The sequence below is a fragment of the Allorhizobium paknamense genome (assembly GCF_030815125.1).
Taxonomy (GTDB): Bacteria; Pseudomonadota; Alphaproteobacteria; order Rhizobiales; family Rhizobiaceae; genus Allorhizobium; species Allorhizobium paknamense.
Map to the genome: position 1 here is coordinate 115,343 of NZ_JAUSWH010000010.1, position 57,193 is coordinate 172,535.

At 60.9% G+C, this 57,193-nt stretch carries 53 protein-coding genes and 1 pseudogene (1 of these 54 only partly in view); 39 read left to right on the forward strand and 15 right to left on the reverse strand.

From position 1 onward, the window contains the following. The 4 genes from QO005_RS15610 to QO005_RS15625 all read right to left on the reverse strand — a co-directional run. On the reverse strand, positions 1-209 hold the start of the coding sequence (locus tag QO005_RS15610) for a 4-oxalomesaconate tautomerase (RefSeq protein WP_307158981.1). The gene continues 859 nt to the left of window position 1, outside the view; only the first 209 of its 1,068 coding nucleotides appear in the window; the start codon lies at positions 207-209; its stop codon lies beyond the left edge, outside the window. Beyond that, positions 202-873 (reverse strand): 4-carboxy-4-hydroxy-2-oxoadipate aldolase/oxaloacetate decarboxylase, encoded by a 672-nt coding sequence (locus tag QO005_RS15615; RefSeq protein ID WP_307158982.1) that lies wholly within the window; start codon positions 871-873, stop codon positions 202-204. The genes QO005_RS15610 and QO005_RS15615 overlap by 8 nt, the downstream gene beginning before the upstream one ends. Position 874: 1 nt before the next feature. Next, positions 875-1,834: a VOC family protein gene (locus QO005_RS15620; RefSeq protein ID WP_307158983.1), complete on the reverse strand. Its 960-nt coding sequence runs from the start codon at positions 1,832-1,834 to the stop codon at positions 875-877. A 130-nt stretch (positions 1,835-1,964) separates the two neighbouring features. Beyond that, on the reverse strand, positions 1,965-2,699 hold the full coding sequence (locus tag QO005_RS15625) for a PIG-L deacetylase family protein (RefSeq protein ID WP_307158984.1): 735 nt from the start codon (positions 2,697-2,699) through the stop codon (positions 1,965-1,967). 176 nt (positions 2,700-2,875) lie between these two features. Between QO005_RS15625 and QO005_RS15630 the strand changes: the two genes are divergently transcribed. Together QO005_RS15630 and QO005_RS15635 are read left to right on the forward strand one after the other, a co-directional pair. Then, positions 2,876-3,781, forward strand: coding sequence for an NAD(P)-dependent oxidoreductase (locus tag QO005_RS15630; RefSeq protein WP_307158985.1), 906 nt, complete (start codon positions 2,876-2,878; stop codon positions 3,779-3,781). Between the two features lie 57 nt (positions 3,782-3,838). Further along, on the forward strand, positions 3,839-5,011 hold the full coding sequence (locus QO005_RS15635; protein ID WP_307158986.1) for a LysR family transcriptional regulator: 1,173 nt from the start codon (positions 3,839-3,841) through the stop codon (positions 5,009-5,011). Between the two features lie 187 nt (positions 5,012-5,198). Here QO005_RS15635 and QO005_RS15640 read toward each other — a convergent pair whose 3' ends face one another. Then, on the reverse strand, positions 5,199-6,209 hold the full coding sequence (locus QO005_RS15640) for an SMP-30/gluconolactonase/LRE family protein (RefSeq protein ID WP_307158987.1): 1,011 nt from the start codon (positions 6,207-6,209) through the stop codon (positions 5,199-5,201). Positions 6,210-6,440: 231 nt separating this feature from the next. Here QO005_RS15640 and QO005_RS15645 point away from each other — a divergent pair, with 231 nt between their 5' ends. Together QO005_RS15645 and QO005_RS15650 are read left to right on the forward strand one after the other, a co-directional pair. Next, on the forward strand, positions 6,441-8,030 hold the full coding sequence (locus tag QO005_RS15645) for a phytoene desaturase family protein (protein WP_307158988.1): 1,590 nt from the start codon (positions 6,441-6,443) through the stop codon (positions 8,028-8,030). Continuing rightward, complete coding sequence (locus QO005_RS15650; RefSeq protein WP_307158989.1) at positions 8,027-8,245, forward strand: hypothetical protein; 219 nt, start codon at positions 8,027-8,029, stop codon at positions 8,243-8,245. Before QO005_RS15645 ends, QO005_RS15650 begins: the two co-directional genes overlap by 4 nt. Positions 8,246-8,506: 261 nt before the next feature. Here QO005_RS15650 and QO005_RS15655 read toward each other — a convergent pair whose 3' ends face one another. The 6 genes from QO005_RS15655 to QO005_RS15680 form a co-directional block, all read right to left on the reverse strand. Further along, positions 8,507-9,313 carry an SDR family NAD(P)-dependent oxidoreductase gene (locus QO005_RS15655; protein ID WP_307158990.1) on the reverse strand — a complete coding sequence of 269 codons (807 nt, stop codon included), beginning with the start codon at positions 9,311-9,313 and terminating at the stop codon, positions 8,507-8,509. Between the two features lie 130 nt (positions 9,314-9,443). Continuing rightward, positions 9,444-10,409, reverse strand: a complete 966-nt coding sequence (locus QO005_RS15660) for a branched-chain amino acid ABC transporter permease (protein WP_307158991.1) — start codon at positions 10,407-10,409, stop codon at positions 9,444-9,446. Next, positions 10,406-11,272: a branched-chain amino acid ABC transporter permease gene (locus QO005_RS15665; RefSeq protein WP_307158992.1), complete on the reverse strand. Its 867-nt coding sequence runs from the start codon at positions 11,270-11,272 to the stop codon at positions 10,406-10,408. The genes QO005_RS15660 and QO005_RS15665 overlap by 4 nt, the downstream gene beginning before the upstream one ends. 3 nt (positions 11,273-11,275) lie before the next feature. Further along, a complete protein-coding gene (locus QO005_RS15670) occupies positions 11,276-11,974 on the reverse strand; it encodes an ABC transporter ATP-binding protein (protein ID WP_307158993.1) in 699 nt (232 codons plus the stop codon). Then, on the reverse strand, positions 11,961-12,689 hold the full coding sequence (locus QO005_RS15675) for an ABC transporter ATP-binding protein (RefSeq protein WP_307158994.1): 729 nt from the start codon (positions 12,687-12,689) through the stop codon (positions 11,961-11,963). Before QO005_RS15675 ends, QO005_RS15670 begins: the two co-directional genes overlap by 14 nt. A gap of 40 nt (positions 12,690-12,729) precedes the next feature. Beyond that, a complete protein-coding gene (locus tag QO005_RS15680) occupies positions 12,730-14,043 on the reverse strand; it encodes an ABC transporter substrate-binding protein (RefSeq protein ID WP_307158995.1) in 1,314 nt (437 codons plus the stop codon). Positions 14,044-14,495: 452 nt separating this feature from the next. Here QO005_RS15680 and QO005_RS15685 point away from each other — a divergent pair, with 452 nt between their 5' ends. The 3 genes and pseudogenes from QO005_RS15685 (at position 14,496) to QO005_RS15695 (ending at position 16,731) form a co-directional block, all read left to right on the forward strand. Continuing rightward, positions 14,496-15,176: a TetR/AcrR family transcriptional regulator gene (locus QO005_RS15685; protein ID WP_307158996.1), complete on the forward strand. Its 681-nt coding sequence runs from the start codon at positions 14,496-14,498 to the stop codon at positions 15,174-15,176. Between the two features lie 72 nt (positions 15,177-15,248). After that, a pseudogene (locus tag QO005_RS15690) lies at positions 15,249-15,398 on the forward strand (SDR family NAD(P)-dependent oxidoreductase); the annotation flags it as partial. Between the two features lies 1 nt (position 15,399). After that, complete coding sequence (locus QO005_RS15695; RefSeq protein WP_307158997.1) at positions 15,400-16,731, forward strand: NAD(P)/FAD-dependent oxidoreductase; 1,332 nt, start codon at positions 15,400-15,402, stop codon at positions 16,729-16,731. Between the two features lie 80 nt (positions 16,732-16,811). Here the strand turns inward: QO005_RS15695 and QO005_RS15700 are convergent, their stop codons facing one another. Together QO005_RS15700 and QO005_RS15705 are read right to left on the reverse strand one after the other, a co-directional pair. Then, complete coding sequence (locus QO005_RS15700) at positions 16,812-17,273, reverse strand: winged helix-turn-helix transcriptional regulator (RefSeq protein WP_307158998.1); 462 nt, start codon at positions 17,271-17,273, stop codon at positions 16,812-16,814. Between the two features lie 101 nt (positions 17,274-17,374). Further along, positions 17,375-17,854 (reverse strand): VOC family protein, encoded by a 480-nt coding sequence (locus QO005_RS15705; RefSeq protein ID WP_307158999.1) that lies wholly within the window; start codon positions 17,852-17,854, stop codon positions 17,375-17,377. Positions 17,855-18,075: 221 nt separating this feature from the next. On the opposite strand from QO005_RS15705, the gene QO005_RS15710 reads away from it, so the two are divergent. The 8 genes from QO005_RS15710 to QO005_RS15745 all read left to right on the forward strand — a co-directional run bounded on the left by QO005_RS15710 (position 18,076) and on the right by QO005_RS15745 (position 28,560). Next, entirely contained in the window at positions 18,076-19,032 is a 957-nt protein-coding gene (locus QO005_RS15710; RefSeq protein ID WP_307159000.1) for a LysR family transcriptional regulator, read from the forward strand. Positions 19,033-19,095: 63 nt separating this feature from the next. Continuing rightward, positions 19,096-20,016, forward strand: a complete 921-nt coding sequence (locus QO005_RS15715; RefSeq protein ID WP_307159001.1) for a fumarylacetoacetate hydrolase family protein — start codon at positions 19,096-19,098, stop codon at positions 20,014-20,016. After that, complete coding sequence (locus QO005_RS15720; RefSeq protein WP_307159002.1) at positions 20,013-20,813, forward strand: SDR family NAD(P)-dependent oxidoreductase; 801 nt, start codon at positions 20,013-20,015, stop codon at positions 20,811-20,813. The genes QO005_RS15715 and QO005_RS15720 overlap by 4 nt, the downstream gene beginning before the upstream one ends. Before the next feature lie 166 nt (positions 20,814-20,979). Further along, complete coding sequence (locus QO005_RS15725; protein WP_307159003.1) at positions 20,980-21,975, forward strand: VOC family protein; 996 nt, start codon at positions 20,980-20,982, stop codon at positions 21,973-21,975. 159 nt (positions 21,976-22,134) lie between these two features. Beyond that, positions 22,135-23,271 carry an FAD-dependent monooxygenase gene (locus QO005_RS15730; RefSeq protein ID WP_307159004.1) on the forward strand — a complete coding sequence of 379 codons (1,137 nt, stop codon included), beginning with the start codon at positions 22,135-22,137 and terminating at the stop codon, positions 23,269-23,271. Between the two features lie 301 nt (positions 23,272-23,572). Beyond that, positions 23,573-25,198, forward strand: coding sequence for a hotdog family protein (locus QO005_RS15735; protein ID WP_307159005.1), 1,626 nt, complete (start codon positions 23,573-23,575; stop codon positions 25,196-25,198). A gap of 158 nt (positions 25,199-25,356) precedes the next feature. Continuing rightward, complete coding sequence (locus QO005_RS15740) at positions 25,357-26,472, forward strand: hypothetical protein (protein WP_307159006.1); 1,116 nt, start codon at positions 25,357-25,359, stop codon at positions 26,470-26,472. A gap of 306 nt (positions 26,473-26,778) precedes the next feature. Beyond that, complete coding sequence (locus QO005_RS15745) at positions 26,779-28,560, forward strand: di-heme-cytochrome C peroxidase (RefSeq protein ID WP_307159007.1); 1,782 nt, start codon at positions 26,779-26,781, stop codon at positions 28,558-28,560. A 216-nt stretch (positions 28,561-28,776) separates the two neighbouring features. On the opposite strand, the gene QO005_RS15750 is transcribed toward QO005_RS15745, so the two are convergent. Then, on the reverse strand, positions 28,777-29,748 hold the full coding sequence (locus QO005_RS15750) for a fumarylacetoacetate hydrolase family protein (RefSeq protein ID WP_307159008.1): 972 nt from the start codon (positions 29,746-29,748) through the stop codon (positions 28,777-28,779). Between the two features lie 27 nt (positions 29,749-29,775). Then, positions 29,776-30,696, reverse strand: coding sequence for an NAD-dependent epimerase/dehydratase family protein (locus tag QO005_RS15755; RefSeq protein ID WP_307159009.1), 921 nt, complete (start codon positions 30,694-30,696; stop codon positions 29,776-29,778). 178 nt (positions 30,697-30,874) lie between these two features. On the opposite strand from QO005_RS15755, the gene hisD (QO005_RS15760) reads away from it, so the two are divergent. The 24 genes from hisD (QO005_RS15760) (at position 30,875) to QO005_RS15875 (ending at position 56,868) form a co-directional block, all read left to right on the forward strand. Then, positions 30,875-32,191, forward strand: coding sequence for a histidinol dehydrogenase (hisD, locus tag QO005_RS15760; protein WP_307159010.1), 1,317 nt, complete (start codon positions 30,875-30,877; stop codon positions 32,189-32,191). Further along, complete coding sequence (locus QO005_RS15765; RefSeq protein ID WP_307159011.1) at positions 32,188-32,961, forward strand: SDR family NAD(P)-dependent oxidoreductase; 774 nt, start codon at positions 32,188-32,190, stop codon at positions 32,959-32,961. Before hisD (QO005_RS15760) ends, QO005_RS15765 begins: the two co-directional genes overlap by 4 nt. A gap of 62 nt (positions 32,962-33,023) precedes the next feature. Continuing rightward, the gene (locus tag QO005_RS15770) at positions 33,024-34,184 is read left to right on the forward strand and encodes an alpha/beta hydrolase family protein (RefSeq protein ID WP_307159012.1); all 1,161 of its coding nucleotides are present in this window, start codon (positions 33,024-33,026) and stop codon (positions 34,182-34,184) included. A gap of 239 nt (positions 34,185-34,423) precedes the next feature. After that, entirely contained in the window at positions 34,424-34,735 is a 312-nt protein-coding gene (locus QO005_RS15775) for a helix-turn-helix transcriptional regulator (protein WP_307159013.1), read from the forward strand. Next, a complete protein-coding gene (locus QO005_RS15780; RefSeq protein WP_307159014.1) occupies positions 34,728-35,969 on the forward strand; it encodes a type II toxin-antitoxin system HipA family toxin in 1,242 nt (413 codons plus the stop codon). The genes QO005_RS15775 and QO005_RS15780 overlap by 8 nt, the downstream gene beginning before the upstream one ends. Positions 35,970-36,059: 90 nt before the next feature. Beyond that, a complete protein-coding gene (locus tag QO005_RS15785; RefSeq protein WP_307159015.1) occupies positions 36,060-37,085 on the forward strand; it encodes a LysR family transcriptional regulator in 1,026 nt (341 codons plus the stop codon). Between the two features lie 84 nt (positions 37,086-37,169). Then, complete coding sequence (locus tag QO005_RS15790) at positions 37,170-38,249, forward strand: ABC transporter substrate-binding protein (protein ID WP_307159016.1); 1,080 nt, start codon at positions 37,170-37,172, stop codon at positions 38,247-38,249. Between the two features lie 3 nt (positions 38,250-38,252). Next, on the forward strand, positions 38,253-39,359 hold the full coding sequence (locus QO005_RS15795) for an ABC transporter ATP-binding protein (RefSeq protein ID WP_307159018.1): 1,107 nt from the start codon (positions 38,253-38,255) through the stop codon (positions 39,357-39,359). Next, on the forward strand, positions 39,356-40,234 hold the full coding sequence (locus QO005_RS15800) for an ABC transporter permease (protein WP_307159019.1): 879 nt from the start codon (positions 39,356-39,358) through the stop codon (positions 40,232-40,234). Before QO005_RS15795 ends, QO005_RS15800 begins: the two co-directional genes overlap by 4 nt. Beyond that, positions 40,231-41,016, forward strand: coding sequence for an ABC transporter permease (locus QO005_RS15805; RefSeq protein ID WP_307159020.1), 786 nt, complete (start codon positions 40,231-40,233; stop codon positions 41,014-41,016). The genes QO005_RS15800 and QO005_RS15805 overlap by 4 nt, the downstream gene beginning before the upstream one ends. Positions 41,017-41,085: 69 nt before the next feature. Next, positions 41,086-42,564 carry an NAD(P)-binding domain-containing protein gene (locus tag QO005_RS15810; protein ID WP_307159021.1) on the forward strand — a complete coding sequence of 493 codons (1,479 nt, stop codon included), beginning with the start codon at positions 41,086-41,088 and terminating at the stop codon, positions 42,562-42,564. Further along, on the forward strand, positions 42,561-43,400 hold the full coding sequence (locus QO005_RS15815) for a creatininase family protein (RefSeq protein WP_307159058.1): 840 nt from the start codon (positions 42,561-42,563) through the stop codon (positions 43,398-43,400). The genes QO005_RS15810 and QO005_RS15815 overlap by 4 nt, the downstream gene beginning before the upstream one ends. Further along, the gene (locus tag QO005_RS15820) at positions 43,384-45,030 is read left to right on the forward strand and encodes a CocE/NonD family hydrolase (RefSeq protein ID WP_307159022.1); all 1,647 of its coding nucleotides are present in this window, start codon (positions 43,384-43,386) and stop codon (positions 45,028-45,030) included. Before QO005_RS15815 ends, QO005_RS15820 begins: the two co-directional genes overlap by 17 nt. Before the next feature lie 87 nt (positions 45,031-45,117). Further along, positions 45,118-45,600: a nucleoside deaminase gene (locus QO005_RS15825; protein WP_307159023.1), complete on the forward strand. Its 483-nt coding sequence runs from the start codon at positions 45,118-45,120 to the stop codon at positions 45,598-45,600. Further along, the gene (locus QO005_RS15830; RefSeq protein ID WP_307159024.1) at positions 45,597-46,649 is read left to right on the forward strand and encodes a questin oxidase family protein; all 1,053 of its coding nucleotides are present in this window, start codon (positions 45,597-45,599) and stop codon (positions 46,647-46,649) included. Before QO005_RS15825 ends, QO005_RS15830 begins: the two co-directional genes overlap by 4 nt. Then, entirely contained in the window at positions 46,646-48,172 is a 1,527-nt protein-coding gene (locus QO005_RS15835) for an amidohydrolase family protein (protein ID WP_307159025.1), read from the forward strand. The genes QO005_RS15830 and QO005_RS15835 overlap by 4 nt, the downstream gene beginning before the upstream one ends. A gap of 221 nt (positions 48,173-48,393) precedes the next feature. Continuing rightward, positions 48,394-49,164 (forward strand): SDR family NAD(P)-dependent oxidoreductase, encoded by a 771-nt coding sequence (locus QO005_RS15840; protein ID WP_307159026.1) that lies wholly within the window; start codon positions 48,394-48,396, stop codon positions 49,162-49,164. Positions 49,165-49,390: 226 nt separating this feature from the next. Then, entirely contained in the window at positions 49,391-50,719 is a 1,329-nt protein-coding gene (hisD, locus tag QO005_RS15845) for a histidinol dehydrogenase (RefSeq protein ID WP_307159027.1), read from the forward strand. A gap of 57 nt (positions 50,720-50,776) precedes the next feature. Beyond that, on the forward strand, positions 50,777-51,508 hold the full coding sequence (gene hutC, locus QO005_RS15850) for a histidine utilization transcriptional repressor HutC (protein WP_307159028.1): 732 nt from the start codon (positions 50,777-50,779) through the stop codon (positions 51,506-51,508). Positions 51,509-51,645: 137 nt separating this feature from the next. Continuing rightward, positions 51,646-52,908 (forward strand): hypothetical protein, encoded by a 1,263-nt coding sequence (locus QO005_RS15855; RefSeq protein ID WP_307159059.1) that lies wholly within the window; start codon positions 51,646-51,648, stop codon positions 52,906-52,908. Positions 52,909-52,912: 4 nt separating this feature from the next. After that, on the forward strand, positions 52,913-54,070 hold the full coding sequence (locus tag QO005_RS15860) for an alpha-hydroxy acid oxidase (protein ID WP_307159029.1): 1,158 nt from the start codon (positions 52,913-52,915) through the stop codon (positions 54,068-54,070). Positions 54,071-54,175: 105 nt separating this feature from the next. Beyond that, positions 54,176-55,138 (forward strand): ABC transporter substrate-binding protein, encoded by a 963-nt coding sequence (locus QO005_RS15865; protein ID WP_307159060.1) that lies wholly within the window; start codon positions 54,176-54,178, stop codon positions 55,136-55,138. Positions 55,139-55,223: 85 nt separating this feature from the next. Then, positions 55,224-56,084 (forward strand): ABC transporter permease, encoded by an 861-nt coding sequence (locus QO005_RS15870; protein ID WP_307159030.1) that lies wholly within the window; start codon positions 55,224-55,226, stop codon positions 56,082-56,084. A 1-nt stretch (position 56,085) separates the two neighbouring features. Further along, positions 56,086-56,868, forward strand: a complete 783-nt coding sequence (locus QO005_RS15875) for an ABC transporter ATP-binding protein (protein ID WP_307159031.1) — start codon at positions 56,086-56,088, stop codon at positions 56,866-56,868. The last annotated feature ends 325 nt before the right edge of the window (positions 56,869-57,193 follow it).

A 57,193-nucleotide genomic window follows, 5' to 3' on the forward strand; every position in this document is an offset into this window, starting at 1 on the left:
CGGCTGGAGCGCGAGAGGATGGCCACCTTTGAGGTCAGCGGATCGGCGCCGCCGATCCCGTCGATCTGGCGCGGGTCGGGAGAGCCCATGATCCGGAGCAGCAGATCGTCCCGTTCCGCTGGACTGTCCGGCAGGTCTTCTGCCAGGAAATAGGCGCCCTTGGAGGTGCCGCCGCGCATCCACAGGCAGCGAATGCCATCGTCAGACATAGCGCAGCCCCTTTGCCGCCAGCGTTTCGCGCATGTTGTAGATGTCGAGGCCCAGTTCACCCGCAGCGAGACGCTTGCGCTTGGCCTCCTCATTGGCCAGACGCTGCTCGGCGGCGGCAAGAACGGTTTCGGCCTCGCTACGCTTCACCACACAGACCCCATCGTCATCGGCAACGATAATGTCTCCCGCTTCGATATGGGCGCTGGCGCAGACGATCGGCACATTCACCGAGCCCAAGGTTTCCTTGACGGTGCCTTGTGCGGAGACCGCCTTCGACCAGACCGGAAACTGCATGGCGGTCAAATCCCGGATATCGCGCACCCCGGCATTGATGATCAGCCCACGGCAGCCCCGCGCCTGTGCCGAGGTGGCCAGAAGATCGCCGAAATAGCCGTTATCGCAAGGGCTGGTGGGCGCGAGAACCAGAATGTCGCCGGGCCTGATCTGCTCGATGGCTACATGCACCATCCAGTTGTCGCCGGGCGGGGCGGAAATCGTCACCGCGGAACCTGCAATCTGCGCGCCCGCATAGATGGGGCGCAGGTAGCTGGCCAGCATGCCCTTGCGACCCTGGGCTTCGTGCACGGTGGCGACGCCCGCCTCTGCCAGACGGTCGATGATCTCGGCTGAAGCCCGCTCGATGTTTTGAACGACGATGGCCATCTCAATGCTCCGTGGATTTTACCGGTGGCGTCCCATGGGTATGGAAGGTTTCGATTGTTTTCAGGCCCCAGGCCTGCCCCTTCTTGCGGTCCGTTTCCGTCCAGCAGATCGGCTTCCAGTCCGGCGCCAGAATGAGGCGGGCCCCGGAATTGGCCAGTTCAATGCGATTTCCGGCAGGCTCCCAGACATAGAGAAAGAAGGTGCCCTGAATGGCGTGTTTATGCGGCCCGGTTTCGATATGGACGCCGTGTTGCAGGAAGAGATCGGCGGCGCGCAGAATGTCCTCCCGCTGGTCCACCGCATAGGTCACATGGTGCAGGCGGGCCGTGCCGCCGCCATGTTCCTCGGTGCAGGCCAGGTCATAGGTCTTGTTGTTGACCGTGAACCAGCAACCGCCCAGCCGGCCATTGTCGAGCTGGATATATTCGGTCACGCGCGAGCCCAGGCAGGTTTCCATGAAACGGCGAAATTCGCTGACATCGGATGACAGAAGGTTGAGATGGTCGATCCGGCGCGGCGCAGCGCCCGTGAAGGCGGAGGCGGTGTTTTTCAGCGCCGCTTTCTCTGCCTCCTCCTGTGGCGCATACCACTGGGTGTCGTAATAGATCTCGAAGACGTGGCCGAAGGGATCCTCGAAGCGGAAGGCGCGGCCATGGCTTGCGTCGCCCTCCACCCAGCCGATGACCTTGTAACCCGAGGCCTCGATGATCGCCACCCGCCGCAACAGCGCCTGTTCGGAGGCTGCGCGATAGCCGATATGCGCGACACCCGTGCTATCGGATTTCGTCAGCTTCAGCGTGGCATATTCATAATCGTCCCAGGCCCGGAGATAGGCCGAATTTTCATCCTGGCCCGAGAGTTTCAACCCGTAGATACGGGTGAAGAAATCGAGGCTTTCTTCAAAACGGTCGGTCAGGAGTTCTACGTGCCCGAGATGGGCGATGTCGAAACGTGCTTCCATGTCACAATCCTGGAGTTTTTCCGTGTTTTTGGACGGAAAGCTGCTGCACACTTTTGCGCGGCATGCTCTAACTCTTTGTTTCTACGCATTTCCGGACGGAAAACCGGTTTCCACTTTTTCTGGAAATGCTCTAAAGCTCGTCCACGGTACGCGGGAAAAAAGACTGGAAGCCTTCGGCATATTTCGCCTTGCGCCCACCGGACTGGCCGCCGGAATTGCGCATGAAATGGTTGGCGCGGTTCTCGGCGACATTGCGATAATAGGCCCAGAGATGTTCCTGGCCTTCCATGCATTGAATGGCGGCCCATTTCTTCTCCCAGACCGGGGTAATGTCCAGGAAGGTATCCGGCTTCCACCCCATCTGCTCGGTCTGGTGCGGCTCGAAAAGATAAAGCTGCGGCGCGCCGAGAACCTTCTGGCCGGGATGATGCCCCCAGGCCTGGGCGATCATCCGGGTCTCCAGCGCGATCTGCGTGGCATACATGTGGTCCGTGTTATAGGGGTCGAACTGCGAATGGCTCAGCATGAAGGCGGGCTGCACGTTACGGATGACATCCACGACCCTGAATTTCTCCTCATCGCTCAAGCGCAGCGGATAATCGCCGAGATCGAAGCAGAGGAGTGCGTGAACGCCGAGCGCCTCGGCGGCCTTTTCCGCTTCCGCGCGCCGGGCGTCCTTGACGCGCTCCAGCGTCATGCCCGGCTCTTTCCAGAGCTTGGCGGATTCGCCGCGCTCGCCGAAGGAAAGGCAAAGCACCGTCACCTCATATCCCTTCTCCGCATGCAGGGCGATGGCCCCGCCGCAGCGCCAAACGAAATCCGCAGCATGGGCGCTGATGACCAGCGCCGTCTTCTTCTCCGGCATGATTGCCTCCGTGGATGGTCTTTTGTGTCCTCACCGTTCTTGCGAAAATCCCGGCGGGCGGCAATTCGGAAGAGCGGTACTGGCCATAAGAAATAGCTATAGTGGATGGCCTTGCGCGGTGTGTCGGGGCTATGAATAAGGAAAGCCAGAAAGATTGGTTCTCAGGAGGCGAACCCATGAACCCTGAACATTCCACGCCAAGGGCCAAGCGCAAGATTGCCTTCATCGGCTTCGGGGAGGCTGCGCGTGCCTTTGCCTCCGGCTGGGCGCTCGGGCCGGAGTGGACGCTTGCGGCATTCGATATCAAGCTTGCCATGCCGCAGGCCGCCGACGCGGTGCGGGAGGCAGCGCAAGCCCTGAAGGTGGTGCCTGTGGACAGCACCGAGCAGGCCCTTCAGGGCGCGGAGGCGGTGTTCAGCCTTGTCACGGCGGATTGCGCCGCCGATGCGGCACGCCAATCCGCCGCCGTCATGGCAAAGGGAGCCCTTTATTTCGATTGCAACTCCTGTTCTCCCGTCACCAAGGCTGGCAATGCGAGCGTGATCGAAGCCGCTGGCGGGCGCTATGTCGATGTGGCGGTGATGGCCCCGGTGCATCCGCTGCGACACCGTACCCCGCTTCTCGTGGCGGGACCGCATGCTGAGGCGGCTCTGGCATTTTTCTCGGCGCTTGGCATGCAGGCCAGGCCCGCGGGTAGAAAGGTCGGCGAAGCATCGGCTATCAAGATGATGCGTTCGGTGATCATCAAGGGGATGGAGGCCCTGACGGCGGAATGCCTGCTGGCCGCGCGGCGTGCCGGGGTGGAGGATGCGGTTGTGGCCTCGCTTCAGGCTTCCGACCCAGGCGTGGACTGGCGCAAGCGGTTTTCCTACAATCTCGAACGCATGATGGTGCATGGCGCGCGCCGCGCCGCCGAAATGCGGGAGGTTGCCAAGACATTGAGCGATTACGGCATATCCAACCGGCTTGCCGTGGCCGTTGCCGAATGGCAGGATGACATCGCCGCGCTCAATCTGAAGGGCGGTGACGATGATCTCACGGAGCGGCTGGATCGGATATTGCACCAGACCGCGCAAAGCTGAAGGCTGTTTCTTGCGAAAGATCGGCTTTGACATCACTCCGCTCAGGGGAAAAGGCTGATGCGGTTCAATCTCCGGCATCTGCGGGTTTTGCTCGCGGTTGTCGAAACCCATTCGGTGACGCGGGCGGCGGAATTGTGCCATGTCTCTCAGCCCGCCGTGACCCAGGCGCTTTCCAAGATCGAAGCCGTGACGGGTGAGGTTCTGTTCACCCGCAGCCCCCAGGGCCTGTTTGCCAATGGTGCCTGCGAGGTGCTGGCAAAGCGCGTGCGGCGGGCGCTGGATTTTCTCGATCGTGCCTTTGAAGAGGTTGCGCCGCGCCTGAAGGTCACGGCGACGCTCTCCCAGCTGGAGGCGCTGATTGCCGTGCGGGAGCAGGAAAATTACACGCTGGCGGCAAAACGGCTCGGCGTGTCGCAGCCGACGGTACACCGGGCGGTGTCCCAGTTGGAGCGGGAGGCCGGGCGTCCGCTGTTTGAGCGCACCGCCTATGGAATCATGGCAAGCCGCGCCGCCCAGCTTCTCGCCCAGGCAGCACGTCTGGCGCTGGCGGAACTCTCACAGGCGGAAGCGGACCTCGCCGAAAGCCGGGCGGAAGAGCGCGGCAGGCTGGTGATCGGCTCCATGCCCTTGTCCCGCTCCTATATTCTGCCCGCAGCGATTGCCCGTTTTCGCCAGCAGCGTCCCCGCCTGCCGATCCAGGTGGTGGAGGGGGCTTACGGCGAACTTCTTGCGGGGTTGCGGAGGGGCGAGATCGATTTTCTCATCGGCGCCCTGCGCGACCCGCCGCCGATTGGCGATGTCGAGCAGGAGGTCCTGTTTTACGATACGGTGGTCATCGTGGCCGGGCATCAGCATCCGCTGGCGGGGCGGGATAATATTACCGTCGAAGATCTTGCCGCCTTTCCCTGGGTGGTCTCGATGGCCAGCACGCCGATCCGGCAGCATTTCGATCAACTCTTCCTCCATTCTGCGCACGGTCCCCCCACCAGCATCGTCGAATCCGGATCACTGATCCTGATGCGTGAACTGCTTGGCCGAAGCAATCATCTGGGCTTTGTTTCCGGCGGGCAGGCGCGCGCCGAAATCGACCGTTCGCTGGTGACGGCGCTCAAGGTGGATCTGGCCCATACCCGCCGCCCCATCGGGCTGACGCGGCGAAAGGACTGGCTGCCCACCGCCGCGCAACGGCTTTTTCTGGAGCATCTGCGCGTCTTGGAGCCTGTCCGGTAAACACCTGTTCACCGGACAGGCTCTGACTTTTTGTTTTTACGCAATTCCGGACGGAAAACCGCAAATACACTTTTCCTGGAATTGCTCTATATGCCCCAGCCGATTGAGATGATCGGGATAGAGCATCGGACCGAAAAGTGGGAACCGGTTTTCGGAAAAATCCGATGCAAAAACCAAGAACTAGACCTCACCAATAGATCAGTGGCAGACCCGCCACCGGGCTGGTGAAATAGGGAATGCGATTGCCGCGCAGCGAGCCGAGATAAACGGTTTTCAGGTCGGGTCCGCCGAAGGTGAGCGAAGCCATCCACGGGCAGAGCGTACCGGTGGCGGCAGCCATCAGATCGGGGGTCACGCGGCCTTCTTCCCAGGCCTTGTCAAGGTCTGCGGTCTTTTCCGGGTTGCCGTCATCGAGAAGGGTCAGGAGATCGCCCTCGGGGGTAATCGCCACCAGCCTGTCGGCCATGATCAGCGTGCTCCAGAGATTGCCATAGGCATCGAAGGCAATACCGTCGCAGAAGCCGCCAATATTGGAGGGACCATAGATTTCCCGGTCGGTCAGCGATCCGTCCGGCTGGACGCGCAGGCGCGTGATGTTGCGCGAGGTGGTTTCGGCCACATAGATCCATTCCTCGCGGGCATCGAAGCGCAATTCATTGGTGCCGCAGAAATTATCGGCGACGATGCGGGCGCCCTTGTCATCGATCAGGGCAATATAGCCGTCCCGGCTGTTGGTTTTCACATGGTCTGTCCAGGGGATCGTCTGGGTGGTGACCGTCAGCCACAGCCGGCCCTTGCTGTCGCGGGTGACGAAATTGGCCTTGCCGATCGGCCTGCCATCGATGCTGTCGATGAGGATCGTGCTGTCACCGTTGCGCTTCATCAGTTCCAGCCGGTCGGTGCCGAAATTGGCGATGAGAAAGTCACCCTCGCTGGTGAAGGCAAGCCCGTTGGGCAGGCTGCCCATGGTGTTGACATAGCGATCCTCGAAGGAGGCGGGCGCGGAATTGTCCAGGCCCTTTTGCAGGATGAGTTCCTGGCTGCCATCCGGATCGATCCGCATGATGCCGCCGCGCGCATCTGCGGCCCAGAGCGTGCCGTTCCGTTCGGCGAGAATGCATTCGGGCCGCTCCAGCCCCTCGCCGATAAAGCGGATATCCTCACGGCGCACCTGAAAGCCCTTCAATGGATTGGTCACCTCGAACGCTCCTCAATAATTAGTTGTTCGACCAACCAAATAATTTTTAAGGCCAATTGTCAATGCTTTCCCGCTGGAAACACGGTGTTTTTCTCAAGAAGCAAACAGCGGGTGGGGAGGGGAACAAAAATGTACCGTCTTCTCAGCGCGCTGAAGCTCTCCTAACGTTTTTCAAGAGGAAACTGGTCTGTCCGCCCTCTCGTGGCGGCGGAGAAGCATGGGAGGCGCGTTTTGGGCAATCGTTACGACATCATATCCGTGGGGGGCGGCCATAACGGCCTGACGGCTGCCGCCTATATGGCAAAGGCTGGCAAGAAAGTGCTGGTTCTGGAGCGCAAGGGCCATCCCGGCGGCGGGGTTTCCACGCGCGAACTGACGCTTCCCGGCTTCTGGCATGACGAGCATTCCAACGTGCATATCATGCTGCAGGGCAATCCGCTGATCACCGAGGACGAACTGGGGCTTCTGTCGAAATTCGGGCTGAAATACCGCTATTCGCCTTTGCCTTCCGCCACGGTTTTCGAAGATGGCAGTGCAATCAAGCTTTACAAGGATCTTGACCGGACCTGCGAGGGGATTGCGGAATTTTCGCCACGTGACGCCGAGGCCTATCGCCGGTTCGCGCAGAAATCCATGGCCTTCCTGCCGATGTTCATGTCCGGCCTCTACGCGCCGCCCTTTCCGATGGGGGCCTTCATGGCGATGATGGACCAGACGGATGAGGGCCGCGACATTCTCGACTTCATGAGCCGGTCATCGGTGGACATCGTTGACCAGTTCTTTGAAAGCGAGCGGCTGAAGGTGCATCTCGTGCGCCTGGTGACGGAAAACCTTCAGGCTCCCGATGATCTCGGCACCGGCATGGGCGTGTTCCTCATGCCGGGCATCATCCACACCTATGGCGTTTCCCGTCCGATCGGCGGTTCCGGCGAACTGACCAAGGCCATGATCAAGGCCATCGAGCATTTCGGCGGCGAGGTTCGCTGCCAGTCGGAGGTGAGCCGCATTCTGACGTCGTCGGGCCGGATTACCGGCGTCGAACTGACGACGGGCGAGCGCTTCGAAGCCAAGGATGCGGTGATTGCCGGTATTCATCCCAAGGTTCTCGGACGCTTCGTTGAGGGTATCCCCGAGCGCGTCAACGACCGCGCCCAGCGGATCACCCAGTCGCATTTCTCGATCATGCTCAGCCATTACGCCTTGAAGAAACAGGCGCGCCTGAAGGCGGGCGGCGATCTGGACGATGCGCTGATGCTGGAACTGATGACCTCCGACCGCATGAACGACATGCGCACCTCTTTCGACCAGTTGAAGCAGGGCAAAATCCCGACCGTGCCGCTCTGCGCCGGATCGGATATCGCCGTGTTCGATTCATCGCGGGCACCCGCCGGGTCCGGCACGTTCTACGGCGTCACCTTCGCGCCCTATGATCTCGAGGGCAATCCCGCCCTCTGGGACGAGCGCAAGGAAGAGGTGGCAGACCGCAGCCTTGCCTATTATCGCCGTTTCTTTGACGGCATGGAGGATGACAACATCCTGGCCCGGGTGGTGAAAAGCCCGCTGGACATGGAGCGCGACAGCCCCAACTCCTTCCTGCGCGGCGATATCCATGGCTGCGCGCCGTATATGTACCAGACGGTCGGCCATCGTCCGACGCCGGATTACGGCAACTACACCGTACCAGGTGTCGCGGGACTTTACCTCGTCGGCCCCTTCATGCATCCGGGCGGCGGCGTCTTCGGCGCCGGGCGGGGCACGGCCATCCGCATGATGGACGATATGAACATCGATTACGACAAGGTCATGGGGGCACGGGTATGAAATTCCTCGATGCACAGAACAAGGAACTGATGGCGGTCCGCAAGGTGGAACTTGAGAATGGCGAACTGGTCATTCGCGGCAAGATCTTCGGCGCCATGCCGATGGTCGCCAAGCTGACGCCGGAAGAGGCGCGCGCCGGGCTGAAACTGGTGGGGCTGAAGACCATGATCAGCCTCATTCCCTTCCTGTTCCGGAAAAGCCCGAAGCAGGATTGATCACCGTAAAAGCCACGCTTTACCGCGATTGAAAACGCCTGCCCCGGCTGACTGCCGGGGCAGGCGTTTTCAATGGGGGCACAAACCAGTTTATGAACTTGCCGCTTCCGCGTTGAAGCGCAGGGACATACAGCATTTCCGGACGGAAATGAGCAAAAACAAAAAGTTAGGGCTTTCAACTTGCTGCCTAATTCCCTAAATCGATTCCGATTTAGGGAATTAGGCAGTAGAGATTTGCGACTGTCGCAAAGATACTATGCTTCAGCCGCCTGCGATCATCTCGGTAAACCGGGCAAAGCCCGGCACATGCACGGAAGTGCCGCCATCGACCACGATCATCTGGCCGGTAATGGAGCGTGCCGCATCCGAGGCGAGGAAGGCGACCGTTTCCGCGATGTCCATGGGATCGCCGACATAAGGCGTCAGCGTTTCTTCCTCGACAATCTGGCGCAGGCGCGGCGGCAGATCGGCAAGGGCGGCCTTGGTGCCCGTCAGGCCCGGCAGCACGGAATTGCAGCGAATGCCGCGCTTGCCGTGCGAAGCGGCAATCGAGCGGGTCATCTGCAGCACGGCGGCCTTCGAGGCGCTATAGGCGGCCTGGATGACATGCCCCTGCAGCGCGAGGTTGGACGCGGTATTGATGATCGCGCCGGAGCCCTGCTTTTCCATGATTTTCAAGGCATTGCGGCAGCACAGCATGGTGCCGCGGGTGTTGACGGCAAAGGTGCGATCCCAAAGCTCGGTTGTCATGTTGGCGATATCGTGATCCGCCTGCACCACATCCGCCCCCAGCAGGGCGGCATTGTTGTCGAGGATGTCGAGGCGGCCATAAGCATCGAGCGTTTTGGAAAAGAGATTTTCAATCTCGGCCTCGCTTGCCAGATCGACCTTCACGGCCAGCGCGTCCGGCAAGTCCGCCGCCAGCGCCGCCGCCCTTTCGCCATCGAGATCGGCAACCACAACCTTTGCGCCACGTTCCGTCAGCAATCGGCAGGTGGCGGAGCCGATGCCGCCTGCGCCACCCGTCACGATCGCCACCCGTCCCTTGAGAGACAAGCCCATATCCATCCTCGCATTCTCTGAAGTTCACGTGTATTTGTTTGGTCGAATGACCAGCAAACTCATGTAGATTCGGATCCCTGGAGCCCACAAGACGGTACAAATTTGTTCCGGGCCTTGGGCTCCAGGTTTATGGTAATCAAAGCACCCGCCGCACGCTCAGCCAGTCCAGCTTGAAACGGTCCCTGAGGATCGGCCACAGCCCTTGCGGAGCGGTCAGCATGGTCGCAACGGCGACGACACCCATGGCCACCAGATACCAAGTGCCCGAGAGCGGAAAGACCACGGTCAGCAACTGACGCAGCGCATAATAGATCAGCGTGCCCAGGATGGGGCCTTCCAGTGTTCCGATGCCACCGACGACGACCACGAAGGTCATGATGACGCTCCATTCCGGGGAAAAGGCATTGCCCGGCTGCACCACCAGCCCGCCCAGCAGGCTGAGGCTGCCGGCTGCCGCGCAGCCTGCGGCAGAGAGCACATAGGCCAGCAGGCGGCTCGGCCACACATCGATGCCGATGGCGGCGGCGGCACGCTCGTTGTCACGCGCGCACATGAAGGCAAGGCCGGTGCGGGAGCGCAGCAGCATGAGACTGCCGCCAACCGTGACCAGCAGCATGCCGCCGCCGATCAGAAACAGGGTGCTTTCGAAACTGGCGAAATCGATGGCGTCCATATTCATCAGCGACAGGCCGGTAATACCGCCCAGCGCTTCCGTCTTCTGCACCAGGATCGACACGATCTCTGCCAGCACCCAGCTGCCGATGGCGAAATAGGCATCGCGTAGCCGAAACAGGATCGGCGCGATGAGACCGCCGAAGACGGCGCCGAACAGGAAGGCCATGGGAATGCCGGCATAGGGGGAGAGGCCGGTGAGGTTGGCGAAGAGATAGAGCACATAACCGCCCGCCCCGAAATACATCTGGTGGCCGAGCGACATCACCCCGGCATAACCCGCCAGAAGGTTCCACATGGAGGAGATGACGATGACAATGAAGATTTCCGTTGCCAGATGCAGGCTTCCGTCATCGATCATGCCCGGTGCCAGGCCGATGAAGATGAGAAACAGAAGGAACGGCAGCGTCCTGACGATGGAGTGGATCATGATTTGGCTCCCAGCAACCCGCTCGGGCGCATGATCAGGAAGAAGAAAAACATGAGGTGGGCGTAGAGCAGGCCGGAATTGGCATCGAACTGGAAGCTCATCAATTGCACCACGCCAAGCAGAATGCCTGCCACCAGTGCGCCCCAGAAGGAGCCGAGACCGCCGAGCACTACGACTTCGAAGGCAATCAGGATGCGGTCCGTGCCGGAACTGGCCGAAAACGAGGTGCGCATGGCCAGAAGCACGCCAGCCACCGCCGCCATAACGAAGGCGATGCCCATGACCACCGCATAGATGCGCATCGGGTTGACGCCCATCAGCCGGACGATCTCGGGATTGTCCGCCGTGGCGCGCAGCGTCTTGCCGAAGGTGGTGGCGCTAACGAGCGTGCGCAGAAAAGCAAAGAGCGCGATGGAGATGGCCAGCGTGATGACCGGCAGAATACCGATATGCAGCCCGCCAAGGGTAAAGGAGGCCTTGGCAAGCGGCCCGGCGTCGATGGCCATCGGGTTAGAGCCGAAGACGGCCAGCATCAGGTTCTTGATGATGATCGAGACGCCGAAAGTGACCAGCATTGGTGCCAGCATGTCGCCGCGCCTGACCACCCTGTTCAAAAGCAGGAGCTGGAACAGATAACCCACTGCAAAGGCGATCAGCGCCACGGGGATGAGCATCAGCAGCGGGTTGATGCCGGGCAGGATGTTCAGCAGGCTGGCTGCCAGAATGGCGGCGGCCACGATGAATTCGCCATGGGCGACATTGATCACCCGCATGACGCCGAAGACGAGGGCAAGCCCCAGGCCCAGAATGCCGTAAAGGCCACCGAGCAGCACTCCATTGATGAGCGTTTCCAGATAGATCATCCGTCACTCTCCGAAATAGGCGGTGGTCAGTTTGTCCATGTCGACGGCACTGGCCCGGGCTTCGAGCGTGATCTGCCCTTTCAGCAGGCACAAAAGCCGGTCGCAGACGCTGAGCACACGGGTGATATCCTGCTCGACCACGATCAGCGCCATGCCTTCGGCGCGAATGGTGTTGAAGGCTTCGTAGATCTGGCCGACGACCACCGGCGCCAGACCCAGTGAGATTTCATCGCACAGCATGACGCGCGGATTGGACAGCAGCGCCCGGCCAATGGCGACCATCTGCTGCTGGCCGCCGGACATGGTGGTGGCCGCCTGGCTGCGGCGCTCCGCCAGAACCGGGAAAAGCTCATAGACCCGCGAGAGCGTCCAGTTGCCGGATCGCTTCGTCAACTGGCCCATGGTCAGGTTTTCCTCCACCGTCAGGGAGGGAAACAGCATGCGTCCTTCCGGCACCATGGCGATGCCGGTGCGGGCAATCCGTTCGGCGGACCATCCTGCAATCTCATTACCTTCGAAACGGATCTTCCCGCCAATCTTGCGGTTAAGTCCGGTCAGGCTGCGCAGGAGCGTGGATTTGCCCGCACCGTTTGCCCCGACCAGGGCCAGGCATTCCTTTTCGGCAAGATGCATCGAGACCCCGAACAGGGCCTGCATGTCGCCATAAAAGGCATCCAGTTTTTCAACTTCAATGAGCGTCATCGACGGCAAGTCCCATGTAGATTTCCTTGACGACGGCGCTGGCCATCACCTCCTCCGGGCGCCCTTCCAGCAATTTCTTGCCGAAATGCAGCACCGCGATGCGGTCGGCGACGGATTTGAGCGCATGGGCGATGTGCTCGATCCAGATGATCGCGTGGTCACGCTTCAGATCGGCAATCGTCTGGACCAGCCGGTCCACCTCGCGTTCGGTCAGGCCCGCGCCAATCTCGTCCAGCATCAGCAGTCGGGCGTTGACGGCGATGGCCTTGGCCATTTCCAGCCGCTTGCGGTTGAGCAGGGTCAGGCCGCCGGCCTGGCGGTTGGCCATTTCGATCAGGCCTGTTCTTTCCAGCACATCCCGGGCCTTGCCCTCGGCCTTGCGGGCCGAGAGACCGCCGCCGAAGGCTGCCGCCGCGCAGACATTTTCAAACACCGTCAGCCCGGCAAAGGGCTGGGGGATCTGAAAGGCCCGGCCAATGCCCAGATGCACGCGGACATGGGGAGCGAGCCTTGTCATATCCTTGCCCGCCAGGCTGATGCGTCCGCTATCGGGCGTGACGGAGCCCGCAATCAGCGCGAACAAGGTGCTCTTGCCGGCGCCGTTCGGGCCGATCACGCCGATACATTCGCCCGTGTCGATATCGAGATCGATATGATCGGCGACCACGATAGCGCCGAAACGCTTGTTCAGGTCTCTGACTTCCAGAAGAGACAAGGCGGTTTACTCCAGCATGCGGATGAAAACGGAGGCGAGATCAGAAAACGAGTGGCTTCAATGTGCCGCCGGCCGGCACAGTGGGGTTGGTGGAATTGTCCACCACCTTCAGGTCGAAGGGAAATTTCGTCCCCTCCACCTTCTGCCATTGGCCGCCGACAATATGGCTGACGCCGATATTCTTCAAAGGCGATCCCTTGAAGTCGATGCGCCCTACCACCGTGTCGAGTGTCAGATTGGCAATGGCCTCGCGGACGGCCACCTTGTCCTTGGGATTGCCGGAGGCTTTCAGTGCGGCAATCCCGACTTCCAGAAGCGCGTGATCATAGCCGAGCGGTTGCGTCCATTGATTGCCGGTTGCCGCCGTATAGGCATCGGCAATCTCTCTGGCGCTCTGGCCGGTAAGGGAGGATTTATAGGGAAACTCCGGCGTCCACCAGACTTCCGTGCTCATGCCGTTGCCGCGCTCACCCAGGTTGCCCACGGAAGAGGGAAACAGCAATCCTCCGGCAATGGTGCAGATCTTCGGCTTGAAGCCCGCTTGCACGGCCTGATTCCAGAAGGTGGCCAGATGGCTCTCATAGGCATTGCCAGCAACGATCTCTACGCCAGCCTGCTTGAAAGCGGCGATCTGCGTCGAAAAATCATCCGTCTCGACGCGAAACAGGCCCATGTCGGTAATGTCGTAGCCCGCCGCCTTGAAGGCAGGCGGAAAGCCATGGACCGGATCGGACATGGCGCGGCCGCCGTCATTGTCGGCATAGAGCGTGCCCACCTTCTTGTTGGTGGCGAGCCTGTCCCACATCTTCGCATAGGCCGTGCCCAGTTCATCGGCGCCCCAGAAGAAGTGGAAGGTGAAGGGAAAGCCTTTCTCGGGATTGTAATGCCGCTGGAAAGCCCAGCCCTGCCAGGGGCCGCCCGTCGAAATCTGCGGAATCCGGCGCGCATCGGCCAGATTGGCAATCGCGGTGCCGCCCTCTGCATCGGAAACCAGCAAGATGTCGGGTTTATCGTTGAGGATGAGTTCATTGCCGATCTGCAACGACCGCGTCGGGCTGGACTGATTGTCCTTGACGATGATCTCGACGGCATAGGTCTTGCCGTTGATCGTCACTCCGTCCTTCAGGTGCTGCATGACGGCGTCGATGGAATGCCTGGTCGAAACGCCGAAGGCCGCCCTGATCCCGGAAAGCGGAACGACAAAGCCGATCTTCAGCGTGTCCGCTGCCGCTTTTGCACTGCGCAGGGACGGCATGGTCAGAAGCGTGCCGGCGGCAAGGCTTCCTGCCGCTTTCAACACAGTACGGCGACTGACAGGAGCCTTAGGGGCGACTATGGTATGATCAGCAGTCATGGATCGATCTCCTCCCAGAAGACTGGATTGCGTGAAATGGGCAGGCTTGCCTGCTCCGGTCTGCCTGCGCTGCAACAATCGTCCCGGCATGGGCATCCGGGCAGGCATTGCGGCGGCATCGGCTGACGACAAGAGCCTTTTCTCCGCAGAGACCTCCTTCCCCGTGGATCAGCGCTTGCTTATCGTTCCTACTTGTTTATACACTCAACCAATTACGGTAAAATCGTCAAACCGGTAAGCATCTATCGGTTTCATCGATATCTCACTGTCCCGGAGCCTCCTGAACCTGCAAGGCCGCCGGGAGCCTATCATGCCCGCATTGGCGCGGGCGAGGCGGATGGGGGCTAACAGCCCCGGGGTTTCCCGGGGACAATGGGATACTGGCCGAAAAACATTGCCGGGCGTGGGTTTTACCCTGCACAGCCGGACCGGCAGGCAAAGGAGAGTGAAGCATGGTGCGCAGAGGCAAGGCAGGCGTGGAAAAGGATGGCGCGACGCTGCAAACCCGCGCCAATGGCGACCAAACCCGCGAAAAAATCATCGCCGCCGCCGAATTGCTGTTCGGCAATCACTCTTTCGATACGGTATCGCTGCGCGATATCACCAACGCCGCCGGCGTGACGCTGGCGCTGGTCAGCTATCACTTCAAAACCAAGGAAAACCTGTTTTCCGCCATCGTGGCCCGTCGTGCCGAAACGCTGAACGAGATCCGCCGCGCGCGGCTTGCCGCCCTCGACGCGGCAGGAAGCGTGACGGTGGAAAGCCTGCTGGATGCCTTCATGCGGCCGCTCTTCGAACAGATGCAGAGCGAAGACGAGGGCTGGCAGGCCTATCTGCTGCTCTTGGCCAATCTTGCCACCAGTGATCGCTGGGTTCCCTACATCAACGAGAATTTCGACGAGACGGCCAATCTGTTCATCCGGCGGCTACAGGCGCTCATGCCCGCCATGAAAGAAGAAACCCTGTTGCGCGGCTTTTCGATGGTGCTGGTGCTGATGTTGCAGACCGTCTCGAAAAACCGCCGTCTCGACGCGCTTTCTGCCGGCCGTTTTTCCAGTACCGACCTTTCCACCGCCTACAGATTGCTTCTGACCTTTAGCCTGGCCGGTCTTCATGCGCTTGAAAATGCATGAGAGTGCCATCGTGAATGCGAGCGTCTGTCAGGTTCACATGGAACCAGACAGACGCTCGCCTCTCTTGCTTTCGTTTGTCCCGGCTTTGTCGCGACCGACATCGCGGCCGCGCTGACATAGCCGGGCGATCTCGCCGGCATCATTGCCATGCTGCTTTCTTTGCCAAACGAGGCTTCCGTCGCCGAATTCGCCGTGAATTGCCAACTCGAGGAGTTTTACTGACATGCCCGGTCCTTTTGTCGTTCCCGTCCATGGCGATACCGAACTGCCGAAACAGGTGGATGTCGTGGTCATCGGCGGCGGGATCATCGGAACCTCGACGGCGCTCGAACTGGCCGATGGTGGCCTGAGGGTTGCGCTCTGCGAAAAGGGAGGCATCGGCCACGAACAATCCAGCCGCAACTGGGGCTGGGTGCGCATTTCTCGCCGCGACCCTCGGGAAGTGCCGCTGATGGCGGAATCGCTGCGGATCTGGGCCGATCTCAACCGCCGCACTGGCCGCGAGACCGGCTTCAAGCGCTCGGGCATCGTCTTTACCTGCGCGGATGAAAAGCAGTTCGACGAACATGAGCGTTGGAACCGCAATCTCGAGGGTTATCAGATCGAAAGCCGCATGCTGAGCGCGGCCGAGTTCAACGCCAGATATCCCGGCAACAACATGAAGATCGCCGGAGCTCTTTATACGGCGGGTGATTGCCGCGCCGAACCGCAAAAGGCTGCCCCGGCGATTGCCGAAGCGGCCCGGGACCGCGGTGCTCATATCCTCACCGAATGCGCGGTGCGTGGCCTACAGTTGTCCGGTGGACGGATATCGGGCGTCGTCACCGAGCGTGGCGAGATCGCCTGCTCGTCAGTGGTGCTGGCGGGCGGGGCCTGGTCGAGCCTGTTCATGGGCAATAACGGCCTCGATCTGCCGCAGTTGAAGGTCCTGAATTCCGTGCTGCGCACCAAACCGCTGGAGGGCGGGCCGGAAGAGGCGATCTGGGCAAAAGGCTTTGCGCTGCGCAAGCGTGCAGACGGCGGCTATACCATCGCCGACGGCCACCAGAACATCGTGGATATCGTTCCGGCCTCGTTCCGCTATGCCAGGAAATTCATGCCGGCCTTTTCGCATGAATGGCGCTCGTTGCGCTTCCGGCTTGCGGGACGGTTCTTCGATGAGGCCCGCATGCCCCGCCGCTGGGCGCTCGATGAAGCCTCGCCTTTCGAATACAACCGCGTTCTCGATCCCATTCCTTCCAAGGCGATGTCGGATGCGGCGCTAAGACGTCTGTCCGAAGCCTTTCCGGTGTTCCGCAAGGCCGAGATCGCCCAGCGCTGGGGTGGGATGATCGATGTGACGCCGGATGCGGTTCCCGTGATCGATGCCGTTGAGGCGATCCCCGGTTTCCATGTCGCCACCGGGTTTTCCGGTCATGGCTTCGGTATCGGCCCGGCTGCGGGACGGCTGATGGCCGATATCGTCACGGGCCGCAACCCGATCGTCGACCGACGCGCTTTCCGGTTCAGCCGCTTCTCCGATGGCTCGAAGATCGAGTTGATCAGCGGCTTTTGAAACTGTGTGACAGGCGGCTTCGCGCCGCCTGTTACCGGCGCATACGGCAGGCCTCTGTCGTCGGGAAGGCGGACAGTCTTTCACGTTGAAAACCGCCGCCGCGCCGTCTGAATCTCGCTGTCATTATCCTTGATCCATTGGATCATCCCCTGCAATTTCCCGACCAGCGATTGGCCAAGCGGGGTCAGCCTGTAGGAGACTGCGGGGGGGACGGTGGGCAGGATGAGGCGGTCGACCATGCCGTCCCGCTCCAGAGCGCGCAGCCTGAGTGTCAACATGCGCTGCGAGATGGTTTTTTCGGCGGACATCACCGAGACGACCCGCTTGAGGGCGGCATGGCGATATTCCCCGGTGGCCAGCACCAGCAGCAAAAGCGCGCTCCAGCGATCCCCAAGACGGGCCATGATTTCACGCACTGGATCGTCGCGCTCGTGTCCCCCGGCGGCCATGTCCTCGGCCAGAGCCGTCAGAGGGGCGGCATCGAAAGTCGCGTCTGTCTTGCGCAAATGATCGATCAGTGCGGTAAAGGAAGGTGAGGTCATGGGCTTGCTGCATTCATGGCGTTCAGATGCGCCAGAAGCACCCGGAAATTTCCGGGAGTCAAGGGACCCCACCGTCGTCCGGGCCGGACGCACCCGGTGGATCAGGCGGCAAAATCGGTTCGCCGCAACACCTCCACAAGGCATCCCCAGGGGTCGGTCAGGAAAAAGGCCGTGGCTGGCGCCATGCCCTCCTTCAGCGCTGGATCGGTTTCCGCAAGCATGGGTTTGCCGACGCCTCGCGCCACCCCGGCGATCGCCACACCCGCGCCATGCACTTTTTCGAGCGCCGCCTGCACGTCATCTACGGCAAAGCACAGGTGTTTGACGCCCTGGACCCTGAGATCCGTATTGGGTGCCCAACGGCTCGCCGGAGCCGGTTCCGCACCTTCGATCTCAAAGACTTCCAGCCGGAAGGCACCCTTGCGAAGAAAGGCGCCCTTGGCGCCGATATGGGGAATATCGAAAGTGAATTCCTGCTCAAAGCCGAACAGTTTATGCCACCATTGCGCGGCGGCGTCCCGGTCACCGACGCTGATGCAGACATGATGCGCGGTTGCTTCCGCAAGCAGTGGCTCATTCATTCCTTCCTCCATTGACATTTTTTGATTGGTCGACCAATTAAATAGCGAAAGTGTGCTGTCGTCAATCTTGATCGGCGAAATGTTGTGCCGTAAAACAATCGGTTAAAGCGTTTCCGGAAAAGGTGTTTTGGCAATTTTCTCCGGACATGTTTCAAAACAATAACTTGGACCATCGCCGATGGAGGAGGAGCCATCGGCGGCCTGGTGAGGGGGAGGAAACCATGCGTTTCAAGGGACTGGATCTCAACCTGCTGGTCACGCTCGACTGTCTGTTGACGGAACGCAACGTGTCGCGGGCCGCAGACAAGCTGTGTCTCAGCCAATCGGCGACAAGCGGTGCGCTGACCCGCCTGCGGGAATTTTTCAACGACGATCTTCTGGTGCAGATGGGGCGCGGCATGGTCATGACGCCGCGCGCCTGCGAACTTCTGCCTGCCGTGCGCAACGTGCTGATGCAGGTGGAGGGCACGGTCATCAAGCGGCCCGATTTCGATCCGGCCACCATTCGCCGCGAGATCAAGATCATCGCCTCCGATTATATGGCCATCGTGGCCCTGTCGGGCGCGCTACGTGAAATCAAGGCCATGGCGCCGGAGCTGAGCTTCCTGATCCTGCCGCCTTCTGAAGATCCGCGCGGGGCGCTGGAGCGCGGAGACGTGGATTTTCTGGCCATGCCGGACATTTATCTTTCGCCGGATCATCCCAGCGAATTGTTGTTTTCCGACGATTACCGGGCAATCGTCTGGACAGAAAACAGCCGTGTGCCGGAAGGAAACCTGTCTCTTGCGGATTTTCTGGACATGCGGCATGCGGCGGTCACCCATACGCTCAGCGCCCTCAATTTCGAAGGCTGGTTCGTCAAGCGTTTCGGCAATAGCCGGATTGTCGAAGTATCGACGTCCACCTATGCCAACCTGCCGTTTCTGGTCGTCGGCACTGAGCGTATTGCCCTGATGCATCGCCGCCTGGCGGAAGTGTTTGCCGGGATGATGCCCCTCAGGCTGATGAAGCCGCCCTTCGATATTCCGCCCATTCACGAGACCCTGCAGTGGCATAGCTACAACGATAACGATGATTGCCTGATGTGGATCAGACGGCAACTGGTCAGGACCATGGCGGATTTGAACACCATCGAACCGGCTGTGCCGCAGGGCGAATGCCTTGCGGTGGAAGGCTGACCGCACACTCCACTTCAATCCGGCAGGGCAGCAATGCCCCCGCTGTTCAGGAAGGACAGGATCATGGCAGACGATACAACCATTCCGTTTATTTTAGGCATGTTCACTACAAGCGGCAGTCCCGCCTTTCCCGCACTGGTGCTGGACGATGATGCCGCCATTGCCGTTGAAGCCCTTGCGCCACTTGCCGCGCGGCTGGGTCTGGCGTTGACGGGCAAGGAGAGCGTTTTCGGGCTTTTGCAGAACTGGGACCATAATTTCGCTGCCCTGAGCGCGGCTTTGGCGGCCCTTGCCGATGCCAAGGCCGGGAAATATTTCCGCAGCGCCTTGACCGCCTCGGAATTTCTCACCCCTTGCGCGCCAATCGACACGCCCCGTCAGGTGCTTTCCGAACTGACGGGCCTGCCGGATGCGGGTGAACTGACCTTCATGCCTCGCCTGGTGTCCTCGGTCGTCGGGCCGAAGGCGAAAATTCCGCTGCCACGACGCGCTGGCAAGGTGGTGGCCGAGGCGAAGATCGGCGTCGTCGTCGGTCAGCCTGCCTATCAAAGTTCGCTCCAGGAGGCGCAGGCGGCTATTGCCGGCTATCTGACGGTGACGGATCTGACGCTGCTACAGGGGAAGCACGATCGGTTGAGCCTTGGAAAATTCCAGCCGTCCTTTCTGCCCACCGGTCCGCTGTTCGTGCCGAAAGCCTTTGCGGGCGAGATTGAGACAGCGAAGATGAATCTTGCCGTCAATGGCGAAGTGACGATTCCATCGAGCCTCGCCCGGCGCGGCGAGACGCTGGCGGCCAGCCTTTCACGCCTCTCGCAGGACATCCAGTTCTTCCCCGGCGATATCCTGTGCTGCGGTGCGGCTGGAACGCCTCTTCTCGATGACCTGCCGGCCCTCGGCGATGGCGATATCATTGAAACTGCCGTCAGCGGCCTTGGCCAGCAGACGCTGAACACCATGACCCTCAGCCAGCAGGTGGCGGCATGACCCTTTCCTACACACCCGATCTTGTAATGGCCTGGAAGGGCGACCGTCTGCGCGGCAAGCATGCCGTGGTCACAGGCGCCGGGCGCGGCATCGGCAAGGGCATTGCCATGCTTTATGCCGCGCAGGGCGCACGCGTCATCGCAAGCGACATCAACGAAACCGCACTTCAGCAATTGCAGGCCGAGGCCAAGGCGGCTGGCCTGTCCTTCGAGGCGGTCGTTGCGGCGGATCTGACGACGGAGGAGGGAGCCGCCTCGCTGGCAGGGGAGGCGGCGGAAAAGCTTGAAACCGTTCATATTCTGGTCAATGCCGCGGCCATCGTGGTCTTCGCCTGGCTCGAGGACATGCGGTTTGCCGACTGGAAAAAGACGCTGGCCGGGGAACTGGATACGGTTTTCCTGGTCACCCGCGCCTGCTGGCCGCTGATGAAGCCGGAAGGTGGCTCGATCGTCAATTTTTCCTCGGCCAATGCCCATGTGGCGCTCGACACCTCGCCCGCGCTTGCCCATTGCGCGGGGAAAGGCGGCGTGCTCTCCATGACCCGGCAACTGGCCATGGAGGGGGGCAGGCATGGCATTCGCGCCAATACCATCGCCCCGGGCTTTACCTTGACCGAGGAAACCGAGCGCCATCTCGGCAATGAAACGATGATGTCGGCGGTGCGCAGCAAGCTGATGATCGACCGGCTGGGAACGCCGGAGGATATCGGCTGGCTGGCGGTCTATCTCGGTTCCGACGAGGCGCGTTATGTCACCGGGGCCGACATCTCCATCGACGGTGGCGCCACGGCGTGGTGAGACCCATCGGTCTCACCGATAAATCCTATCTCGGTAATCCATTTTTCAGATTGTTTGGTCGGTTGTATAAGTAGATGTGAGGCGGGAGGGCATCGCCTGAAGCAATCTTCTAACCGGCCGGGCAGCTTGCCGGGCGGCATGTTTATCGATTTGGAAAGATGACATCATGGCGATTACAGGCATAGAATCCTTGCTGTTTGGCGTCGAGGATCTGGCGAAGTCCACAGTGTTTTTCGATGATTTCGGTCTGGTGCAGAAAAGCGCCGATCAGGAGCACACCCATTACCGGCTGGATGAGGGCTCAAACGTCATCCTGCGGCATATCGACGATCCGGTGCTGCCGAAATCCATTTATCAGGGCGCCGGTGTCAAGAAGGTGGTCTGGGGTGTCGATACGCAGGAAAGCCTGGACGAACTGGCCGACCGCCTGGCCAAGCGTCAGGAGATCAGGGTAGATAATGACGGCACGGTGCATTTTCTCGCCGGTGCCGGTCTGCCATCCGCGCTGAGGCTGTTCAATCGCAAGAAGGTGACCTATGCGCCGGACCCCGTCAATGCGCCCGGCCATATCAGCCGTTTGAACACGCCGCGCAAATGGAAAATTCGCGCCAAGCCGAAAACCATTACCCATACCGTGTTTGCCGTGCCTAATCCGCGCGAGGAATATGAGTGGTATCGCGACAACCTGAATTTCCGCATGTCGGAAGAACAGGTCGGCATGGGCTTCTATCTGCGCTGCGACGGCGCCAACGAGCACCACAACCTGTTCCTGATCGACATGAAATTTCCGGCACTGCCCGGCTATCCGATCTATCACCACACCAATTTCGGCGTCGAGGACATCGATGAACTGATGATCGGCACCAATTACATGACGCGCAAGGGCTGGACGACCGGTCCGCTGGGCAGTGGCCGTCACCGTATTGCCTCGGCGCTGTTTTCCTATCTGGAATGCCCCGCCGGTGGCGAGGCCGAATATGGCGCCGACAGCGATTACATCGATGACAACTGGATTCCGCGGGAATGGAACCGGGTGTTCGGCACCTATTCCTGGATGCACAAGGTTCCCGCATTCCTGGGAGAGGCCCAGAAATGGGAATTCAGGCTGCATCCGGAATTTGTACCGCAAAACGAAAGCAGCGGTGCGGAAGGCTGGAAATAGGCGTGCCCATCAGGGGCACGCCTGCAAAGAAGTGACCTGTTTCAAGCCTGGTGAGCGAGCAAAGACAGACGCAGTGTCGGATCTTCCCGCGATGAGGAGCGTGTCCCTGAAAGGGGCATGAAAGCGGCAGGTCGGGACATTTGGGAAGGAGTGCGTTTCATGAGCGAAATATCCTTGGTCAACAAGGTTCTGGTGGTCGGCGGCGGGGTCGGCGGCATGGCGGCGGCGATGCGGCTGCGGGCGCATGGGGTCGAGGTCGATCTCATCGATATAGATCCGAACTGGGGTGTGTACGGCACCGGTATCACCCTTTCGGTGCTGACGCTCAGGGCGCTGTGCGATCTTGGTCTTGCCGAAGAGATCATGGCCAAGGGCAATTGTTATGACAGCTTCATCCTGTGCAGCCAGTCCGGCGATGTTTTGACCAAGGTCACCTCGCCGCGCCTTTATTCCCCGGATGTGCCTGCGGAAGGCGGGATCTTGCGCCCGGTGCTGCATGCGATCATGAAGGCGCGCGTGCAGGCCGCAGAGGTCAATGTTCGCACCGGGCTGAGCCTGACCGGTCTTGCCCAGGACGATGATGGCGTCGACGTCCAGTTCTCCGATGGTGGCCAGGGCCGCTATGACCTCGTCATCGGCGCAGACGGGCTTTTCTCGAAAACCCGTTCAATGATCTTTCCCGATGCGCCGAAACCGCGTTTCACCGGTCAGGCCTGCTGGCGTGCCTTGTTCGACATTCCGGAAGGGTGGGAATGCGGCCATATGTTCCTGAGCGACAAGGTAAAGCTTGGCTTCTCACTATGTTCGCCGGACAAGATGTATCTCTATCTGCTTGAACATGTACCGGACAATCCATGGCGGGAAAAAGCCGAGCTTCCCGGCCTGCTCAAGGGTCTGATGGCGGGGTTTGGCGGCGAGGCCGCAAGGCTGCGGGACACGATCAACGATCAGACCGAGATCATCTATCGTCCCCTGGAAAGCATTCTGCTGACCGACCGCTGGAGCACCGGGCGTGTCGTGCTGATCGGCGATGCGGTGCATGCAACGACACCGCATCTGGGTTCCGGTGCCGGGGCTGCCGTCGAGGACGCCATCGTTCTTTGCGAGGAACTTGCCGCGAAAGCTGCGATTTCCGAAGCGCTCGCTGCTTTTGAAAGCAGGCGTATTCCGCGCACCTCTCTTGTGGTCAACAATTCGCTCAGGATCGGCGAGTTGGAGATGACCGGCGCGCCGAAACAGCAACAGGCGTCGCTTATGGCCGAGTCCATTGCGGCCATTGCAGCCCCCTATCGCTGATAGGTTTCAAAGGCCTAGCCGTTGATGCGTGGCATCGACCCACGGGGTCGATGCCACTGCTGGCGAAGCTTTGCCAAGTATCAGTATTGGGCGGTACGAAGATCAGCCGTTGGTCCATAGCGCGGTAGGTCCAGAAAAAGACTTTATCATAGAACGATTTCCATACCGGCTAATCGCGCCCCTCGGTATGCGTGGTCTTCCCTTATTTTAGGGAAAACAATATTTAAATATTGAATGACCTAAATATATTTTATGACTTTATGTTTTGAAAATATTCTGGAAGTTTTTGGAGGAGGAGTGAATGTACTTAAAGAACCGTGTGGCCGCTTGTCTCTTGATGACGAGCTTTCTTGCTGCGCCGCAGCTTGTCCGGGCCGATCCGCTCAGAAACGATATCGATCAGGCCTCGGTCTTTTCCGAGGTTTCCCCCTTGTCCATGCCTGCGGGTCTCGATCCGAGGGCGCTGGACCGGACGGATTTCGAGATTCTGAAACCCGGCATCTATATCGGCTTCGAAAAGGACAAGGTGGCCGCCTACAAGGCGCTGAACAAGGCCATCAATGAGCGTCCGCCACTGGATTTGGACAAGCTTGTCAAGGGCAAGCTGCCGCCGGATACGCCGGGCCTCGGCCCTATTGTCGATGTGACGCCGGACTGGTTGCGTTATCAGAATGACAAATACGATCCGCTCAACCCCATTCGCCATGACCCTGCGGTGGCGCAAAAGGCAGGGTATCGCGATGTGCCTGCCTATCCGACCTATGCAGCCCATGACGATTCCGTCATGACGCCATGGCCTCCGGAGGCGCGTGACAAGCTGCTGGTCAGCGATCTCAATCACTCGGTTACCAATTACCTGCCTGTCTATGCGGGGGACAGGCTCTTCATCGTCATCAATCATCGGGACGTCACTGATCTGACGCCGCTCACAGGCGGAACGCGGCGGATCGTCGCCATCGAGAGCCAGGCGTCGATCTACAATCAGAAGAAGCAGAAGGTGTCCGACATGACCTTCCGGGTCACGGAACATCTGTCCATCTACAAAGACCGCAGCAAGGCTCCCGTCAACCCGACCTTTGCGCAATTGTGGGAGGCGCCGGATTGGACCGCGAGACCGGAGCATGTTTATACCGACAAGGATTGGGATTTCATAAAGTCCGTCTGGGCGCATGAGCATATTCAAGGTGCCGCACCGCTTTACTGGGAAGATGTGAAGGTGGGCGACAAACCTGCCTGGACCCTGGACGGGCCGATCGAGGAAAGTCCGACCCCTACCTGGGGCATGGGCATGGGATCCGGCGGCAGCCGCAGCATTCGTCCGGAGATCATGGCGAGCGATAACTTCGCCGATCTCGTGCGCAATCCTGTCGATGGTATCTGGCGGCTGAAGGATCCCAATCTGGAGCGCCCGAAATTTCCGCCCCTGCCGGTGATCAAGGGCGCACCGCCGCCGGCGCCGCGCCCTGGCGAAGTCAATACCGCCGAGATTCATAAGGAGAAGGTCAAGCGTGCCGCTCTCGTCAATTTTACGGGCCGCGATTATGCCGTCCGCCACCTGACCAACTGGATGGGGGATGACGGCTGGCTCAAGACCATTTCCTGGGCGATCATGGACCCGCGGGCCCATTGGCAGGGCGGCATGCCCGTCATGCCCAATCCGGCAGCGAAGCATTTCGTCGGCCATCTGCCGGGCATGGCGGGTGCCCATGTCTCCGTGCATGGCCTGACCAAGGACGTGGCGCTCGTCAAATCCGAAGTGACCGGCAAGCGCATCACCAACGGCGCGCATGAGGTGGAGCTGGTCTGGTGGATCGAGAATCTCGATGGCCAGATCTGGGAAGAAGGCAGCGCGATCGTCACATTGCCATCGCGTTCACAGCCGGATGTCACCGCCGTGCCGAAGGAGAGGCTTTCGGCGGCGAAATAGGCCTGATGAATGGATCCTGTTCAGGAAGAGCTGGGGGCGGCTCTTCCTGAAGATCACAGGCAGAAGCCTGAACAACCTCCGCATTCAAGATCAGTGGGACCGGATCGGTATCGATCCGGTCGGGAGGATTTGCATTTTTTCCTGAGGGGGAAACAATCGTGAAATATCTCATGCCTGCCGCCCTCGTGGCGCTGACCTTCGCTCATGCCGCGAAAGCCGAGGATGCCAACAACCTTCTGGGGCTTCCAAAGAGCGATACTCTGACCATCAGCGGTGAGATCATCGCCACTTATGGCAATACTACCTATTCCGGCAGGCCGTGGACAGAAATCCTGAATCTCAAGGCTGAGGGAAAGCAGGAACTGGAGGGAGCGACCTTTCACTACAAGGGATCGCTTTACCTGCGCAGCGACCATCATGAACTGCCCATAGACGTGAATGATATTGCCGATGTCGAATTGTCGCTCGATCTGCATGAATGGGGTGAGTTCGGCTATTCCACCTATACACGCTGTACAGGCATGGGGTTTCCCTGGACGGATGGCGATGTGGGCAATCTGGGCTCCGTCAATATTCACCCCTGGGTGCCCGGCACATGGCGTTGCGTGGGCGGCACTGTGGTCATTCTGGCCGCCGGTCCGACATCGGTCAACGCGGCTGACTATTTCTTCTATCATAACGACATCGGGCCGCTGCGCGTGGAAGCCTATTATGATCCCGACCTGCGCTACGGCGATTACAGCGGCGCGGACACGAAAACGCTGGAGGGCGATCCCGCACCGAAATTCGAAGGCTTTCTGAGCTACAGCCTCACGAGCGTCATCAGCGGTCGGCTCGGCTTCACCAATCTTGGCGACTATAGCCTTGGCGCCACGGTGAAGGTGCCGGAGATCGATATGGAATTCAATTATGAACGGCAATACATGGCGGCGTCTCCGCCGGTTGTCGGCCATATCATCAATGCTACCTGGAAGCCGGAGTGGATTCCCTATTTCAAAAGCGCCAGCTTCACCTATTTCGCAGCAGAAGGGGACACGAATTTCATTCTCGACCTTCACTTCGGAACGGAAAAACTGGCGCTCGGTGTTGCCATGGATGGCCAGCACAACTATGCCGCGGAAATGGAATATCACGTGACTCCGTCGGTCAGCCTGCTGGCGGGATGGGATAGCGGCTTCAAGCTCGGCGATGGTTGGTCCGGGGCTTATGCGCCGTCAACCTCGGTTCCAGCGCGCGGCGACAGTTATGAAATCGGGATGAAGGTGACGTTCTGAGCGATTGGACTGGCGGCATATGGTTCCAAAATAGAGCATGGAAATTCGCGCAGCCACGGCGCCCGATCAAAAATTGAATGCCACCCTGGGTCACACATCTTGCGCGATTTATCATCTCATGCTTGCATGGCGTGGGGTTGGGGAGACAGAGGGATCGCGCCGGGCTTCCTGCGCATGCCTATCTGTCAGCCTTTGCGTGACCGGCTGGGCGCGCAAGCGGTTCGGGATGCCGTGTCGACACCTCGCATGATTGGAGAAAACTGCGCTGCGTTGAAACGGGCGTTTTCAAGGTTTGGGGGTGAAACGATGCGACGACTGTGGCCGATCCTGCTCGGGATCGTGGTGCTGGCCGCTGCCGGCATTTATTATCTGGTACGGATGTTAAGCGTCGATCTGCCGGATTATCCGAAGGTCGCCAAGGTCACCTGGCTCGATCAGAACTGGTCTCCTTCGCAAAGCGAGTGGATGCATCACGCCGATCAGGGCACGGTGACCTTTTCCATGCCCTATGAATGGCTTTCAGCTTTGGAGCAGCCGACGTTCACGCTCACTGCGGGACCGCCCTTCCTGTCCGATGACTATCTCGACCGTTTCGGCTTCATCACGGGAAATTCCTCCGGTCTTCCCGTCGGTTTTGCCCGTGGTGGCAACTTCGTGGATCCCACAAACGCTGAGCCCTGGATCAATCCGGCCAATGGCAAGGCCCTCACGACCATTGGCCTTACCTGTGCTGCCTGTCATACCGGCCGCCTGACCTATAAGGGCACCGCCGTGATGATCGATGGCGGATCCGCGCTCACCGATCTCGGAAAATTCCGCAAGGCAGCGGGACTGGCTCTGTTGTTCACCCGCTATGCGCCCTTCCGTTTCGATCGCTTCGCTGCAAAGGTGCTGGGGCCGGAGGCTGACGACAGCGCCAAGGCCCAACTGAAGAAACAGCTTGAACAGGCGCTTGCCAACGGGGAGATCGAAGTCAATCTCGACAAGAAGGTCGCCGCCAAAAGCATTGAGGAAGGGTTCGGCCGCCTGGACGCGCTCAACCGGATCGGCAACCAGGTTTTCGCGCTCGATCTTATGCAACCGGACAATTACGCCGCGCAATCCGCACCGGTTGCTTACCCGCATATCTGGAACACCTCCTGGTTTGACTGGGTGCAGTATAACGCCTCGATCATGCAGCCCATGGTGCGCAATGCCGGAGAAGCGCTGGGTGTGCGCGCCCTCATCAACCTGACCAACCCCAAGCAGCCGCTCTTTGCATCGACGGTCAATGTCGAAAGCGTTTTTGAAATGGAGCAGCAGTTGGCGGGCAAGCAACCCACCGCAGAGACCGGCTTCACAGGCTTGCTTGCGCCTCGCTGGCCCACCGATCTGCTCGGTCCGATCAATGCGGAGCTTGCCAACAAAGGGGCGGCGCTCTACGCAAGCCGTTGCCAAAGCTGCCATCTGCCGCCCGTTGGCAGTGAGGGGTTCTGGGATCAGAAGCATTGGACGGGCGCGAATGCCGCTGGCGAACGCTATCTTCGCATGACCATCATCCCGATCGATGAAATCGGTACGGATCCGGCGCAAGCGCAAGGCATGGCCGACCGGAAGGTCAAACTGCCCCCCGAACTTGGGATCAACACCGATTCCTTCGGTCTGGCGCTTGGCCAGCTTGTAGAGAAAACGACGGCCCGCTGGTACGATTCCCAGACGCCGCCTGTGCCGCCGGAGCGCCGGGACATCATGAACGGGAACCGTCCCAACGAAATCCAGGCGCCGCTCAAGTACAAAGCCAGACCGCTTGATGGCATCTGGGCAACGCCGCCCTTCCTGCACAATGGATCGGTGCCCACCATCGACGCCCTGCTTTCCCCGGTAAAAGACCGGCCGAAAACCTTCTGGCTTGGCAATCGCGAGTATGACCCGGAAAAACTGGGCTATCGGACGGAAGAACTATCCGGTGGTTTCAAGTTCGATACCTCCAAGCCGGGAAACAGCAATGCGGGGCACGAATTCAGCGACACACCAGGACCCGGCGTGATCGGTCCGGCTTTGAAGCCGGATGAGAAAGCTGCCCTCATCGCCTATCTCAAGACCTTGTAGGGCGGCGTCTTCAGGTTTGAGAGGACTGCAAAAGGCACAGCCGCCTACGAAAAGTCATTGAAAATGGCAGTTCGCATTCTATTTTCGACTATCTCAAACCTCTGACGCCGTTGAGATATTCGAAATCTTTTCACAGCGAGGATGCGTGAGCATCTTCGCAGGGTGATCGTCACGCTCCGAAGATTTGGGAGCGTGACGATGTCTGGAGTTGCCCTATCAGGCCTTGGCAATCTGCTGCTCGATGGCTCCGAACAGTACCTGACCGTCCGGCAGGCGCGCTTCCATACGCACCGTGTCGCCAAAGCGCATGAAGGCGGTTTTCGGAGCACCCTGGTCGATGATTTCGATGCCCCGCCGCTCGGCGATGCAACTGGAGCCGACCTCGCGATAGGTCTTGTTGGAAACCGTGCCCGAGCCGATCACCGTGCCGGCGACGAGATGGCGCGAATAAGCGGCGTGGGCCACCAGATCATGGAAACCGCAACTCATCGCGGCACCATTGGCCGCGCCGAACTGCTTGCCGTTCCAGTGCACGACGAGATTGAGATCGATCCTGCCATCGTGCCATGAACCGCCCAACTCGTCCGGCGTGACGGCCACCGGGGCCATGGAGCAGGGCGGTTTTGCCTGCACCCAGCCAAAGCCGGTCTTCATTTCGATCGGTGCAAGGCGGCGCAGCGACCAGTCATTGATCTGTACCAGCAGACGGATGTGGCGCATGGCGGCATCCGGCGCGGTTCCAAGCGGCACACGGTCGGTGATCACACCGAATTCGCCCTCGAAATCGATATCGTCGCCTTCTGATGGAAAGGTTGCTATCTCCTTTGGACCGAGGAACCGGTCGGAAACACCCTGATACATCAAGGGGCGGCCGGTCTTTTCCTTCTTGATGCCTAGGACGGTATCCATCAGATCGCCGTGGCTATCGAAGGCGGAGCCGTCGAGCCATTGCCAGGCGCGCGGCATGGGGGCCATCGCCTCGGCGGGATCGAAGGGGATGGCCTCGGCCAGGGCGCCATCATTCAGCCGCCCATAGTCCTCGATCAGGGCAGGGGCGAGCGCTTCCCAGTCTTCCATCAACTGCTGCAGGGTGGCGACACCGGGGGCGGGAATGGCCCGCGTCAGGTCGCGGCTGACGATATGGAGCCTGCCATCCGGGCTGCCATCCTTCAAACTTGCCAGTTTCATGAACTCCTCCTCCATCAAATACAAAGATCAAAATGAACGTGCCACCAGGGCATCGGCATCGGCATCCCGGAAAAAGCCCAGATGATCCGCAGTTTCGGTGGCCAGCGACGGGTAGGAGCCGAACAGAGCCACCAGTTCCTCTTCCGGCTCATAGCTCACCTTCGAGCGGCTCTCCGGAAACCGCCGGAACAGGGCCTCGACCAGTTCCTCGAAGGAGAGGCAGAGCGCGGGCAGCGTGAAAGCCCTTGCGGTTCCAAGGCTCGACGATAAGAGTTGACCCGCATGCCGGAAATTCGCGGCGGCGGTATCGACCGAGGTCAGCCATGTGCGGGAATGGGGATGCACCGGCAGAACGATATCTTCCCCGCGCATGACCGCGTAAAAGACCCGGCTCATGAAGGCCGATTTCAGCCGGGCATCGGCGCCGTCCCGTGCCATCACGCCGGAAAGACGCAGCGAAACGCCATCCAGCCAGCCGCGCGCTGCGAAATTGGCGATCGCCACCTCCATCATCAGCTTCTGCGCGCCATAAACCATGGTGGGGCCGGTCGGGGTCGCATCCGTGACCAGTGAAGGCATGGGCTTGGCGTAAACGGCAATGGTGGAAGCAAAGACCAGCCGGGTCTCCGGGTTGAGATCGCGCAAACGCTCGATCAGGGTCAGCGTCGCATCGAGATTGACACTGCGCGCCAAGGCGTAATTGGCCTCGGCGGCGCCGCCGAGAATGGAGGCGAGAAGGTAGACCGTCGAGGCGCCGGCGATATGGGTATCGAACAGGTCGGGATCAGCGAAATCGCCTGCAATCGTGGTCAGGCGAGGGTCTTGGCGCTCTTCCGCAGGGTCTATCCGGTCGATCAGAACCAGGGGGCCGGCGGCCTCATCGGCCAGCAATTGCGTTGCCAGGCGCTGGCCGACAAAGCCCTGTGCGCCGATGATCACTGTTTTCACCGCATCCTCCCGTAAACATCATTGGTTAGTTGTACGACCAATAAATCAGTTCCAGGATTGTCGCAAGCGCTACGGCATCTATCGGCTTGATCGATAGCCGCTATCGAAAGCTCTTGTTTGTACGAACGACCAATTAATTGTAAGCCTGCCCCATCGATAACAGGAGGAGAAACCCGGCATGGCCCAGTGGTTGAAGCGCGGCGCCGAGGCATCTGCAGTCGCGGATCAGGATCGCAAGGTGCGCGAGGTCGTGGAGGCGACGTTGGCGGATATCGAAAAGCGCGGCGATGCCGCCGTGCGCGAATTGTCCGTCAAGTTTGACGGATGGGATCGCGAGGATTATCGCCTCTCCGAGAGCGAGATCGAGGAATGCCTGAACAAGCTGTCGAAGCGTGATATCGCCGATATTGAATTCGCCCAGCAACAGGTGCGCAATTTTGCCCGTGTCCAGCGCGAGGCCCTGCGCGATGTCGAGGTGGAAACCTTGCCGGGCATCGTGCTCGGTCACAAGAACGTGCCTGTTCAGGCGGCGGGCTGCTATGTGCCGGGTGGCAAATATCCGCTGCTCGCCTCGGCTCATATGTCGGTCATCACCGCCAAGGTGGCGGGCGTGCCGCGCGTCATCACCTGCGCACCGCCCTATAAGGGTGGTCTTGCCCCCGCCATCGTCGCGGCGCAACATCTGGCGGGCGCAGACGAGATCTATGCGCTGGGCGGCATTCAGGCCGTCGGCGCCATGGCGCTTGGTACGGCCTCGATTGCGCCGGTCGACATGCTGGTCGGCCCCGGCAATGCCTTTGTCGCGGAAGCCAAGCGCCAGCTTTTCGGTCGGGTCGGTATCGACCTCTTTGCCGGTCCGACGGAAACGCTGGTGATTGCCGATGACAGCGTCGACGGCGAGATCTGCGCCACCGATCTTTTGGGGCAGGCCGAGCACGGGCCGGACAGTCCGGCCATCCTGCTGACCACCTCGGAAAAGCTTGCCCGCGATACGCTGGCCGAAATCGACCGGCTGCTGGAGATCCTGCCGACGGCGGAGATCGCCCGCAAATCCTGGGGAACGTTCGGGCAGGTGATCGTGGCGGAATCGGACGAGGAGATGGTCCGCATCGCCGATGACATCGCCTCGGAACATGTGCAGGTCATGACCCGCGATCCGGATTATTTCCTGGCCAACATGACCAATTACGGCGCGCTTTTCCTCGGTCCTCGCACCAATGTCGCCTATGGTGACAAGGTGATCGGCACCAACCACACCCTGCCGACGAAAAAGGCGGCGCGCTACACCGGCGGCCTGTGGGTGGGCAAGTTCCTGAAGACCTGCACCTACCAGAAAGTGCTCACCGACGAAGCCTCCGCGATGATCGGCCGTTACTGCTCGCGCCTTTGCGATCTCGAGGGCTTTTCCGGCCATGGCGAGCAGGCCAATCTCCGGGTGCGGCGCTATGGCGGTGACAATGTCGCCTATGCGGGCCGGGCAGAAGAACTGGCATGACGGTGGCTGTCCTCCCAAGCACACCGTCCTTCCGCCTCGGTGGCAAGCGGGCGCTTGTCACCGGGGCGGGACGGGGGCTCGGCGTGGCGGCGGCGGCGGCGCTCGCCGAGGCTGGCGCCCATGTGGTGCTGGCGGCCCGCAGCGGCGATGAGATCGGCGCGGTGAGCGAAGCGATCCGGACCGCCGGAGGTTCCGCCGAGGCGCTGATCCTCGATGTGACCGATCTCGGCCGTCTGGAAGCGACCCTGGCCGGGCAGCAACCGTTCGATATTCTCTTCAACAATGCCGGCACCAACAGGCCAAAGCCGCTCTGGGAGGTGACGGAAGAGGATTATGACGCCGTTCTCGATCTCAACCTGAAGGCTGCGTTCTTTGTGGCCCGCGCGGTGGCGAAATCGATGATCGGCAAGGGCATCAAGGGATCGCTGATCCATATGGGCTCGCAGATGGGCCATGTGGGCGGGCCGAACCGCTCGCTTTACTGCGCCTCGAAATGGGGGCTCGAAGGCATGAACAAGGCCTTCGCGCTCGATCTTGCGGCGCATGGCATCCGCTCGAATACCATCGCGCCCACCTTTATCGAAACGCCGATGACGAAGCCGTTCTTCGAGAACAGGGCGTTTCTCGACAGCGTCCTGTCCCGGATCAAGCTCGGCCGTCTCGGACAGGTGGAAGACATTATGGGGGCGGTGGTGTTTCTGGCCTCGGATGCCGCCGCCCTGATCACTGGCACCTCCATCGTCATCGACGGCGGCTGGACGGCTGACTGACCTTATCATTGATGCGCCGATCCGGGCCTTGCGCCTGCCGGAGTGGCGACAGGGAGTGAACCATGTACGAACCCTTTCCCGGAAACTATATCTGGAACCTCTCCACCAATCTGGCGCTGATGTGCGGCGGCAATATCGGGGAGATCGATGCGGCCTGCAAGCCGATCCGCGAGGCCGCCGCCCGTGGCGAGGATGCCGGAACGGCGCAATTTTTCGAGTCCTGGCTTGCGGTCGCAGATAAGGTGCTGGCCATGGCCGAGCGCGATCTGGCGCGCGGCTGGAAGCGTTCCGCCGGTATCAAATACCAGCGCGCCGCCGGCTATCTGCTGTGCGCCGAGCGCATGCAAAGCCGCGATTACGCACCGCGATGGCAGGCTTATGGCGATGGCCTCACCTATTTCCGCAAGGGCATGGAACTGCAGGAAACCGGCGTCGAATTCGTCGAAATCCCCTATGAGGGCATGAGCTATCCGGCGCTCTTCGTCAAGGCCGCCCCGGGCGCCGATGGTAGACCCGCGCCCTGTCTCGTCTCCTGCAACGGACTGGATTCGATGAAGGAGCAGATTTATGGCGCCGGCAATCCGGAAGCCTTCCGGCTGCGCGGCATCTCGACGCTGGTGATCGACCAGCCCGGCACGGGCGAGGCCTTGCGCAAGCGCGGTCTCGTTGGCCGTCATGACAGCGAGGCCTGGGCCTCCGCCGCGCTCGACTATCTTCTGACGCGTCAGGATGTCGATACCAGCCGTATCGGCATGTTCGGTCTTTCGCTCGGCGGTTATTTCGCGCCGCGCGCGGCGGCCATGGAGCCACGCTTTGCGCTGTGCGCCGTCATGGGCGCCAACCATAACTGGGGCGAAATGCAGAAACGGCGCATGGCCCGCGAAGGCGACCGCCCGGTGCCGCATTACTGGGACCATGTGATGTGGGTGTTCGGCAAGAACACCATCGAGGACTTCATGGACTGGGCGCCCGCCATGAACCTCAACGGCGTGGTGGAAAAGATCAAGGTGCCCTTCCTCATTACCCACGGCGCTGGTGACCGGCAAATTCCGCTGGAATACGCGCATCAGAGCTACGATCAGGCCATCAACAGTCCGAAGCGCGAACTGTTCATCACCACCACCGATGATTTTGAGGTGGAGCATTGCGGGGCCGACAACGGCACGATTTTGCGCGATTATATTGCCGACTGGATTGCCGAAACCTTCAACGCCATGGTTTAAGGGTGTCCTTCGATCCTGCTGGGAGCGTTTCCGCGTTTCGTGGCAGCGCTCTCTTTATTCCTCTTCAGGCCATCAGGGCTCTTCCCCAGGACGGAACACTGAAAGGCCATATCAAAAAGATATGTTTCAAGATCATTTCCTCAAAAGTGATCTGTTTGGATATCATTTATTGACGGCGTGGAGCCATTAAGATATGTAAGCATATCATTTCAACGAAAATGATATGCCTGGAGATCAAAATGGAGGCGGGTTCCGCCAGTCTGCTGGATATGGGGCAGGCTTTGAAGGCGCGGCGCAAGACGCTGGGCCTGACGCAGGAGCACGTGGCCGAGATGGCGGGCCTGTCGCGCCCGCGCTACCGCGAAATCGAGGCCGGCAGTACGGCGGCCCGCGCCACCACCCTCATCAATATCGCCCGCGCGCTGGGGTTGGAACTGATGCTGGTGCCCCAGTCGCTGGTGCCTGCGGTGCATGCGCTGCTGCAACCGCAGGACGACGCCGAAGACCTGCCCGCCTTCATGGTGTCGTCGGACGGAGAGGCCGATGGCTGATCCCCGGTCCATTTCTACGCTCCAGGTTTTGCTGAACGATTGCAAGGTCGGCACGATTGTTCGCACACCGGGAGATTTCAACGCTTTCAGCTTCGAGGATCGCTACCGCGCCACGGGCGGTCTGCCGGTGCTCAGTCTTTCGTTTCGTGCGGCCACGGGCGGGTTGCGCAAGGATCCGAAGCCGGTGGCCCGGGCGCTGCCTGCCTTTTTCGCCAATCTTCTTCCCGAGGATAAGCTACGCGAGGCGATGGAGAAGCACCATGCCGGTCAGGTGCGCGCTGGAAACGATTTCGACCTGCTGGCCGCCCTCGGTTCGGACCTGCCGGGAGCCGTGCGGGTGGTGCCGGAGGGAGACAGGGGGCCGCCTGCCGCCAACAGGCTGCCGGAAAGACCGAAGGCGCGGTTTTCGCTTGCGGGCGTGCAGATGAAGCTCTCGGTGATCAAGAATACCGGCAAGGGCGGCGGTCTGACCCTGCCGCTCGGGGACGAACAGGGATCCTATATCGCCAAGTTTCCCTCCACGTCGTTTCCGGCTGTGTCGGAAAACGAATATGCCAATCTGGCGCTCGCCGCCGCTCTTGGCATGGAGGTGCCGGAGCGGGAACTGGTCGAACAGTCGGAATTCGAGGGCATTCCCCAGGAGTTTCAGACCCTGTCGGATGGAAAAGTGCTGCTGGTCAGACGCTTCGATCGCGGGGCGGCAGGCGAGCGCATCCATATCGAGGATTTTGCCCAGGTCTTCGGCATCTATCCCTCCCGCAAATATGAGGGCGCGGCCTATCACGATATCGCGGCGGCGCTCGCCGTTGCCGTCTCCGTGCCCGCCGCGCTCGAATTCGTTCGCCGGCTGACCCTTGCCGTCATCACCGGCAATGGCGACATGCACCTCAAGAACTGGTCGCTGATCTATCGCGGGAATGGCAGCGCCCCGCAATTGGCGCCTGTTTATGACGTGCTTTCAACCGTTCCCTATTTCCCCGCCGACCGGATGGCCCTGTCGCTTGCCGGGGAGCGCGCGTTCAAGGGGCTGACGCTGCCGCGATGGAAAATCTTTGCCAACCGCGCCCGGCTACCGGAGGCTGCGGTGCTGAACACGGTGGCCGAGACCGTGGAGCGTGTCGACCAGCTTTGGTGGACCCTTCCCGAACGTGCCGTCATTCCGGAAAAAGTGCTGGAGCGGATCGATGCGCATGTGCGCTCGATGATCCCCGTTCTGGCTGGGGGCTCGGCCTGAAAACCCCTTTGCGCAGTTCTGGACATCTTCGGCGACTGGCACGGTAATTGCGTTTCATCAATCCACAGTCCCATCATGTGGAGGCAAGACATGACAGCGCATGATATCGGCAGCCTCGATGTCCGTCTGATGCGGACGCTTCTCCTTCTTCTCACCGAATGCAGCGTTTCCCGCACCGCCGATTTTCTCGGGCAGGCGCAGCCCACCGTCAGCCTGACGCTGAAGCGATTGCGGGACATGTTCAACGATCCCTTGCTGGTCCGCTCCGGCAGTGCGCTGGTGCCGACGGACCGGGGCCTTGCCCTGCGCGAGGCGCTGGAGGGCATTCTTCATCAGATCGACAGCAGCCTGGGCGAAAGGGCGCGCTTCGATCCGAAAACGGCGGAAACCAAATTCCGCATCGTTGCCACCAATTGTCTCGGCACGGTTTTCCTGCCGCCGCTGGTCAGTTCCCTTGCCGAGCTGGCGCCCCATATCAGCCTCGATGTTTCCCCCATGCCGGATGAGCATGATCTCCTCTCCGGCCTTGCCGATGGCACCATCGATGCCGTGATCGGCAACTGGCCGCGTCCGCCGCAGCATCTTCGGCTCTCGCCGATTCTAACCACGGATATCGTCTGCCTTGTGCGGCCTAACCACCGGTTTGCGGGCCGCCGTGGCCGCATCACGCTGGCGGACTATCTCAAGGAAAATCATCTTTCTCCGACATCGGAGCGGCATGCGCATCTGAGCCCGATCGATGGGCGGCTGATCGAGCTTGGCAAGAAGCGCCGGATCAGGGCCACGGTTCCCGAATATGCCATCGCGCCTTACGTGCTGGCCCAGTCCGATCTCGTCTTCACCACAGGGCGGCATTTTGCCGAGCAGGTGGCGCAGACCTTTCCTTTCGCGGTGCTCGATGCGCCGGAGGAACTGGGACGCATGCATTTCTACATGCTCTGGCACGACCGTAAGCACCATTCGCCGGCGCAGATCTGGCTGCGCGGCATGATCAAGACCGTGGCCGCTCGCATGCGGGCGCTAGAGGATATGGTGCTACCACCCCTGCCGCCCTCGCCTTTGGATGAGGCGCTGATCTGTGGCCATGAACCGATGCCATCCGGAAAGGCAATATAGACTATTGCGTCCACGTTATAGGCATCGCGCCGCAAATTTCGCACACTATGTGCAATGCAACAAACATAAGACGGGAACAGCGCGATGGCCTTCACGATGACAAGACGCAATCTCCTGGCGACCATGGCGGCGGGAACGGCCGCAGGCCTGATGGGCCGGGTGGGATCGGCACAAGCCGCCGTTTCGGAAATGGTCTGGGCGACCTGGGATTCCAACGGCCATCCCGAATATGTGGCCCCTTTCCAGAAGGAAACGGGCACGGCCATCAAGCTCTCCTATCTCTCCAGCGAGGATGCGCAGTTTGCGGCGCTGAAGACCGGATCTGCCGCCGATTGGGACATGATCAACCCGTCTCTCAACGGCAGCTGGCGCTACATCAAGGCCGGGCTTCTGAAAAAGCTCGACATGTCCAAGGTGCCAAACAGCGCCAAAATGTATGACGTGTTCAAAACCACGAAGAAGGTGCAGAACGAGGGCGGCGATACCTTCGCCATTCCCTATCTCTGGGGTCTCAATCCCATCGTCTACCGCACCGACAAGCTCGATAAGGAGCCGGACTACACGACCCTTTTCGATAAGAAATATGCCGGTCAGCTGGCCATGCGCGATTATGCGCTGGAATCCATCGCCATTGCCGGTCTGGTCGCCGGTGTCTCGCGTGACAAGGTCTTCACCATGGACGCCAAGGAGCTGGCGGAGGCGAAGAAGCTGCTGATCACCCAGAAGCCACTCCTGCGCACCTACTGGCAGACCATTGGTGACCTCACCAATCTCTTCGCCACGGGGGAGGTGGCTTGCGCCTTCTCCTGGCGCGTTCCCTATGATGAATTGCGCGCCAAGCTGCCGATGGGCATGGCAAAGCCGAAGGCAGGCGTGATGGGCTGGTGCGACTGCTTTGCCATGCCGGCCAATCTGCCGGAAGACAAGGCGGAGGTTGCCTACAAGTTCGTGGATTACCTGCTTGGCCCGACCTATGCCAGCGCGATTGCGAAAATCGGCAATTACGCGACAACCTCTTCGGTAATTCGTGACCAGTTGAGCAAAGAAGAACAGGCGACGATCTTCATCGACGACATGGATGTGATGAAGAGCTTCATGTGGCCGGTCGCGCCCGACAATTATTCCGACTGGCTGAAGATCTGGAACGAAGTCAAGGCAAGCTGATCGATGCACGGTGTCCTGCCCTCGACCGCCATGCTCTCCCCGCCGCCGCTTCTGACGGCGCGGGGTCTCGTCAAGACCTATGGACGCAGCCGTGCGGTCGATGGCGTCGATCTCGATATTCCAGAACGCGCCTTCACCACCTTTCTGGGCCCTTCCGGCTGCGGCAAGACGACAATCCTCAGAATGATCGCTGGTTTCGAGAGGCCGGATTCCGGCTCGCTCGTGCTCGATGGCCGCTCGTTGATCGATGTGCCGCCGGAGCGGCGGCCGGTGAACACCGTCTTCCAGAACTATGCCCTGTTTCCGCATCTGACCGTCTTTGAAAATGTCGCCTTCTCGCTGACGCTGCGGCGCAGATCGCCTGATCCTGCGCCAAAGGTGCTGAGGGCATTGGAGACGGTCCATATGGCGGAATTCGCAGATCGCTATCCCTACCAGCTCTCCGGCGGCCAGCAACAGCGGGTGGCCGTTGCCCGCGCCATGGTCGCGGAGCCGCATCTCCTGCTGCTTGATGAGCCGCTTTCGGCGCTGGATCGCAAGATGCGCAGCCATCTGCAGATCGAACTCAAGGACCTGCAAAAGCGGCTCGGTATTGCCTTCGTCTATGTCACCCACGACCAGGAAGAGGCGTTCGCGCTCTCCGATATCGTGGTGGTGATGAACCGGGGGCGGATTGTCCAGCGCGCGGATCCGGCCACGCTTTATGCCCGTCCGGCCAATGGCTTCGTGGCCGATTTCATCGGCTCCGCAACCCTGGTTCCCGGAACGTTGACCACCGTCGACGCAAGAGACGGCATGGCCGCCATCGAGACTTCGTTGGGGATCATCAATGCCCCGGTGATCGAAGGTGTTGCGTCTGGAGATGCTGCCCTTCTCGTTCTGCGTCCCGAACATATGGCTCTGTGCGCCGAGGTGCGTGACCGGCGCTCACCTGTCGAATGGCAGGGCACCGTCCGCCACGTCGTCTACCAGGGCAACACCTATCTGGTCGAAGCCGAATGTGCGGGGATTATCCTGCGTCTTACGGCCCAGATACCGCCCGGCCTGGGCGAGACGGTTGCCATCGGTCTCGATCCCGGGCGTGCCTTCATCACGAGGGTTGGCGCATGATCCCGGCTTTTCATCGCGCCCAGCTTGCCGTTCCGGTGATCGCCGTGCTGCTGGCCGGTTGCCTGCTGCCATTGGCCTTGCTGCTGGTGTTCAGCGTTTTCACCGTGGATATGGACGCCTTCGTCATGGTGCCGGGCTTTTCGCTGGAAGCCTGGTCGCAAATGGTGACGAAACCGGTCTTTGCCTTTCTCATCGGCAAGGCGGTGGTTTTCGGACTTGGGACCGCCTGTCTCGCGGCCTGTGCCGGCTATCCGATTGCACTTGCCATCGCCTCGCTCACCCCCGCCTGGAAAGGTGTGGCGAGCGTCATATTGCTGACACCGCTCTATACCGGCGAGATCGTGCGCATTTACGCCTGGCGCGTGGTGCTGGGCTCGGAAGGGCTGGTCAATGCCCTGCTGAAATGGCTGGGTTTGATCGATGCGCCGCTGAAATTCCTGCTGTTTACGCCGCTCACCACCCATCTGGTGCTTCTCTACAATACGCTGCCCTTCATGGTGCTGCCCGTCTGGCTGTCGATCGAGCTCGTGGACCGGCGGCTGATCGAAGCGGCGCGTGATCTTGGTGCACGGCCTCTCCATGCCTTTCTGAGGGTGATCCTGCCGCTGACGACACCCGGCCTTTCGGTCGGACTCTTTGCCGTCTTCGCACTGGCCGCAGGCGACATGCTGACACCGAGCCTGCTCGGCGGGCCGTCCGGCGTCACGCCGATGAGCATGATCGACAACCTGTTCGGCACGGCCTTCGACTGGCCGCTCGCCTCGGCGCTGTCGCTCAGTCTTTTGCTGGTGCTTCTCGCCTGCGCCACCGCCATGTCATTTGCCGTCTTGCAGTTGAAGGGTGCGCGGGCCGTCTTTCGCGGAGGTTTGCGATGAACCGCGCCGCTGCCGTCGCCCTCACGCTGGCTCTTGCCTTTTTCTATCTGCCGATTGCGGTTCTATCGCTGTTTTCCTTCAACAGTTCGGCGCTGATGGCCTTTCCCCTGCAAGGCTTTACGCTCGACTGGTATCGCGAACTGGCGGGCAATGCCGCCTTTCGCAGCGGGTTCCTGACAAGCTTTCTGATTTCGCAGCCCGTTGGCATGCTCTCGGCGCTGATCGGTCTCCTGGCGGCGCTGGCGCTGACCGCGCCGCGCCTGCGGGGACGGGTGGTGTTTATCGCTCTGCTGGTCATCCCCTTTCTCGTGCCGAAGACGGTTCTGTCGATTTCCCAGGCCATGCTGTTGAGCTGGGCCGGGCTTGGACGCGGTGCTGCCGCACTGATTGCTGCCCAGACGCTCGTTGCCATTCCCTTCACCACCACCATCATTGCGGCGGTGCTGGTGCGGCTCGATCCGCGGCTGGAAGAGGCGGCGCGCGATCTGGGCGCGACGCCCTGGCAGACCTTTCGCCGCGTCACCTTTCCGCAAATTCGCGGTGCAGTCGGGGCTGCCTATTCGATCGGCGTCATCCTGTCGCTCGCCGATCTGACCATTTCCATGTTCCTGGCTGGACGCACCCAGCCGCTGTCGCTGATCGTCGCCTCCGAATTCCGCCGGGAGCTGAAGCCGGATCTCAATGCCATGCAGGTCGTGGTGCTGTGCCTGACGGCGCTTATCGTTTTCATCGGCGAACTCCTTCGCCGCCGCCGCCGGACGCCGGTTCCGGCACCTCTCTGAATTTCTGTTTGCCCATGTCCGGCACGCGTCATCCATGGCGTCCGGAAATGGCCGAGGAGACCACGCCTTATGCACGATATGCCTGATGCCGATCCTGCCTTGAACCGTCTTGCGGAGGCCGCCCGTGCCGATCTGGCGCTTCTCGGCTTTCCAGCCGCGCCCTGGTCGCCGCCCCTTGCCACTGAGACCGGTCTGCCCGTCGATGACGTCGCTATTGTCGGTGGCGGTCAGTCCGGGATCACCATTGCCGCACAGTTCATCTGGGACGGGCTTTCCGTCAGCCTGTTCGACGCCGCCCCGGCGGGGGAGGAGGGTCCATGGACGACCTTTGCCCGGATGGAGGAATTGCGCACGCCGAAAACCCTGGTCGGCAACGAATTCAATGTCGCCAACCTCTCGGTCCGCCGCTGGTTCGAGACCCGCTATGGAGAGGCGGCGTGGCAGGCGTTGCCGCGCATTCCCCGCACCGACTGGAAAGCCTATCTCGACTGGTATGCCTCGGTCTTCGGCATTCGCATTGCCAATGAAACCAGGGTTATCGAGATCGCACCGGAAGGCCCGTTGCTGGCGGTCACGACTGAGTGCCGGGGCCGGACCGAACGGCGGCTGGCGCGCACTGTGGTGCTGGCAACCGGTTTCGACGGGGCAGGGGCCTGGCAGGTGCCTGGCTTCATTGGCGAGGCGCTTCCCCGCCACCGTTACGACCACACCAACGGACCGGTGGATTTTACCCGGCTGAAGGGCCGGCGCGTGGGCGTGCTCGGCCATGGCGCGTCCGCCTTCGACAACGCCATCAAGGCCTTGCAGTCGGGGGCGACCTCGGTCGATCTTTGCTTTCGCCGCAAAAAATTGCCCCGGACCAACCCGCTTCGGGCCATGGAAAGTCCGTTATTGATGACGCATTTTCCGGAACTGTCCGATCTGACCCGCTGGCAGATCGCCCGGTTTTTCCGCAGGTCCGACCAGCCGCCGCCCTTGCGCAGTTTCGAGACGGCGCTGTCCATGCAAGGCTTTCGCTTGCGTCCGGCCACGCCCTGGCTTGCGGTGCGCGAGGTGAAGGATGGGGTCGAGGTGGAGACACCGCAGGGGGTCCTGATCTTTGACCATCTCCTGCTGGCGACGGGCCTGCATGTCGATCCGGCGCTACGTCCTGAACTTCGCAACATTGCCGGAAGGGCAAAGACCTGGGGCGATTGCTTCAAGCCGCCGATGGGAGAAGAGGATGACCGTCTGGCGCAACTGCCCTATCTCGACCAGCACTTTGCGTTCGAGCCGAAAGATCCGGCGGAGGATTGGCTGACGAGGATCTTTGCCTTCAACAGTCTGAGTGCGGTCAGCCAGGGGCCGCATTCCACTTCGATCAGCGGTCATCGCCATGCTCTTCCGCGTCTGGTGCGCGGTGTGGAGCGACGGCTGCTGCTCGACCGCGAGCACAGCCTGCTGCCCGAGCTTGAAGCCTACAGCCCTAATGATCTGGGCGTGGCCGAGGATTTCGAGGAGGGTTTCAACCTGGATATGTCCCAACCGGCAGCGGCGAGGGCATCCTGATGCGGTCTTTCTATTGGGTAGACCATTCCACCGCAGCGCTTGCGGCGCGGGATCTGACCAAAACGGTGGCGGTGCTGCCGATTGCGGCGGTGGAGCAGCATGGCCCGCATCTGCCGGTCGGGGTCGATGCCTTCATCAACCGTGCCATCATCGAGCGCATGGTCAGCCGCTTGCAGCCATCCCATGACGTTCTGGTCCTGCCGGCTGTGACCATCGGTAAATCGGACGAACATCTCGCCTTTCCCGGCACGCTTGCCGTTGATGGCGAGACCTTGCGCCGGGTGTGGCTGGATGTGGCGGGAAGCCTGCACCGGGCCGGTGTTCGCCGTCTGGTGTTTTTCAATTCTCATGGCGGGCAGATGGCGCTGATGGAGATTGCCTGCCGCGATGTCCGCATTCGTTTCGATATGCTGGCGGTCTCCTGCTCCTGGTTTCGCCTGACCGCTGTGGACGACCTGTTTTCCGGGGAAGAGATCGCCCACGGCATTCACGGCGGCGATATCGAGACGAGCATGATGCTGGCTATCGCCCCGCATCTGGTGGAGATGGACAAGGCCGAGGATTTCGTGCCGCTGACGGTGGCCATCGCGCAAAGCGGCAGTCCCTTGACCGCCGAAGGCGCGGTGGGGTTTGGCTGGCAGGCGCAGGACCTGCATGAGGCCGGTGTCTGCGGCAATGCCTCTGCCGCCACCGCCGCGAAAGGCGAGCAGGTGCTGGATCGCGCCGCCGCCGATCTTGTTCGCCTGATCGAGGCGGCAAGTCTCTTCGATCTCAGCCGCCTGACGGCGCAAACGCGGTTCAGCCGCAGCGGGCCTGCCGATGCTGCCGGTCGCTGAACCTGAAATCATCCGCACGGCCATGGCCGATGGCACGGAATTGGTGGCGGATCTCTACCGGCCCGCCGATGGCGGACCCTATCCCGTGCTGGTGCTGCGGCTGCCCTATGGAAGGGCGGTGGCCTCCACCGTGGTGCTGGCGCATCCGGCCTGGTATGCGGCACAGGGCTATCTGGTGCTGGTGCAGGATGTGCGTGGCCGGGGTGCCTCCGGGGGCCGTTTTCGTGTTCTGGAGGATGATGTCGACGACGGGGCTGAGACGCTGGCGCTGGCCGCCGATCTTAAGGGCGGCAATGGTCAGGTCGCCAGCTACGGCTTCAGCTATCACGGCATGAACCAGTTCATGGCGCTGTCCGGTGCGATCCGCGCCGGAACCCGCCGCCCGGATGCCATGGCGGTCGTCATGGCCGCCTGGAATGTCCGCGATCATTGGGCCTATGAAGGCAATGCCTTCCGTCTCCAGGAAAATCGCGAATGGGCGCGGCAGATGGCCGTGGAAGTCGCGCGCCGCGCTGGCGATGAAGCGGTCGTCGCCGCTTTGCTTTCTGGCTTTTCGCAGGCAGAGGCGTCGGATGTCCATCCCGGTCTTTTGCAGCAGGCTTCGGCCTACAGCCATTATGCCGATTGGCTGGCGGATGATGCGGCCTATTGGCGGCGGGTTTCGCCGGATCACGCCCTTGAGGGCCTTGTGCCGGACCTGCCGGTGCTGCATGTCGGCGGCTGGCATGATGTGATGCTGGAAGGCACGTTTGCCGCCTTCTCTGCGTTTTCTGCAAAAAGCCGCCAGCAGAGGCTGATGATCGGCCCATGGACGCATATTCCCTGGGGCAGGCACTCCGGTGCGCTGGATTGCGGGCCTGAAGCGGCTGAAGGCGTCGATCGCGAGATTGTCGGTTTCTTCGATGAGGTGCTGAAGGGGCGCGAACTGGCTCAATCACCTGTCCGGCTTTACGATGCCGGAAAAGCCGGCTGGCGTGACTTTCCCACCCCACCAGCCGTGGAGACCGTCACACTCTTTCCCGGTTCCAACGGGCGGGCTGCGACCACCAGCCATGATGGCTGGTTAATGCCAGAGCCACAGCAGGCCTGCACGGATTTTCTGGTGCATGATCCCTGGAGACCGGCACCCGCACATGGCTTGCATCTTGGCGCACCCTATGGCTTTGCCGATCGCTGCATGGTCGATGATCGCGCCGATGTCGCCGTCTATACCTCGCCGCCGCTGGCGGAGGCGCTTGTGCTGTGCGGCGCTGCCGATCTCGCTGTGAACATCACCAGCGACCGCCCAGGCTTTGACCTCTGCTGCATGCTTTCCATGGTGACGCCGGATGCCCGGGCCATCGCCATCACCGGCGGATATCGCACCCTTCTGAAGGAGGAGAAAAGCCAGCCATTTGCCATGACATTGCGGCCTGCCATGATGACGGTGCCCGCTGGTTACCGCTTGCGCCTTTCGCTGCAGGCGTCGGCTTTCCCGGCCTTTGCCGTCAATCCCGGCAGCGGACGTCCTGCCCATCAGAGCCCGGCGCAACAGGCCGAGGTGACGACGCTCAGGATCATGACAGGCGCAGAGGCGGCAAGCCGCCTGACCCTGCCGATCCTGCCGCCGTCAGGACTGATCTTTGCCTGACAGTCCGTCCAATAATCGCCGCTAGCCTGGCGAAAATGGCAATTCTTGAACAGACTGTGAGGGTTTCGTGAAAAGAGGAGTATCGAGATGAGCGACCGGGAGACGCACTTGCTGCGGCGCTGCTTTGAATTGGCTAAGGCGGCGCAAGCCCATGGCAATATGCCTTTCGGCGCGCTCCTGGCCGGGCCGGATGGGGAGGTCCTGATCGAGCGGGAAAACGGCTATTATCCTGATCGGGATGCGACAGCCCATGCCGAGCGGCTTGTGGCGACCGAGGCCTCGAAAGCCTATTGCGAGCCTTATCTCGCCACCTGCACGCTCTACAGTTCGGCGGAGCCCTGCGCCATGTGTGCCGGGGCCATCTATTGGACGGGGATTGGCCGGGTGGTCTATGGCCTTTCCGAGACACGGCTCAGGCAGATGACTGGCGACCATCCCGATAATCCCACCATGGACATGCCCTGCCGTGCGGTTTTCGCGGCCGGTCAGAAAACCATTACGGTCGAAGGCCCATGCCTTGAAGACGAAGCAGCCGTCCTGCATCAGGGCGCCTGGGAGCAAACATCATGACCGCTCTTTCCCTCTCGTTTCCGCCGGAAGCCGAGGCCCTGCTGGCTGAAATGCCGGACTGGGGATCGGAATTTGACCGGACCTTCGCCAATCACGCGCCGATGGTGCTGACCGCGCTGGCGCGGATTGGCGGTACACCGCAGCAAATGCGCGGTTTTTTCGATCATTACCGTGCCTCAAAGAGGTTGCGTCCCTTCGCAGCACCCGTGCTGGCGCTGAACGATGCCACCTGGTCCTCTGCCATCGGTCATCGGGATCGGGAGCCGGATCTGCGCCTCTTTTTCAGCCGCAAGGTGTCGGAACTTGGCATCGAGGGGGCTTTGCGGCAGTTTCTGCCTATTCTCGCCCCGGGTGTTGCCGCCAGCGCCTTTCATGCCCTGATGCGCACGGCCTATGGCGTGTTGCGGGGCAGTGAGGCGGATATTGCCGTTGCGCTTGCCTATTGGGCGGCCACTTTTCTCGCCCTGCCACCTGCAACGGCTGCCGCGCCGCTGACCGATGATCCGGCCGAGGTGCTGCGGCGGGTCTGCGAAATCGAGCCGCTGCACCACCTTACCCTGCATGAATTGCTCTGGCAGAACATCCGCGATGCCACGGCAATGGCGGAATTTCAGCCGGTTGTCGATTGGCTGGCAATCGATGATTGGACGATGGCGCGAATGGCGGCGGTTGCGGTCCGGGTATTTGCGGCCACCCAGCATTTCGCGGCGCTGCATGTGGTGACCGGCCTTCACTGGATCCGCCTTGTAGCGCCCTATTGTTCGAAGGAGACGTTGGAGACGATGCTGCGGGTCTTCTGGCAGGCCATTGCTGCCTTGATGCCGGAAATGGGCTTTCCCGTGCTGCCGGATGAAGCGGTGATCGAGCGCTGGCGCGGGCTGGATGCGCCGGACTGGGCTGACATCCATGCCGCAGCGGCTGCCAGTTTCGATGAGCATGACATCAGCCTTGCCTTCTCCGCATCGGAAGAGATGGTGATCTATGGCGATCCGCTGTATCGCGTTGCTGCCGCCAGACGGCTTGGCCTGATGGGAGACTACCGCCGATGAGCGAGGAAAAAACCGGAGCCGGTGCCGATTGCATCATTGAGGCGGGAACGGTGATGACGGGGCTTGCCGCAGATGGCCGGATGCAGTTGCGCCATGATGTCGGCATCCGCGTGGAGAAGGGCATGATCGCCCAGATCGGCCCGCTCGAAGCCGTCGGCTATGGCAATGATCACTTGCCGCGTCATGGCTCAGCGGCGATGATCGCCATGCCGGGCCTCGTCAACAGCCATCATCATTTCGGCCTGACGCCGCTGATGATGGGCGTTCCCTTCGCGCCGCTTGAGCTTTGGCTGCCGCGCTTCAGGGCCATGCGCCCGGTCGGGCCAAGGCTCGATACGCTCTATGCCGCTATCGAAATGCTGGAGAGCGGCACCACGACTGTGCATCATATCGCCAGCGGGCTCACCGGCACGCCGGAGGCGTGGGAAAGCAGCACCGATGCCGTGCTCGGCGCCTATCAGGAAATCGGCATGCGCACCGGCTATTCCTTCATGATGCGTGACCGCAATGTCCTGGCCTATGAACCGGATAGCGCGATTCTCGCGGGCCTGCCCGCCGATCTGGCGGACTGGCTGAAGCCGAGGCTGGCCGCCGCCGATGTGCCGACGGCGGAGTACATGGCCTTCTTCAAGGCCAGCCGGGCAAAATGGCAGGAGCGCAATCCGCTGACGCTTCGCCATCATCTCGCTCCCGCCAATCTGCACTGGTGCAGCGATGACAGCCTGCAGATGATCTTCGAGACGGCGCGTGCTTCCGGTGCCAATGTTCATATGCATTTGCTGGAGACGAAACGGCAGGCGGGTTTTGCCCGCGCCCGCTATGGCCGTTCGGCTGTCGAACATCTGGCGGCGCTGGGCTGCCTGGGGCCGGAACTGACCATCGGCCATGGCAACTGGGCCTCAGAAAGCGATCTCGACCTGCTCGCCGATTGCGGTTGCATGGTCTGCCACAATGCAAGCTCGGGCCTGCGGCTCGGCAGCGGCATCGCACCGGTCAATGCCATGCGTCGGCGCGGTATTCCTGTAGCGCTCGGCATCGATCAGTCCAATCTGGCCGATGACCGGGATATGTTGCTGGAGATGAAACTCGTCTGGGCTCTTCATCGCGGCACGGATCTGTTCAACGACAGGCCTGATGCCGCAGCGGTGCTGCAAATGGCGACCGAACATGGCGCGCGCAGCACCGGCTATGGCGGCATGGTGGGACGGCTGGAGCCGGGGCAGCGCGCGGATATCGTGCTATTGAAGAGGGAGAGCGTCGCGCGGCCTTATCTCCATCCGGATACGCCGGTCAGCGAGGCAGTGCTGCATCGGGCCATGAAGGATGCCGTGCATCAGGTCTTCGTGGAGGGCCATAAGCTGGTGGATGGCGGGCGCGTCGTTTCCATCGATCGAGACGCGGTTTTGCGGGAGATTGCCGAACGCCTTGCCCAGCCGGAAACGGCATCGGAACAGGAGGCGAGCCGGATGGTTGCGCGCCTGATGCCTGCCCTCGAGCAGGTCCATCGCGATCATCCCCTCTAGGGTGTGTGGACATTCGGCTTTGGGCGTGGCGAAAACGGTGATTTTCGAGAACCGGAGCGGAGTGTACTTGAGTACATGAGCACCGGAAGCGCAGGAAATTGCCGTTTGCAGCCCGCTCAAGGGCGAATGTCCACACACCCTAATGCGTTGCCACCCGCTTATGGTATACATGTATAGACATACAGAAGGTCCCGTGATTTTATCCCGAAAACAGGGGTATCATGATGCATTCCATGTTCGACCTTACCGGCAGGACGGCGCTTGTCACCGGGGCCAGCCGGGGTCTTGGCCAGTGGATCGCCGTGGCGCTGGCTGAGGCCGGGGCCGATGTCTGCATCACGGCCCGCAGTGAAGCTTCCCTTGCCGAAACGCGACAGAAGATCGAGGTGCTGGGGCGGTCCTGCCAGACCCTGGCGCAGGACGTGACCGATATCGCTTCCATCGACACGGCGCTTTCCAGTGTCCGATCCGGCAGCGGCACGCTCGATATTCTGGTCAATAATGCGGGCTATGAACAGGTTTCGCCGTCGCTGGATGTGGATGAGGACACCTGGGACCGGATCGTAGGGACCAATCTGAAGGGTGCCTTCTTCTGGTCTCAGGCTGCAGCACGGCGCATGGCAGGGCAGGCCGCAGGCGGCTGCATCATCAATCTCTGTTCGCTGACGTCCTATGTCGGCATTCCGACCGCGGTGCCTTACGGCTCATCGAAATCCGGCCTGCTTGGCATGACGCGCGCCCTGTCGGCGGAATGGGCTGCCCACGGCATCCGCGTCAATGCCGTCGCGCCCGGCTATTTTCGCACCGCGATGACGGACGTGTTTTATCAGGATGAGGGCTGGACGGCCAAAATGCTCGACAAGATCCCGCAAAAACGCTTCGGCGCGGCCTCCGACATTGGCGGTGCGGTGGTGTTTCTGGCGAGCGATGCCGCAGCCTATATTACGGGTCAATGCATTCCGGTGGACGGCGGCTTTCTGGCATCGATCTGAGTGTTGTCCCTGAAAAGCGGGAACCGGTTTTCCGTCCGCAAACACGCAGAATTCTCGCCATGACATGGCGGCTTGACAGCCTCACGCTCTCGAATAAGGTCTATGCATGTATAGACATCTATAGACGGGTAGAGAGCAAGACGGGAACAGACTTTCCCGGAAACGTTCGTCCAGGATGGATGATGCGCATTGCCGATCAATCGTCGGCGTAAGGAAGGTAAGCAGCATGGCCAAGGTCACGTTTCACGACTATTCGACGCTGAGCCCGGAGGAAAAGCGGGCGCTGCTGCGCCGCTCCGAAACCGACCTTTCCGGCTTCATGGAAAAGGTGACGCCGATCCTGGAGGCGGTGCGTCTGGAGGGTGACCGGGCTGTGGCCCGCTTCGGCCGCGAGCTGGACAAGGCCGACGTGACGGAAGCGACGATCAAGGTCACGGAAGCCGAGTTCGACGAGGCGTTCACGCTGGTCGGGGCGGATGTAATCGAGGCCATTACCTTCGGGATCGACAATATCCGGCATTTCCACGAGGAGCAGAAGCCGGAAGCCATGTGGCTGAAGGAAATCAAGCCGGGCGCCTTTGCCGGTGACCGCTTCACCCCGATCAAATCCGTGGCGCTTTATGTGCCGCGCGGCAAGGGGTCCTTTCCCTCCGTGACGATGATGACCTCCGTGCCCGCCGTGGTGGCGGGCGTGCCCGAGCTTGCCATCGTCACGCCGCCCGCACCCGATGGCCGCGTCGATGCCGCGACGCTGGTTGCGGCACGGCTTGCCGGGGTGGAAACCGTCTACAAGGTGGGCGGCGCGCAGGCTGTTGCCGCGGTTGCCTATGGCACGGAGACGATCAAGCCGGCGCTGAAGATCGTCGGGCCGGGCAGCCCCTGGGTCGTGGCCGCCAAGCGATGCCTTGCCGGTATCATCGACACCGGCCTTCCCGCCGGTCCTTCCGAAGCGATCATTTTCGCCGATGACACCGTGCATGGCGGCCTTGCCGCCCTGGATCTGCTGATCGAAGCCGAGCACGGGCCGGATTCCTCCGCCTATCTCGTCACCCACAGCCGCCGTGTGGCCGAAGAGGCGCTGGCTGCCTTGCCTGAGCACTGGGCGCGAATGACCGAGCAGCGGGTGGATTTCTCCAGTCGCGTGCTGTCGGGCACCTGCGGCGGTATCATTCTCACCTCGTCGGTCGAGGAAAGCTATGACTTCGTCAATTCCTACGCGCCGGAACATCTGGAAATCCTCTCCCAGGATGCCTTCGCCCATCTCGGCCACATCACCGAAGCCGCTGAAATCCTGATGGGGCCGCACACGCCGGTCAGCATTGCCAATTTCTGCCTCGGCCCGAACGCCGTGCTGCCCACCAGCCGTTGGGCCAGAACCTTCGGGCCGCTGTCCGTCACCGATTTCGTCAAGCGAAGCTCGATCGGTTATGTCACGGCGCCTGCCTATCCGGAATTTGCCAAGCGTGCCCATAAGCTTGCCGAATATGAGGGCTTTTCCTCGCACGCCCATGCCGTTTCCGCCGTGCGTGACACCTATCTGCCGAAGCGGGGCTGACATGGGGAGATCATTTTTCTCGCCAATGTCCATAAACCCTAGACGGAAGTGCGTGAATTGACCGGTCTTTCGAAGGATGCGTTGCCGCTGTACGAGAAGGTCAAGGACTTCGTTCTTGACAATATCGGCAATGGCAACTGGCCGCACAACGAAAAACTGCCGTCCGAGCATGAGCTGACATTCTCGCTGGGGGTTTCACGCATGACGGTGCACCGTGCGCTTCGGGAACTGACGGCGGAAGGCCATCTCAGGCGTGTTCAGGGTGTCGGGACGTTCGTTTCGCCGCCGAAGGCGCAATCCACCCTGATCGAAATCAGTAGTATCGTCAGCGAGATCAAGGCACGGGGCAGCCGTCATCGTGCCGACGTGATCACGCTGGAGCGGATCGAAGCATCCGACCCGATGCTGACGAAGGCCTTTGAATTTCCGGCGCCGCAGCCTGTCGATCATTCGGTGATCGTGCATTATGAAAACGAGATGCCGGTGCAGTTGGAAGAGCGATATGTCAACCCGCAGCTGGTGAAGAACTATCTTGCTCAGGATTTCACCTCCGCCGCGACCTATGACTATCTGCAGCACAGCACGCCGCTCACCGAGGTCGAGCATCTGATCAGCGCGGTTCCGGCCAGCGAGCGGCACGCCCGGCTGCTGCATATCCGCGAACGTGACAGTTGCCTCGTGCTGAACCGCAAAACCTGGACCGGCCAGACGGTCGCCACCGTCAATATCTTCACCTATGTCGGCAGCCGCTACAGCCTGGGCAGCCGTTACCTGCCACCACACAAATGACCGAGCCGCTCCAGCAAAAGCAGGAACCGGGCCCTGAGGATGATACTTCAGGCATGAAAGACAAAACGATGCAGCAGACGAGCCGAACAGCCGCCATTCGAGACCACGCAAAACGCCGCGACGGGACGGCGGAGATTTTGCTGGGCGAGTTGCTGCGCGCGCTGTTTGGCGTCGAGGCCAAGGCCATCTCCATCAATCACGACCAGTATAGTCTCAATTCGCTCAATGGTTTCTTCGAAGCCGGGGGGGAGCCTTATTTCTTCAAGTTTCACCAGGAGGAAAACGAGGAAGAGATGAGCGGCGAATATTATCGCGCCGACATTCTGGCAAAGGCGGGATTGCCGGTCGATCAGCCGCTGATGATGTCGACGCTTCCCGGCGAGCAGATCCTCGTGTACCGACGCCGCAGCGATCCGCGCTTTTCGGATGTGCTGCGCGCGCTTGACCTGCAGCATGACGAGGCCGGGGCGAAGCAGGCGGTTGCAGCCGAACGCAGGCTGAACGAAGCCGTGCTCGATGTCTACCTGAAGACGCTTCACCCCGTGCGGGTGGAGGAGGTCGAGAAGGAGCCGATCCATCGCCTTTTCCACGACCGGCTGGTCACGGCGCAGGAGGGCACTTATCCCGGCGGGCGGCTGGCGAGCTTTTATGTCGACCGGACGTTCGATTTCCCCGGCGTCTCTTTGTCCTGGGCCGAACTGTCGGCCGCCCGCTTTGTGGTCAACGGTATGGAATATCGCAAGACGCTCGGTGACTTGTTTGCGCAGGCGCATGAGAGACTCGCGCCTCAGCGCCTTGCCGATCACGGCGGCGTGACGGCGCATGGTGATGCGCATAACGCCAATGTCTGGTTCGAGCAGCGTGTAGAGGGTGCGTCGCTAGAGCATAATCCGACCGGAGTGAAACGAGGATCGAAAAGCGCTCTAACATTCTTCGATCCCGCTTTCGCCGGTGAGCATGTGCCGGCCCTGCTCGCGGAGATCAAGGCGACCTTCCATAACATGCTCGCACATCCCTTCTGGCTTTATGATCCAGAGCTGGTGGAGAGAAGCTTTACGGCAATGGCGCGCTATGAGGACGATACGCTGTTTGCCGATGTCGATTGGCGGCTTTCGCCCGTACGGGAGGCGTTGCTGCAGACCAAGGCGGAAACCCTGTGGCGGCCGCTGCTGGCGGAACTGAAACGGAAGGGGCTTTTGCCGCCCGATTGGCAAACGGTGATCCGGCTTGCGCTTTTCCTCTGCCCCACCCTGGTGATGAACCTGCGCGCCGGTGCCACGAACCATAATCCGACCTCATCCCTGATCGGTCTTTCCGTGGCCATAATGGCCGGGTCCGAGCCGGTGGAGGGCTCTGATCTCGTTACGCGCTTCCTGTCGGCCATCGATCCGGAGGGGTGACATCATGACCATCGTCAATATCGATGACCTTCGGCTGGCGGCGGAGCGGCGATTGCCGAAGCTCTTTTTCGATTATATCGACGGCGGCGCGTTCAGCGAGGAAACCTATCGCCGCAACCGCGCGGATTTCTCCGGTCTTGCTCTCAGGCAGACCGTTCTGCGCGCGCGCGCCGAGCCCGATCTCACCACCACCCTTCTCGGGCAGCGTCATGCCCTGCCATTCATGCTCGGCCCCGTCGGGTTTCTGGGGCTCTACGCCCGTCAGGGCGAGCAGAAGGCTGCCCTTGCCGCGCATGCGGCGGGAATTCCCTTTTGCCTCTCCACCTTTTCCATTGCCTCGCTTGCGGACGTGCGCCGCGTCACGGATGGGCCCCTGCATTTTCAGCTTTACATGCTGGATGACGCATCGTTGGCCGAAGAATTGCTGACTGCCGCCGAGGACGCAGGTGTCGAGACACTGTTCGTAACGGTGGATACCGCCATCACCGCCATCCGGGAGCGGGATGTGCGCAATGGCTTCCGCTCGCTGACGCGGATCACGCCCGGTCTGTTCGCAAGCTTCTGCCTCAGACCCGCATGGTTGCTGGACATTGCCCGGGGTGGAATGCCTTCCGTGCGTGCCGTGGAGCATCGGGCGGATTTCGGCAGGGGCGCGCTGGAGCAGGCGGCCAATCTGTCACGGCGGATCGACAAGACACTCTCCTGGGACGATATCCGTCGTTTGCGGGACCGGTGGAAGAAGCCTCTGGTCATCAAGGGCATTCTGGCGCCGGAAGACGCGGAAAAGGCCAAGGCTATCGGCGTCGATGCGGTGGTGGTTTCCAACCATGGCGGTCGCCAGCTGGACGGGGCCTTGAGCACGATCGCGGCGCTTCCCGCCATTCGCGCCGCCGTGGGCCGGGAGTTCACCCTGTTGCTGGATGGCGGCATCCGCCGGGGCAGCGATGTGGTGAAGGCAATCGGCATGGGGGCCGATGGCGTCATGCTGGGCCGTGCTTATACCTACGGCCTGGCCGCCGGTGGGCAAGCGGGTGTGAGCCATGCCATCGACATCCTGCATCGGGAGATCGCCATCACCTTGACGCTGATGGGCTGCGGGTCCATCGAGGAATTGAAGGAAAAAGCGGGCCATTTCGTTTTCCGGCATGGCAGCGCCGGGTAGAGCAGTCTTATGCCGTATAAATTGATGAAACAACCAAAAGAGGGGTTCTCCATGAACAGACATTTCATCCGCACCATGCTTCTTGGCGCAGTCCTGACCTGTGGCATGGCTGCGTTTTCCGCCGGCACGCCGGTGCAGGCGGCAGATTCCATTCCGGCCAAGCCGGAGCCCGGCACCTTCAAGATCGGCATTGAACCCTGGCTGGGTTACGGCCAGTGGCATGTTGCCGCCAGCAAGGATTTCTACAAGAAAAACGGGCTGGAGGATGTGCAGATCGTCAACTTCAGCGAAGACAAGGATATCAACGCGGCGTTGGCCAGTGGCCAGCTCGATGCGGCCAATATCGCCACGCACACCGCCATGGGCATGGTGGCCGCCGGCCTGCCGGTCAAGATCGTGTCTCTCCTCGATTTCAGCCTGAAGGCGGATGCCATTCTGGCTGGTGCCGATATCAAGAGCGTTACCGACCTGAAGGGCAAGAGCATCGCCTTCGAGGAGGGAACGACCAGTGATATTCTTCTGAACTACGCGCTGTCGAGCAATGGCATGACGATCAACGATATCGAGCGCGTGCCGATGCCCGCTGCCGATGCGGGGACGGCGCTGATTGCCGGAAGGGTGCCGGTGGCCGTGACCTATGAGCCCTATATTTCCGCAGCACTCGGCCAGGACAAGAACGTCAAACTGCTGTTTGAAGCCGGCAAGAATCCCGGTCTCGTCTCCGATGTTCTGGTGGTGCGTGAAGAGGTGCTGAAATCCAAGCCGGGGCAGGTTCTGGCGATGATCAAGGCCTGGGATGCGGCGCTCAAGGATTACAAGGCCAACACCGAGGAAGATCGCGCCATCATTGCCAAGGCGGTTGGCGCTTCGCCCGATGACCTGAAGACGGCGTTCGATGGGGTGCAATATTATAGCTCCGCGGAAGCCGCCAAGGCCTTTGCCGGTGATTTCACGGCCAAGACCTTCCCCGATGTTCTGAAGGCGGCCAAAGAGGCCGGTCTGGTGTCGAAGGACGTGACCGCCGCCGCGATCATCGACCCGTCTTTCGTCGATGCGGCGAACAAGTAAGCGCAGTGAAGTTTTTACGCATTTCCGGACGAAAAACCGCGACTACACTTTTCCTGGAAATGCTCTCGCGACCGTAAGGATTGCAATGTCCCGTTCAGAAAGCATGCCGCCATCGAAGGAGGGAACCCGCGCGTCATCGCGCGCGGGTGTCGGCCGTCCGCCGAGCGCGTTGCGCATCGGCGATCCGATTGCCACCTCGTCCTTCGTGTTGATTGCCGTCATGGTGTTTGCGCTGCTGTTGCTGCTTTGGTGGGCAGTGACGGTGACGGGCTGGGTCAAGCCGATTTTCCTGCCGTCTCCCGGTGCGGTCTGGAGCAAGATGGTGGAACTGGCGCTGGATGGCACGCTGTGGACGGATGCCGGGATCAGCATCTACCGCATGCTGGTCGGCTTCTTCATCGCCTCGGCGCTGGCGATCCCGATCGGGATCATGATCGGCTGCTTCAAGACCTGGGAAGCGGCCATCGAGCCCTTCGTGGATTTTGTCCGCTACATGCCGGTCGTCGCCTTCGTGCCGCTGACGATCCTGTGGGCCGGTACCAGCGATATCCAGAAATTCGTGATCATTTTCATCGGCACCTTCTTCCAGCAGGTGCTGATGGTGATGGACAGCGTCAAGCGCGTGCCGCCTGATTTCATCGGACTTGGGCGGACGCTCGGCATGTCCGAAACCAGAATCCTGCGCCGGATCGTCCTGCCCGCGGCATTGCCCGGGATCTGGGATACGCTGCGGATCAGTCTCGGCTGGGCCTGGACCTGGCTGGTGCTGGCGGAACTGGTCGCGGCAACCTCGGGTCTTGGCTACCGTATCGTTGTGTCGCAACGCTATTTTCAGACGCAGACCATCATCGGCTATATCCTGCTCCTCGGCCTTCTCGGTCTGGTCACCGACCAGAGCATGAAGGCGCTGGAGCGTATTTTCTTCCGTTATACGAAAGGTCATTGAGATGACCGGTTCCAAACTCAAGATCGCAGGGCTGAACAAATGGTATGGCATGCGGACCGGGCGGATGCAGGCGCTGAGCCATATCGACCTTGAGCTCGCCGATAATGAATTCGTGTCGCTGGTGGGGGCGTCGGGCTGCGGCAAGAGCACGCTGCTGTCCATCGTCGCCGGGTTGCAGTCCTTCGATGACGGCGTTCTTTTGACGGATGGAGCCCCGATTATCGGCCCGGGTCTGGACCGGGGCGTGGTCTTCCAGTCCTACACCCTGCTGCCTTGGCTGACGGCGCAGCAGAATGTCGAATTTGCCTTGCAGGCGGCAGGGCTTTCGGCTGGCGAATGCCGCGACATTGCCCGTCATCACATCGAGCTGGTCAATCTGACGAAATTTGCCGACGCCTTTCCCTCCCAACTCTCCGGCGGCATGAAACAGCGCGTCGCCATTGCCCGCGCTCTGTCCTATCGTCCGAAAATGCTGCTGATGGATGAGCCCTTCGGCGCTCTCGATGCCCTGACCCGGCACCAGATGCAGGAACTGCTGACGCAGATCTGGGAAGAGCATCGGCTGACGGTGCTTTTCGTCACCCATGACGTGGAGGAGGCCGTCTATCTTTCGGATCGGATCGTGGTGATGAGCATCAATCCCGGTCGGATCAACGCCACCTATCATGTCGGCCTTGCCCGCCCGCGCAGCCAGTCGATGATCTCCACGCCAGAGTTCATCGGGCTGCAAAAACAGGTCCTCGCCTCCATTCGCGACGGTTCGTCCATTCGCCCGGAGGAGTAATACGAAGAGTCATTGAAAATGACTCTTCGTATTCCCCTTTCGAATATTTCAAGCCCTTGATGCATTTGAGATATTCGAAATTCTTTCAAGGTGAGGATGCGTTAGCATCTTCGAGCCTTGGTATAATGCGCCGCACGATGCGGCGGTGTTATCGCAGCAACAATCACAGACGGTTTCCAGAAAACAATGAAGCGCTTTAGGGCCTTCTGCGCCCAATCATGACAGAAGGGAAATTTTCCCATTCAAGGCGTGCATGTAATCGAATTTTATTCCTCTTTTGATTGCAAAAGAAAAATTTTATTTGCGGAACCTTTTTCAAAGATAG

What these genes read in the sequence shown, in the direction of transcription:
- QO005_RS15625 (WP_307158984.1), bottom strand. Translation starts at nt 2,699, where the DNA reads ATGCCGGAGAAGAAGACGGCGCTGGTCATCAGCGCCCATGCTGCGGAT.
- QO005_RS15710 (WP_307159000.1), top strand. Translation starts at nt 18,076, where the DNA reads ATGCGTTTCAAGGGACTGGATCTCAACCTGCTGGTCACGCTCGACTGT.
- QO005_RS15620 (WP_307158983.1), bottom strand. Translation starts at nt 1,834, where the DNA reads ATGGAAGCACGTTTCGACATCGCCCATCTCGGGCACGTAGAACTCCTG.
- QO005_RS15825 (WP_307159023.1), top strand. Translation starts at nt 45,118, where the DNA reads ATGAGCGACCGGGAGACGCACTTGCTGCGGCGCTGCTTTGAATTGGCT.
- QO005_RS15750 (WP_307159008.1), bottom strand. Translation starts at nt 29,748, where the DNA reads ATGAAACTGGCAAGTTTGAAGGATGGCAGCCCGGATGGCAGGCTCCAT.
- QO005_RS15695 (WP_307158997.1), top strand. Translation starts at nt 15,400, where the DNA reads ATGCCCGGTCCTTTTGTCGTTCCCGTCCATGGCGATACCGAACTGCCG.
- QO005_RS15635 (WP_307158986.1), top strand. Translation starts at nt 3,839, where the DNA reads ATGCGGTTCAATCTCCGGCATCTGCGGGTTTTGCTCGCGGTTGTCGAA.
- QO005_RS15715 (WP_307159001.1), top strand. Translation starts at nt 19,096, where the DNA reads ATGGCAGACGATACAACCATTCCGTTTATTTTAGGCATGTTCACTACA.
- QO005_RS15730 (WP_307159004.1), top strand. Translation starts at nt 22,135, where the DNA reads ATGAGCGAAATATCCTTGGTCAACAAGGTTCTGGTGGTCGGCGGCGGG.
- QO005_RS15650 (WP_307158989.1), top strand. Translation starts at nt 8,027, where the DNA reads ATGAAATTCCTCGATGCACAGAACAAGGAACTGATGGCGGTCCGCAAG.
- QO005_RS15670 (WP_307158993.1), bottom strand. Translation starts at nt 11,974, where the DNA reads ATGACGCTCATTGAAGTTGAAAAACTGGATGCCTTTTATGGCGACATG.
- QO005_RS15835 (WP_307159025.1), top strand. Translation starts at nt 46,646, where the DNA reads ATGAGCGAGGAAAAAACCGGAGCCGGTGCCGATTGCATCATTGAGGCG.
- QO005_RS15800 (WP_307159019.1), top strand. Translation starts at nt 39,356, where the DNA reads ATGATCCCGGCTTTTCATCGCGCCCAGCTTGCCGTTCCGGTGATCGCC.
- QO005_RS15780 (WP_307159014.1), top strand. Translation starts at nt 34,728, where the DNA reads ATGGCTGATCCCCGGTCCATTTCTACGCTCCAGGTTTTGCTGAACGAT.
- QO005_RS15680 (WP_307158995.1), bottom strand. Translation starts at nt 14,043, where the DNA reads ATGACTGCTGATCATACCATAGTCGCCCCTAAGGCTCCTGTCAGTCGC.
- QO005_RS15785 (WP_307159015.1), top strand. Translation starts at nt 36,060, where the DNA reads ATGACAGCGCATGATATCGGCAGCCTCGATGTCCGTCTGATGCGGACG.
- QO005_RS15820 (WP_307159022.1), top strand. Translation starts at nt 43,384, where the DNA reads ATGCTGCCGGTCGCTGAACCTGAAATCATCCGCACGGCCATGGCCGAT.
- QO005_RS15830 (WP_307159024.1), top strand. Translation starts at nt 45,597, where the DNA reads ATGACCGCTCTTTCCCTCTCGTTTCCGCCGGAAGCCGAGGCCCTGCTG.
- QO005_RS15615 (WP_307158982.1), bottom strand. Translation starts at nt 873, where the DNA reads ATGGCCATCGTCGTTCAAAACATCGAGCGGGCTTCAGCCGAGATCATC.
- QO005_RS15860 (WP_307159029.1), top strand. Translation starts at nt 52,913, where the DNA reads ATGACCATCGTCAATATCGATGACCTTCGGCTGGCGGCGGAGCGGCGA.
- hisD (WP_307159010.1), top strand. Translation starts at nt 30,875, where the DNA reads ATGGCCCAGTGGTTGAAGCGCGGCGCCGAGGCATCTGCAGTCGCGGAT.
- QO005_RS15840 (WP_307159026.1), top strand. Translation starts at nt 48,394, where the DNA reads ATGATGCATTCCATGTTCGACCTTACCGGCAGGACGGCGCTTGTCACC.
- QO005_RS15875 (WP_307159031.1), top strand. Translation starts at nt 56,086, where the DNA reads ATGACCGGTTCCAAACTCAAGATCGCAGGGCTGAACAAATGGTATGGC.
- QO005_RS15795 (WP_307159018.1), top strand. Translation starts at nt 38,253, where the DNA reads ATGCACGGTGTCCTGCCCTCGACCGCCATGCTCTCCCCGCCGCCGCTT.
- QO005_RS15745 (WP_307159007.1), top strand. Translation starts at nt 26,779, where the DNA reads ATGCGACGACTGTGGCCGATCCTGCTCGGGATCGTGGTGCTGGCCGCT.
- QO005_RS15720 (WP_307159002.1), top strand. Translation starts at nt 20,013, where the DNA reads ATGACCCTTTCCTACACACCCGATCTTGTAATGGCCTGGAAGGGCGAC.
- QO005_RS15870 (WP_307159030.1), top strand. Translation starts at nt 55,224, where the DNA reads ATGTCCCGTTCAGAAAGCATGCCGCCATCGAAGGAGGGAACCCGCGCG.
- QO005_RS15805 (WP_307159020.1), top strand. Translation starts at nt 40,231, where the DNA reads ATGAACCGCGCCGCTGCCGTCGCCCTCACGCTGGCTCTTGCCTTTTTC.
- hisD (WP_307159027.1), top strand. Translation starts at nt 49,391, where the DNA reads ATGGCCAAGGTCACGTTTCACGACTATTCGACGCTGAGCCCGGAGGAA.
- QO005_RS15735 (WP_307159005.1), top strand. Translation starts at nt 23,573, where the DNA reads ATGTACTTAAAGAACCGTGTGGCCGCTTGTCTCTTGATGACGAGCTTT.
- QO005_RS15655 (WP_307158990.1), bottom strand. Translation starts at nt 9,313, where the DNA reads ATGGATATGGGCTTGTCTCTCAAGGGACGGGTGGCGATCGTGACGGGT.
- QO005_RS15765 (WP_307159011.1), top strand. Translation starts at nt 32,188, where the DNA reads ATGACGGTGGCTGTCCTCCCAAGCACACCGTCCTTCCGCCTCGGTGGC.
- QO005_RS15630 (WP_307158985.1), top strand. Translation starts at nt 2,876, where the DNA reads ATGAACCCTGAACATTCCACGCCAAGGGCCAAGCGCAAGATTGCCTTC.
- QO005_RS15790 (WP_307159016.1), top strand. Translation starts at nt 37,170, where the DNA reads ATGGCCTTCACGATGACAAGACGCAATCTCCTGGCGACCATGGCGGCG.
- QO005_RS15725 (WP_307159003.1), top strand. Translation starts at nt 20,980, where the DNA reads ATGGCGATTACAGGCATAGAATCCTTGCTGTTTGGCGTCGAGGATCTG.
- QO005_RS15775 (WP_307159013.1), top strand. Translation starts at nt 34,424, where the DNA reads ATGGAGGCGGGTTCCGCCAGTCTGCTGGATATGGGGCAGGCTTTGAAG.
- QO005_RS15685 (WP_307158996.1), top strand. Translation starts at nt 14,496, where the DNA reads ATGGTGCGCAGAGGCAAGGCAGGCGTGGAAAAGGATGGCGCGACGCTG.
- QO005_RS15660 (WP_307158991.1), bottom strand. Translation starts at nt 10,409, where the DNA reads ATGATCCACTCCATCGTCAGGACGCTGCCGTTCCTTCTGTTTCTCATC.
- QO005_RS15810 (WP_307159021.1), top strand. Translation starts at nt 41,086, where the DNA reads ATGCACGATATGCCTGATGCCGATCCTGCCTTGAACCGTCTTGCGGAG.
- QO005_RS15865 (WP_307159060.1), top strand. Translation starts at nt 54,176, where the DNA reads ATGGCTGCGTTTTCCGCCGGCACGCCGGTGCAGGCGGCAGATTCCATT.
- QO005_RS15665 (WP_307158992.1), bottom strand. Translation starts at nt 11,272, where the DNA reads ATGATCTATCTGGAAACGCTCATCAATGGAGTGCTGCTCGGTGGCCTT.
- QO005_RS15770 (WP_307159012.1), top strand. Translation starts at nt 33,024, where the DNA reads ATGTACGAACCCTTTCCCGGAAACTATATCTGGAACCTCTCCACCAAT.
- QO005_RS15700 (WP_307158998.1), bottom strand. Translation starts at nt 17,273, where the DNA reads ATGACCTCACCTTCCTTTACCGCACTGATCGATCATTTGCGCAAGACA.
- QO005_RS15705 (WP_307158999.1), bottom strand. Translation starts at nt 17,854, where the DNA reads ATGAATGAGCCACTGCTTGCGGAAGCAACCGCGCATCATGTCTGCATC.